48 protein-coding genes, 1 tRNA gene, 1 other RNA gene and 2 pseudogenes (1 of these 52 running past the window's edge) are annotated in these 57671 nt (G+C 51.6%); 36 read left to right on the top strand and 16 right to left on the bottom strand.

Going from position 1 to position 57671, the window contains the following annotated elements; genetic code table 11:
* Together HY272_08090 and HY272_08085 are read right to left on the bottom strand one after the other, a co-directional pair.
* Positions 1–124: the 5' portion of a response regulator gene (locus HY272_08090; protein MBI3772641.1), read on the bottom strand. Its footprint begins 695 nt before the window's first position; the window shows 124 of its 819 coding nt (coding positions 1–124); its start codon is at positions 122–124; its stop codon lies beyond the left edge, outside the window.
* Positions 125–322: 198 nt separating this feature from the next.
* On the bottom strand, positions 323–1129 hold the full coding sequence (locus HY272_08085) for a methyltransferase domain-containing protein (GenBank protein MBI3772640.1): 807 nt from the start codon (positions 1127–1129) through the stop codon (positions 323–325).
* A 110-nt stretch (positions 1130–1239) separates the two neighbouring features.
* On the opposite strand from HY272_08085, the gene HY272_08080 reads away from it, so the two are divergent.
* The 9 genes from HY272_08080 (at position 1240) to HY272_08040 (ending at position 13195) form a co-directional block, all read left to right on the top strand.
* Positions 1240–2076 carry a dienelactone hydrolase family protein gene (locus HY272_08080; GenBank protein ID MBI3772639.1) on the top strand — a complete coding sequence of 279 codons (837 nt, stop codon included), beginning with the start codon at positions 1240–1242 and terminating at the stop codon, positions 2074–2076.
* 226 nt (positions 2077–2302) lie between these two features.
* Positions 2303–4012, top strand: coding sequence for an acetolactate synthase 3 catalytic subunit (locus HY272_08075; GenBank protein ID MBI3772638.1), 1710 nt, complete (start codon positions 2303–2305; stop codon positions 4010–4012).
* A gap of 4 nt (positions 4013–4016) precedes the next feature.
* A complete protein-coding gene (ilvN, locus tag HY272_08070) occupies positions 4017–4508 on the top strand; it encodes an acetolactate synthase small subunit (GenBank protein MBI3772637.1) in 492 nt (163 codons plus the stop codon).
* Between the two features lie 54 nt (positions 4509–4562).
* Positions 4563–5579: a ketol-acid reductoisomerase gene (gene ilvC / locus HY272_08065; GenBank protein MBI3772636.1), complete on the top strand. Its 1017-nt coding sequence runs from the start codon at positions 4563–4565 to the stop codon at positions 5577–5579.
* Positions 5580–5748: 169 nt separating this feature from the next.
* Complete coding sequence (gene pssA, locus HY272_08060) at positions 5749–6501, top strand: CDP-diacylglycerol--serine O-phosphatidyltransferase (GenBank protein MBI3772635.1); 753 nt, start codon at positions 5749–5751, stop codon at positions 6499–6501.
* 293 nt (positions 6502–6794) lie between these two features.
* The gene (locus HY272_08055; protein MBI3772634.1) at positions 6795–8333 is read left to right on the top strand and encodes a 2-isopropylmalate synthase; all 1539 of its coding nucleotides are present in this window, start codon (positions 6795–6797) and stop codon (positions 8331–8333) included.
* A gap of 9 nt (positions 8334–8342) precedes the next feature.
* The gene (locus HY272_08050; GenBank protein ID MBI3772633.1) at positions 8343–9044 is read left to right on the top strand and encodes a uracil-DNA glycosylase; all 702 of its coding nucleotides are present in this window, start codon (positions 8343–8345) and stop codon (positions 9042–9044) included.
* 37 nt (positions 9045–9081) lie between these two features.
* Complete coding sequence (rimI, locus tag HY272_08045; protein MBI3772632.1) at positions 9082–9522, top strand: ribosomal protein S18-alanine N-acetyltransferase; 441 nt, start codon at positions 9082–9084, stop codon at positions 9520–9522.
* A gap of 151 nt (positions 9523–9673) precedes the next feature.
* Positions 9674–13195, top strand: coding sequence for an EAL domain-containing protein (locus HY272_08040; protein MBI3772631.1), 3522 nt, complete (start codon positions 9674–9676; stop codon positions 13193–13195).
* On the opposite strand, the gene ettA is transcribed toward HY272_08040, so the two are convergent.
* The gene (ettA, locus tag HY272_08035) at positions 13185–14852 is read right to left on the bottom strand and encodes an energy-dependent translational throttle protein EttA (GenBank protein ID MBI3772630.1); all 1668 of its coding nucleotides are present in this window, start codon (positions 14850–14852) and stop codon (positions 13185–13187) included. The genes HY272_08040 and ettA overlap by 11 nt on opposite strands.
* Before the next feature lie 280 nt (positions 14853–15132).
* Between ettA and HY272_08030 the strand changes: the two are divergent.
* The 3 genes and pseudogenes from HY272_08030 (at position 15133) to HY272_08020 (ending at position 18434) form a co-directional block, all read left to right on the top strand.
* Positions 15133–16296 (top strand): annotated as a pseudogene (locus tag HY272_08030) (PAS domain S-box protein).
* Complete coding sequence (locus HY272_08025) at positions 16208–16648, top strand: response regulator (GenBank protein ID MBI3772629.1); 441 nt, start codon at positions 16208–16210, stop codon at positions 16646–16648. Before HY272_08030 ends, HY272_08025 begins: the two are co-directional and overlap by 89 nt.
* A 4-nt stretch (positions 16649–16652) precedes the next feature.
* Positions 16653–18434, top strand: coding sequence for a diguanylate cyclase (locus tag HY272_08020; GenBank protein ID MBI3772628.1), 1782 nt, complete (start codon positions 16653–16655; stop codon positions 18432–18434).
* Between the two features lie 109 nt (positions 18435–18543).
* On the opposite strand, the gene HY272_08015 is transcribed toward HY272_08020, so the two are convergent.
* The 5 genes from HY272_08015 to HY272_07995 form a co-directional block, all read right to left on the bottom strand.
* On the bottom strand, positions 18544–20517 hold the full coding sequence (locus tag HY272_08015; protein ID MBI3772627.1) for a bifunctional aldolase/short-chain dehydrogenase: 1974 nt from the start codon (positions 20515–20517) through the stop codon (positions 18544–18546).
* A gap of 102 nt (positions 20518–20619) precedes the next feature.
* The gene (locus HY272_08010; GenBank protein ID MBI3772626.1) at positions 20620–21801 is read right to left on the bottom strand and encodes an FAD-dependent oxidoreductase; all 1182 of its coding nucleotides are present in this window, start codon (positions 21799–21801) and stop codon (positions 20620–20622) included.
* Positions 21794–22552 carry a glycerophosphodiester phosphodiesterase gene (locus HY272_08005; protein ID MBI3772625.1) on the bottom strand — a complete coding sequence of 253 codons (759 nt, stop codon included), beginning with the start codon at positions 22550–22552 and terminating at the stop codon, positions 21794–21796. The genes HY272_08010 and HY272_08005 overlap by 8 nt, the downstream gene beginning before the upstream one ends.
* Positions 22553–22630: 78 nt before the next feature.
* Entirely contained in the window at positions 22631–24058 is a 1428-nt protein-coding gene (locus HY272_08000; GenBank protein ID MBI3772624.1) for a hypothetical protein, read from the bottom strand.
* Entirely contained in the window at positions 24055–25008 is a 954-nt protein-coding gene (locus HY272_07995; protein MBI3772623.1) for a 2-hydroxyacid dehydrogenase, read from the bottom strand. The genes HY272_08000 and HY272_07995 overlap by 4 nt, the downstream gene beginning before the upstream one ends.
* Before the next feature lie 209 nt (positions 25009–25217).
* Between HY272_07995 and HY272_07990 the strand changes: the two genes are divergently transcribed.
* Complete coding sequence (locus HY272_07990) at positions 25218–25586, top strand: VOC family protein (GenBank protein ID MBI3772622.1); 369 nt, start codon at positions 25218–25220, stop codon at positions 25584–25586.
* A 120-nt stretch (positions 25587–25706) separates the two neighbouring features.
* Here the strand turns inward: HY272_07990 and putA are convergent, their stop codons facing one another.
* Positions 25707–28853 carry a bifunctional proline dehydrogenase/L-glutamate gamma-semialdehyde dehydrogenase PutA gene (putA, locus tag HY272_07985; protein ID MBI3772621.1) on the bottom strand — a complete coding sequence of 1049 codons (3147 nt, stop codon included), beginning with the start codon at positions 28851–28853 and terminating at the stop codon, positions 25707–25709.
* 174 nt (positions 28854–29027) lie between these two features.
* Between putA and HY272_07980 the strand changes: the two genes are divergently transcribed.
* The 12 genes and pseudogenes from HY272_07980 to HY272_07925 all read left to right on the top strand — a co-directional run bounded on the left by HY272_07980 (position 29028) and on the right by HY272_07925 (position 42183).
* Positions 29028–29115, top strand: a tRNA-Ser gene (locus HY272_07980).
* A gap of 945 nt (positions 29116–30060) precedes the next feature.
* Positions 30061–31215, top strand: a complete 1155-nt coding sequence (locus tag HY272_07975) for a hypothetical protein (GenBank protein ID MBI3772620.1) — start codon at positions 30061–30063, stop codon at positions 31213–31215.
* Positions 31216–31249: 34 nt separating this feature from the next.
* Positions 31250–31618 carry a response regulator gene (locus HY272_07970; GenBank protein MBI3772619.1) on the top strand — a complete coding sequence of 123 codons (369 nt, stop codon included), beginning with the start codon at positions 31250–31252 and terminating at the stop codon, positions 31616–31618.
* Between the two features lie 39 nt (positions 31619–31657).
* Positions 31658–31960, top strand: coding sequence for an STAS domain-containing protein (locus HY272_07965; GenBank protein MBI3772618.1), 303 nt, complete (start codon positions 31658–31660; stop codon positions 31958–31960).
* Between the two features lie 42 nt (positions 31961–32002).
* Positions 32003–34189, top strand: a pseudogene (locus HY272_07960) (chemotaxis protein CheA).
* Between the two features lie 43 nt (positions 34190–34232).
* Complete coding sequence (locus HY272_07955; protein MBI3772617.1) at positions 34233–35873, top strand: MCP four helix bundle domain-containing protein; 1641 nt, start codon at positions 34233–34235, stop codon at positions 35871–35873.
* Between the two features lie 9 nt (positions 35874–35882).
* Positions 35883–36434, top strand: a complete 552-nt coding sequence (locus HY272_07950; protein MBI3772616.1) for a purine-binding chemotaxis protein CheW — start codon at positions 35883–35885, stop codon at positions 36432–36434.
* 761 nt (positions 36435–37195) lie between these two features.
* Entirely contained in the window at positions 37196–37951 is a 756-nt protein-coding gene (locus HY272_07945) for an MBL fold metallo-hydrolase (protein ID MBI3772615.1), read from the top strand.
* A gap of 1 nt (position 37952) precedes the next feature.
* On the top strand, positions 37953–38759 hold the full coding sequence (locus HY272_07940; GenBank protein MBI3772614.1) for a protein-glutamate O-methyltransferase CheR: 807 nt from the start codon (positions 37953–37955) through the stop codon (positions 38757–38759).
* Positions 38760–38874: 115 nt separating this feature from the next.
* Positions 38875–39285, top strand: coding sequence for a chemotaxis protein CheD (locus tag HY272_07935; GenBank protein ID MBI3772613.1), 411 nt, complete (start codon positions 38875–38877; stop codon positions 39283–39285).
* Positions 39286–39306: 21 nt separating this feature from the next.
* Positions 39307–40383, top strand: a complete 1077-nt coding sequence (locus HY272_07930; protein MBI3772612.1) for a chemotaxis response regulator protein-glutamate methylesterase — start codon at positions 39307–39309, stop codon at positions 40381–40383.
* A 168-nt stretch (positions 40384–40551) separates the two neighbouring features.
* Positions 40552–42183: a hypothetical protein gene (locus HY272_07925; GenBank protein MBI3772611.1), complete on the top strand. Its 1632-nt coding sequence runs from the start codon at positions 40552–40554 to the stop codon at positions 42181–42183.
* Here the strand turns inward: HY272_07925 and HY272_07920 are convergent.
* From HY272_07920 to HY272_07905, 4 genes are all read right to left on the bottom strand, one after another.
* The gene (locus HY272_07920) at positions 42173–43336 is read right to left on the bottom strand and encodes a response regulator (GenBank protein MBI3772610.1); all 1164 of its coding nucleotides are present in this window, start codon (positions 43334–43336) and stop codon (positions 42173–42175) included. The genes HY272_07925 and HY272_07920 overlap by 11 nt on opposite strands.
* 91 nt (positions 43337–43427) lie before the next feature.
* The gene (locus HY272_07915) at positions 43428–44042 is read right to left on the bottom strand and encodes a response regulator transcription factor (protein ID MBI3772609.1); all 615 of its coding nucleotides are present in this window, start codon (positions 44040–44042) and stop codon (positions 43428–43430) included.
* Positions 44043–44198: 156 nt separating this feature from the next.
* A complete protein-coding gene (locus HY272_07910; protein ID MBI3772608.1) occupies positions 44199–44588 on the bottom strand; it encodes a response regulator in 390 nt (129 codons plus the stop codon).
* Positions 44589–44897: 309 nt separating this feature from the next.
* Positions 44898–45818: a sodium:calcium antiporter gene (locus tag HY272_07905; GenBank protein ID MBI3772607.1), complete on the bottom strand. Its 921-nt coding sequence runs from the start codon at positions 45816–45818 to the stop codon at positions 44898–44900.
* A 237-nt stretch (positions 45819–46055) separates the two neighbouring features.
* Between HY272_07905 and HY272_07900 the strand changes: the two genes are divergently transcribed.
* From HY272_07900 to HY272_07865, 8 genes are all read left to right on the top strand, one after another.
* Positions 46056–46805: a TerC family protein gene (locus HY272_07900; GenBank protein MBI3772606.1), complete on the top strand. Its 750-nt coding sequence runs from the start codon at positions 46056–46058 to the stop codon at positions 46803–46805.
* Positions 46806–47657, top strand: coding sequence for a 23S rRNA (adenine(2030)-N(6))-methyltransferase RlmJ (locus HY272_07895; GenBank protein ID MBI3772605.1), 852 nt, complete (start codon positions 46806–46808; stop codon positions 47655–47657).
* Between the two features lie 155 nt (positions 47658–47812).
* Positions 47813–47909, top strand: an RNA gene (gene ffs / locus HY272_07890) — signal recognition particle sRNA small type.
* 76 nt (positions 47910–47985) lie between these two features.
* Complete coding sequence (gene dnaX / locus HY272_07885; protein MBI3772604.1) at positions 47986–49596, top strand: DNA polymerase III subunit gamma/tau; 1611 nt, start codon at positions 47986–47988, stop codon at positions 49594–49596.
* A gap of 241 nt (positions 49597–49837) precedes the next feature.
* Positions 49838–50164 carry a YbaB/EbfC family nucleoid-associated protein gene (locus HY272_07880; GenBank protein MBI3772603.1) on the top strand — a complete coding sequence of 109 codons (327 nt, stop codon included), beginning with the start codon at positions 49838–49840 and terminating at the stop codon, positions 50162–50164.
* A 7-nt stretch (positions 50165–50171) separates the two neighbouring features.
* The gene (recR, locus tag HY272_07875) at positions 50172–50768 is read left to right on the top strand and encodes a recombination protein RecR (GenBank protein MBI3772602.1); all 597 of its coding nucleotides are present in this window, start codon (positions 50172–50174) and stop codon (positions 50766–50768) included.
* A gap of 141 nt (positions 50769–50909) precedes the next feature.
* Positions 50910–51302, top strand: a complete 393-nt coding sequence (locus HY272_07870) for a hypothetical protein (protein MBI3772601.1) — start codon at positions 50910–50912, stop codon at positions 51300–51302.
* A 34-nt stretch (positions 51303–51336) separates the two neighbouring features.
* Positions 51337–51780 (top strand): Rrf2 family transcriptional regulator, encoded by a 444-nt coding sequence (locus HY272_07865; GenBank protein ID MBI3772600.1) that lies wholly within the window; start codon positions 51337–51339, stop codon positions 51778–51780.
* A gap of 32 nt (positions 51781–51812) precedes the next feature.
* Here the strand turns inward: HY272_07865 and rsgA are convergent, their stop codons facing one another.
* Both rsgA and HY272_07855 read right to left on the bottom strand, forming a co-directional pair.
* On the bottom strand, positions 51813–52808 hold the full coding sequence (rsgA, locus tag HY272_07860) for a small ribosomal subunit biogenesis GTPase RsgA (protein ID MBI3772599.1): 996 nt from the start codon (positions 52806–52808) through the stop codon (positions 51813–51815).
* 63 nt (positions 52809–52871) lie between these two features.
* Complete coding sequence (locus tag HY272_07855; protein ID MBI3772598.1) at positions 52872–53159, bottom strand: hypothetical protein; 288 nt, start codon at positions 53157–53159, stop codon at positions 52872–52874.
* Between the two features lie 122 nt (positions 53160–53281).
* Here HY272_07855 and orn point away from each other — a divergent pair, with 122 nt between their 5' ends.
* Together orn and HY272_07845 are read left to right on the top strand one after the other, a co-directional pair.
* Positions 53282–53836: an oligoribonuclease gene (gene orn, locus HY272_07850; GenBank protein MBI3772597.1), complete on the top strand. Its 555-nt coding sequence runs from the start codon at positions 53282–53284 to the stop codon at positions 53834–53836.
* Positions 53837–53912: 76 nt separating this feature from the next.
* Positions 53913–54794, top strand: a complete 882-nt coding sequence (locus HY272_07845; protein ID MBI3772596.1) for a Dyp-type peroxidase — start codon at positions 53913–53915, stop codon at positions 54792–54794.
* 138 nt (positions 54795–54932) lie between these two features.
* On the opposite strand, the gene queG is transcribed toward HY272_07845, so the two are convergent.
* Positions 54933–56009: a tRNA epoxyqueuosine(34) reductase QueG gene (gene queG, locus HY272_07840; protein ID MBI3772595.1), complete on the bottom strand. Its 1077-nt coding sequence runs from the start codon at positions 56007–56009 to the stop codon at positions 54933–54935.
* A 25-nt stretch (positions 56010–56034) separates the two neighbouring features.
* Between queG and HY272_07835 the strand changes: the two genes are divergently transcribed.
* Complete coding sequence (locus tag HY272_07835) at positions 56035–57513, top strand: NAD(P)H-hydrate dehydratase (protein ID MBI3772594.1); 1479 nt, start codon at positions 56035–56037, stop codon at positions 57511–57513.
* Positions 57514–57671 lie beyond the last annotated feature (158 nt).

Genomic DNA, 57671 nt, shown 5'->3' with positions numbered 1-57671 from the left:
AGTCGGCCTCCTCGATATCCTTGTAGCCTATGCTGTTTAGCGTATGTCGCACGAGACGCCGCTGAAACGGGTCATCATCGGCAACAAGAATCGGGAAGAAGTGTAAGTCCTTATAGACATCCATGTGAGCACCGAATTATATCTTAGTTATAAAAAATCCATTATCAACAATTGGTTGAGATAGGTCTTATAGTGAATTGCTGACCTTTCTTAATGCCTCATCCAGTAATTCGAATTTTTCCTAATCTTCGGAATATTGAAATCACACACATTAAATACATACAATTGTTGTACTAGTCAACGTGCCGTTGCTCTTGACCCGTTATTTATCCCCCCACACCAACACATATTCATGCGGAATCTTTAATCCCTCCGGCGTTTGAAAGTCTCGGGCGAAGCGCGCGACCTCATCGCGAATCAGGTCGCACTGATCGGTGGGCAGGGCCTCGAACTGTTGGCGCAGGATGTCGGACGCTTCAATCAGATTCCAGTAGTCATCAAAGGACTGGAATTCATAGTTAAAACGTTTTCTGGAAACTTGAAAGCGAGTGAGTCCGGCGCGGTTGAGCATTTCCTCGATCACGCCCGGTGGTCCCAGTGACGTGACTTTCTCCAAGGCAGGCGCCAATTCCTCAGCAATGCGCCCCTTGAACACCTGTCGTGCCCAATACATAGTGGTCATGGTCTCTGCTGTGCCCCATACGGTGAAGGCGTAACGGCCGCCCGTTTTCAGCACCCGGGCCATTTCATTTACACCTTGTTGGGGATCGGCGAAGAGCATAATTCCGAAGCGGCATAATACCTTATCAAAACTTTCGTCGGTAAATTCGAGCCTCTCTGCGGGCATGGTCTGGAAGCGAATGTTAGCCAGTCGTTCGCGTTCAACCTTGTTCCGTGCTGTGCGCACCATGCCCTCGGCGGCATCGACGCCGACGATGTTGACGCCCGGTTGTTGCCGGGCCAGGGTCAGCGCCGGTTCGCCCGTGCCCGAGGCAAGGTCCAGAATCTTGTCCCCGGTCTCGGCCTGCAAGACATCGAGCAGGGCAGCGCCCACCGGGGCGATGTGGGGTAACCAGAGATCAAACTTTTCCGCGATTGCATCCCAGTTGGGTTGGCTGCCAGTGGTCATCGTGATCCGTCCCTCAGTTGTTTATGCATGGCCAAGTATGGTCCAACCGGCTGGATATGCAAATGCGCCTGCTTGTCGTCGTTAAAGGCCCATGCTAAGGTCTTGAGATCATGAACATTCAAACGATTAAGCGGGCATTTCTAGCCTTTGTGGTCAGTGTCAATATCGCTTGGGCGCAGGAAGATGCGCCAGTGGTCGACACGGCCGCGCCCATTGTCCCCGCCGAAGCTGTGCCTGCCGCGCCAAAGACTGATTCCACAGCTGTTCAGAAGATTACGCTGACCACGCCCCTGGGCACTACTTTGGACGCTTACGTTGCCGGCCCAGAAGATGCGCCTTTTGGGATACTCCTGCTGCATGACTATTGGGGTTTGAACGACAGCATGCGGCAATGGGTGCAACGCTATGCCGCCAAGGGTTATCGTGCGCTGGCGATCGATGTCTTTGACGGACGTAAGACGGGTAAGCAATGGCTGGCCCAGGAAATCATGGGTGCAATCGATCCCGAGTGGGTGAGATACGACATCCTGGCCGGGCTCAAATACCTCAAAGCCCCGGGGCGCAAGATCGCCACCATGGGTTGGGGCTATGGCGGCTGGCAATCCTTCCAGGCGGCGTTGATTGCACCCAATGAGATTTCGGCGACGGTGATCTGGTATGGCCCCCTGGATGAGAGTGTCGAGGGTGTGCGCCGGTTACGGGCGCCAGTGCTCGGCATTTATGCCAAGGACGACAGCATTGTCCCGCCGCCGAAAGTGGAGGGTTATGAGCGACTGATGAAACGAGCGCTGATTCGATTCAGTGCCAGTCATTACGCAGGGCAACATGGTTTTGCCGATCCGCAGTATCCCAGCTATAACCCTGGTTTGGCCGAGGATGCCTGGAAGGAAGTGGATCAATTCCTGGCGACCCACATTGAAAAAGGGGAGGCGGGAAGCGGCGGTTAGCGGTCCACGGAATATTTGGATGGTCCTTGCAGGGGCGATTCATGAATCGCCCCTGCAATATCGATCCCCTGGCAAGGGTCTTTTTGTTATACTAATCCGCTTGTTTCATGCGCTTGACGGCGCGCTACTGAATCAGTAGCTTCCGAAGTTTATTGCGTAGAATCGCAGGCTTAAGAAGGGGCTCGCGGGTGCGGGCTTTTTTTGCGTTGGATTATTTGGATGTGATATGGGAGATAACAAGGTGGAATTGACTGGCGCCGAGATCTTTGTCCGCTGTTTGCAGGATGAAGGTGTCGAATACGTGTTTGGCTACCCGGGTGGGGCCGTCCTGCATATTTATGATGCGCTCTACAAGCAGGAACAGGTAAAGCACGTATTGGTGCGTCACGAGCAGGGCGCCACGCATGCCGCCGACGGTTATGCGCGTGCCACAGGCAAACCGGGCGTTGTCCTGGTGACCTCCGGTCCGGGCGCCACCAACGCCGTCACCGGGATTGCCACGGCATACATGGATTCGATTCCGATGGTCATTTTTACCGGTCAGGTACCAACGAACTTGATCGGCAACGATGCGTTTCAGGAAGTCGATAATGTGGGCATCACGCGTCCGTGTGTGAAGCACAACTTTCTGGTGAAGGATGTCACCAAGCTCGCCGAGACCATTAAGAAAGCGTTTTATATCGCGACGACCGGTCGTCCCGGTCCGGTGGTGGTCGATATTCCGAAGGATGTTTCGGCGCACAAGGCGGAGTACAGCTATCCGAAGAAGATCGACATGCGGTCTTACAACCCGGTGATTAAGGCTAATCAGCGTCAAATTAAAAAAGCTGCGGAATTGATGCTGTCGGCCAAGCGGCCCATGGTGTACACCGGCGGCGGCATCATTCTTGGCGGTGCGGCGAAACCATTAACCGATCTGATTAAGTATCTGGGTTATCCCATCACCAATACGCTGATGGGGCTCGGTGGCTATCCCGCCACCGATAAACAATTCCTGGGCATGCTGGGCATGCACGGCACTTATGAAGCCAATATGGCGATGCACCATTGCGATGTGTTGATTGCCATCGGCGCGCGCTTTGACGATCGTGTGACGGGTAATGTGCAGAAGTTCTGTCCGACAGCGAAGATTATTCATGTCGATATCGATCCGGCGTCGATTTCCAAAAACGTTAAAGTCGATGTGCCGATTGTTGGCAATGTCGATACCGTACTCAAGGACCTGATCAAAACGATCAAGGAAATCGGCGAGATGCCGGACAAGAAAGTATTGGCCGACTGGTGGAAACAGATCGAGGAATGGCGCGGACTGGATTGCCTGAAGTTTGATCGTGGCAGCGAATTGATCAAGCCGCAGTATGTGATTGAAACCTTGTACAAGGTCACCAAAGGCGAAGCCTTTGTCACGTCCGATGTTGGACAACATCAGATGTGGGCGGCGCAGTTCTATAAATTCGACAAACCCCATCGCTGGATCAATTCCGGTGGTCTGGGCACGATGGGTTTCGGTCTGCCCGCGGCAATGGGTGCACAATTGGCGCATCCCGATGCCACGGTTGCCTGTGTGACCGGTGAGGGCAGCATCCAGATGTGTATTCAGGAGTTGTCTACCTGTCTTCAGTACGCCCTGCCGATCAAGGTTATCTGTTTGAATAATCGTTTCCTGGGTATGGTGCGGCAGTGGCAGGAGTTTTTCTATCAAGGCCGTTACGCCATGTCTTACATGGATGCGTTACCGGATTTCGTCAAACTGGCAGAGGCCTATGGTCATGTCGGCATGCGCATCGAAAAACCGGGCGATGTTGAGGGTGCGTTGAAAGAAGCGATCAGGCTCAAGGATCGCTTGGTGTTTATGGATTTCGTCACTGATCAGACAGAAAATGTCTATCCGATGATCCCGGCCGGTGCGGGCTTGAATGAAATGATTCTGGTGTAAGGCGATGCGGCACATAATTTCAATTTTGATGGAAAACGAAGCGGGTGCCCTGTCACGTGTTGCAGGGTTGTTTTCGGCGCGTGGGTACAACATTGAATCGCTGACGGTGGCGCCGACCGAAGATCCGTCGCTGTCGCGCATGACCTTGGTGACGCGTGGTTCGGACGAGATCATCGAGCAGATCACCAAACAGCTCAACAAGCTGATCGATGTGGTGAAGCTGATTGACCTGACCGAAGGCCCGCATATCGAGCGCGAGATGATGCTGGTCAAGGTGCGTGCGGCAAGCGAGGATCGGGCCGAATTGAAACGTTTGTCCGATATCTTCCGTGGTCACATCATCGATGTGACACCCAGTACCTATGTAATTGAATTGACCGGTACCGGCGATAAGCTGGATGCTTTTTTGGAAGCGGTAGGTTCAGCCGCAATTCTTGAAACAGTGCGTTCCGGTGTCTCCGGTATCGGCCGTGGCGAAAAGAGTTTGTCCGTTTAAAACGGGTAATCGAATTTATCATTTGACTAAAAAGTAAGAAGGAAATACATCATGTTGAACATGTACTATGATAAAGACTGCGATCTTTCCATCATCCGTGGAATGAAAGTCGCTATTATCGGTTATGGCTCACAAGGCCATGCCCATGCTAACAATCTGAAAGATTCCGGCGTCGATGTTACCGTCGGTCTGCGCAAGGGTTCGCCTTCCGCAGTCAAGGCTGAAAAGGCCGGTCTGAAAGTGTCGGCCGTGGTTGATGCGGTTAAGGCTGCTGATCTGGTCATGATCCTGACGCCGGATGAATTCCAATTCAAACTGTATCGTGACGAAATCGAACCGAGCCTGAAGGAGGGTGCAGTTCTGGCCTTTGCTCACGGCTTCAGCATCCTTTATAACCAAATCGTGCCGCGTTCCGATTTGGACGTCATCATGATTGCACCGAAAGCACCGGGTCACACCGTGCGTAGCGAGTTTGTCAAAGGCGGTGGTATTCCCGACTTGATCGCGATTCATCAAGATGCCTCTGGTAAGGCCAAGCAAATTGCACTGTCTTATGCCTGTGGCGTGGGCGGTGGCCGTACCGGCATTATCGAAACCACATTCAAAGACGAAACCGAAACCGATCTCTTTGGTGAACAGGCCGTGTTGTGCGGTGGCGCGGTTGAACTGGTCAAGGCCGGTTTTGAGACCTTGGTTGAAGCCGGTTATGCGCCAGAGATGGCGTATTTCGAATGCCTGCACGAACTGAAATTGATCGTTGACCTGATGTACGAAGGCGGTATCGCCAACATGAACTACTCTATTTCCAACAATGCAGAGTATGGCGAATATGTGACCGGCCCTAAAGTCATTAACGAAGAAAGCCGTTGGGCGATGCGCGAAGCGCTGAAAAACATTCAGACTGGCGAATACGCTAAGCGCTTTATCCTGGAAGGTCAGGCCAATTATCCAGAAATGACCGCGATGCGTCGTCTCAATGCCGCGCATCCGATCGAACAGACGGGTGAAAAGCTGCGCGCGTTGATGCCCTGGATTGCCGCCAATAAATTGGTCGACAAATCCAAGAACTGATTGTCTTGGAAAAGCAGATAACCGCAAAGGACGTTAAGGAACGCAAAGGGATTAAATGCTGGATAGAAAATTCCCATGTGTGCGAGATGCAAAGTGCCCGTTGGCTTCCTCCTTCGCGTCCTTCGTGTCCTTTGCGGTAAGTGCTGTTTTAAATCAATGACAGACCATCATGGAACCTGAAATCAAACGCCGCCGCGGCATTTATTTACTGCCCAATCTGTTTACCACGGCAGGCTTGTTTGCCGGATTTTATGCCGTGGTTTCGGCCATGAACGGCCGTTTCGAGGCAGCGGCGATTGCCATCTTTTTTGCCATGATTATGGACGCATTTGATGGTCGTATCGCACGCATGACCAATACCCAAAGCGATTTCGGCAAGGAATATGACAGTCTGGCGGATATGGTGTCGTTTGGTCTGGCGCCGGCGCTGGTGATGTATCAATGGGCCTTAGTGCCACTGCACAAGATCGGTTTTGCCGGCGCCTTCGTCTTTGCTGCGGGTGCGGCACTGCGGCTGGCCCGATTCAATACCCAGGTCGGAACCATCGACAAGCGCTATTTCCAGGGTTTGGCCAGCCCCGCCGCTGCGGCCTTGCTGGCGGGCTTGGTGTGGTGGGGTGATGATGCAGGATGGCCCCGTGAGCATCTGGTGATCCCGGCCCTGATCCTGACGGTAAGTGCTGGCATATTAATGGTCAGTAATATCCGTTATTACAGCTTTAAAGACCTTGATCTCAAAGGTCAGGTGCCCTTTATCAAGATTCTGCTGGTGGCGGCGATCTTTGTCCTGGTGGCAGGCGACCCGCCACGGGTGTTATTTGCTATCGCCTTGATCTATGCCTTGTCCGGGCCTGCCCTGACCTTGATCCAGTTGCGCAAGCGCCGGGCCGAACGCAAACATCATGGCGAGGGCGAGGGTTGATTCTCTTTATTGGCAGCAGTATAGTGAAATACTGACCCAAGTGATTGAATGATGAACTTTAACGCCAACAACACGATGAATGCCTGCTGTCACCGCCCGGTGATGGTTGCGTTGTTGCGCCAATCTCTTCTGCTGAACCTGCTGCTGCCCTCGGGCAGACAATGACCCCCGGCCCGGACGGGCACCCCTACTAGAGTAAATAGACAGCCCCTGAACAAGGGTAAATCCATGCGGCCCTGTGGCGGCAAAAAGGGGGCTAAGGTAACATCAGGATACGAATTTCGGAGTGAACCATGAAAGACAAATTGATTATTTTTGACACGACCTTGCGCGATGGTGAGCAGAGCCCCGGTGCCTCGATGACCAAAGAGGAAAAGATCCGGATCGCCAAGGCCCTGGAGAAAATGCGCGTCGACGTGATCGAGGCCGGTTTTCCGATTGCCAGCCCCGGTGATTTCGAGTCGGTGCAGGCTGTGGCCAAGATGGTGAAAGACAGCACGGTTTGCGGTTTGGCGCGGGCGCTGGATAAGGACATTGATCGCGCCGGCGAGGCACTCAAGCGCGCGAACTCGGCGCGGATTCATACCTTCATCGCCACCTCGCCGATTCATATGCAGATGAAATTGCGCATGACGCCGGATCAAGTGGTGGAGCAAGCCGTCAAAGCGGTGAAGCGTGCCCGGCAATATACCGATAATGTCGAATTTTCGCCTGAAGATGCGGGCCGCTCCGAGTTGGATTTTCTGTGTCGTGTAATCGAAGCGGTAATCGATGCCGGTGCGCGTACAGTGAACATTCCGGATACGGTGGGTTACAATCTGCCACATCAGTTCGGCAATTTGATCAAGCAATTGATTGAGCGTGTGCCGAATTCTGATAAGGCGATATTTTCCGTGCATTGCCACAATGATTTGGGTTTGGCCGTGGCCAATTCTTTATCGGCGGTGATCAATGGTGCGCGCCAGGTCGAGTGCACGATCAACGGTCTTGGCGAGCGTGCCGGTAACGCCGCGCTGGAAGAAATCGTAATGGCCGTACGCACCCGGCGTGATATTTTCCCCTGTGATGTCGAGCTGGATACCACGCACATTGTTCCCACGTCGCGTCTTGTGTCCGGCATTACCGGTTTTGCGGTGCAGCCGAATAAGGCGATTGTCGGTGCCAATGCCTTTGCCCATGAATCGGGTATCCATCAGGATGGTGTGCTCAAGAGCCGCGAGACTTATGAAATCATGAGTGCGCAAGATGTGGGTTGGGCCGCTAATCGCATGGTGCTGGGCAAACACTCTGGCCGTAATGCCTTTCGTACCCGGTTGCAGGAAATTGGGATCATTTTTGAAACGGATGAAGAGTTGAACGAAGCCTTTGCCCGTTTCAAGGATCTTGCCGACAAGAAACACGAAATCTATGACGAAGATTTACAGGCACTGGTGACGGACGCCAATCTTAGTGCGGAAAATGAGAGTATCAAGCTGTTGTACCTTCGCGTCTGTTCCGAAACCGGTGAGACGCCACGCGCCAAGGTAAGTTTGTGGTTGGCAGGTGATGAAAAACATCACGAAGCCGAAGGCGGCGGACCGGTGGATGCAACCTTTAAAGCCATCGAAGGTATGATCAATAGCGGTGCCGATTTACAGCTTTATTCAGTCAACAACATCACCAGTGGCACGGACTCGCAAGGTGAAGTGACCGTGCGGCTGGAGAAGGGTGGGCGGATCGTGAATGGCCAGGGATCGGATACCGATATCGTAATCGCTTCAGCCAAGGCCTATATCAATGCGCTGAACAAGATCCTGCTCCCAGCCGAGCGGGCACATCCGCAATCACTGTAAATCGCACGTATGAGCCACGAAGAAACCGCACGTCGCTTATCTTACCTGGATGCCATGGGTGTTCAGGTGTGGCAGGCGCGTGCTGTTTCTGAAACGGTTGTGCCAACGGTTTCAGAGTCCAAAATTGAATCTTATTCCATTTCAGATACAACAGTTGATTGGGATACTCTCGCCGAACAGGTGCGTAGTTGTGCTCGCTGTCCGTTATCGCAGCAGCGGACACAGAGTGTATTTGGGGTGGGTAATCGACAAGCCGAGTGGATGATCATCGGTGAGGCACCTGGGGCCGATGAAGATCGGCAAGGCGAGCCTTTTGTCGGCCGCGCCGGCAAATTATTGGATCAAATGTTATTGTCGATTGGATTGCCGCGTGAGCAAGTATACATCACTAATATTGTCAAATGCCGTCCACCACAAAATCGTGACCCGCAACCGGAAGAGGCAGCCGCATGTGCCGGTTACTTGCGCAATCAAATTGCATTGCTCAAGCCTAAAATCATCCTTGCCGTAGGCCGCATTGCTGCGCATAACCTATTGCATACCGATCGGGCCGTGGGGACATTGCGTGGTCGCGTGTGGACACATCCTGAAACTCAAACCCCCATTGTCGTCACCTACCATCCCGCCTATTTGTTGCGCTCGCCCAGTGAAAAGCGTAAGGCGTGGAGTGATTTGTTGCTGGCGCGCCAGACACTGCGTTCAGTTTCCTAATGTGACGAAGATCACCGATTCAGTGTACACGCGGGACATGACGGAGGCCGATCTCGATACGGTATTGGAGATCGAGGGGCTTTCTTATGATTTTCCATGGACGAGGGGCATCTTTCGCGATTGTTTACAGGCTGAACATTATTGCCAGATATTGTTAAGCGGTGAGCGCATCATCGGTTATGGTGTGATGTCCACCGGCGCGGGTGAGGCACATATCCTGAATGTGTGCGTGCATCCCGAACAACGACAACAAGGCTGGGGGCGTTATTTGCTGCGGCAGCTGGTGGCCGAGGCTGCCCGGCGGCAAACGGATTTGCTCCTGTTAGAGGTAAGAATTTCAAACCAGGCCGCAATCCGGCTTTATGAATCACTGGGATTTAATGAAATTGGATTGCGGCGTAATTATTACCCTTCTACGCAGGGCAGGGAGGATGCCTTATTGATGGCCCTCCAACTTATTCCTGACACCCTTCCATAACTACTGATTAATCCTCAAGAATCTCTTGATTCTGCCGCTAAAAAAATAGCGCCGCATTCTACATATTTTATCGATGTAATCATATAACTAACTGATATTAAAAGATATATCTATTTATTGTTGTGCTTATGGCGAGGCGAACTATCGGTTCATGAGAAAGTTTCTGGCTCGTTTTGGGGAATTGAGAATTCAGCTGCCAGTCATGGTCGGCTGGTTGCTGGTGGCCAGCACCATGATTTTTGCGTTTCATATGGCCTCCGAATTACAGGAAGATTTGGGGCGTATCGCGGCAGAGCGGAGTCTAACAAAAGCGGTGGTGCTGGCAGATAAGGTTTCAGTTCATGTCAGGCAGCAGGATTTAACGGCGATCAGCTATTTCCTCGATGGCGCGAAGCTTAGTTCAGATGCTAAAGAAATTGCCGTGTTTAATGAACATGGGACACTGATATATTCGAGTTCCTCAGATTCAAAGATAGCGAATCACACGCCACCGAAGTCCTTCAATCCGCAAGTGATACACCAGCTGGACAATGTCGATGTCTGGGTGCCTGTCACGAGTACCCATTTGGAGGGATGGCTATTTATTAATTATCGAGACCAGGCGGCAGGGTTCCTGGGCGAGGCATTTATTGCCCATCAAATCAAAGATGGATTGATTGTGGCACTGATTGCCGTAGTGGTCATTGTTCTTATTATGCGTCGTCCATTGAAAATAATTAATGAAGCAAGTGAATTTGCAGCCCATATCGATGACAGCAGAGGAAATATTTTACACCGTAATGGTGGTTATTCAGAAATTGGAAAACTAGTGGGTTCCCTGAATTTGGTTTCAAAAAGATTATATGATCATGAAAAGTCGGCTGAAAACAGTAATGAACGGCTGCGTAGAGCGCAACTGGTAGCGGGGCTTGGGCTATGGGAGTGGAATACTAAGACCAGGGAATATTACTGGACAGATGAGTTATACATAATCCACTGCAGAGAAAATATAAATATCGATGTTGTTATCCGTAGCTATCTGATCAAGACTGTTCATCCCCAAGATCGAGAATACGTGTATCAGGCAATTATGGAATTAATGGAAATGGGGGAGTCATTCTCGGTGGATCACCGGATAATTCTGCGAGATGGCGTGATCAGGACCGTGCAGCATCATGTCGAAGCAACGCTTAATGATGAGGGTGAGATAGTACGTCTCTTCGGAACGGTTCTCGATATTAGTGATAGAAAAGCAGTCGAACATGAGCTAAACCTGAAACGAAAACAGGTGCTTAATATCCTGGAAAGCACGACAGATGGTTATATTGCTATCGATAATGACTTTGAGATTCAATATTGCAATTCGAAGGCGAGGGAAATATTTTCAATAACCAAGGATGAGAGTGTAAACAAAAATCTTTGGGATATGATCCCTGAATTGGCGAGCAGTTTTTATAAACCGATATACAAGGCAGCCATGGATCGTGTGCCAATCGAGTTCGAGGGATATTACCCACCGGAAAATCGGTGGTTGGAGATCCATGTCTACCCACATCGTACCGGAGTATCTGTCTATTTTCGTGATGTTACCGAAAGGCGTGATGCTGAAGAGGCCTTGCGCAACAGCGAGGAGCAAGTACGCACAATCCTTGATAACGTATTGGATGCAATTATCGCCATTGATAAGAATGGATTAATGATTACTTTTAATAAGGCGGCTGAGTATATCTTTGGCTACAAGAGAAATGAGGTGCTTGGGAGTCCAGTGCAAATACTGATGCCGGATGAATATGCCGATAAGCACCATGTGTTTATGAACCGTTATTTGCTCAGTGGTGAGGCGCGAGTGATTGGATCAGGAAGGGAGCTGGTTGGCAAGCGCAAGAATAATGATTTATTTCCAATTGAGATTGAGTTAAGTGCGGTTCATCTTGGTAAAGAGCCAATTTTTATTGGAATTGTTCGTGATCTGAGCGTTCGCCGTCAAACTGAGCAAAACATGCGACTGGCGGAGCAGGTGTTTTCCAATAGCATAGAAGGGATTGTTATATTGTCACCAGAAAAGTCGATTATGCGGGTTAATCGTTCCTTTGTCGAGATTAGTGGTTATACGCCGGACATCATTGTCGGGAAAACGATGGATTTCCTGTTCAAGTCGGCATTGAATGGTCAGGAAATGGTTAACAATATATGGAAAATTGTTGATCATCAGGGTAGCTGGCGCGGTGAATTCAGTAGTTATAAGGGGGAGGGGGGAGAGTACACCGCATGGGCGACAGTTAGTGTTACAAAGGATGAAAAAGGGTTCGTCTCCAACTACATCATGGTTTGTAACGATGTGACACAGATGAGGGAGGCCCAAGACCAGATTCACCGACTGGCTAACTTCGATGTGTTAACCGAGTTGCCAAATCGTACGTTATTGAATGAGAAGTTGGTGCAGTCAATCGCACGCTCTTATCAGCGCGGAGAAAAGATTGCGCTATTAAGAGTCGACCTGGATCGATTCAAGACTCTGAATGAAACATTGGGTCAAAATGCTGGAGATGAGTTATTGAAAAGTGTGGCCGGAAGGTTGACTTACAATGTCAGAGATATTGATGTCGTAAGTCGGCTGAGTGGTGATGAGTTTTCCATCATGTCGCCCGGGATAGCGCGTAGTCAGGATGCTGAAGTAATTGCAAAGAAGGTGTTGTCTCAGTTTGAGCAGCCTTTTGTGATAGGGGATAGGGAAGTGTTTATTACCGTCAGCATCGGAGTGGCTATTTATCCTGATGATGCCCATGACGCAAACGATCTTATGAAGCACGCAGGTGCGGCTATGCATCATGTGAAAGAGCATGGCCGTAATGCCTATAAGTTTTACTCCAATGATCTTGACGCCATGGCGTTTGAGCAGTTGGTGTTGGAGAACAGCCTGCGTCGGGCGCTGGAGAGAAATGAATTTGTATTATTCTATCAACCACAAATAGATCTCAAGCACGGCAATGTGGTGGGTGTGGAGGCATTGATCCGCTGGAATCATCCTGACCTCGGGATGGTGTCTCCGATCCGTTTTATTCCGTTGCTTGAAGAAACCGGGCTCATTTTGCAAGTAGGCGAATGGGTGATACAGGAGGCCTGTCGTCAAGGCAAGCGTTGGCATGAAGCAGGATACATGGTCAGAGTAGCAGTTAATATTTCGCCGCGCCAGTTTGTTCAGGGAAGACAGCTGGCGCAGGTTATACGGCAGGCAATTGTTGCCAGTGGAATCGATCCCCAATATCTCGACCTCGAGATTACCGAAAGCAGCTTGATGGATAATGTTGATGAGAGCGTGGCATTGCTGGCGGAGTTTAAGTCTAATAATATTAAAATATCGTTAGATGATTTTGGTACCGGCTATTCATCGCTGAGTTATTTGACGCGTTTCCCTGTCGACACGCTGAAGATTGATCGCTCTTTTATACGGAATGCGCTGACTGATGCCAATGATGCGGCTTTAAGTACCGCAATTATCACGATGGGACGTAGTTTGAATATCAGGGTGCTGGCAGAGGGTGTCGAAACTGTCGAGCAGCTGGAGTTTTTGCGGCGTCAAGGTTGTGATGAAGTGCAAGGCTTCCTCTTCAGCAAGCCAGTACCGGCTGAAGAAGTGATCTCCTTCTTCAACCGGCCTTTGACCGAGATGACGTCAAATGTTGCTATGCACTGAATTTCTTGAAGCTGATGCGGTGAGGTTGCTTCGCCTGATCGCCTAAGCGGCGGATGCGATCGGCTTCATAGTCGGCATAGTTGCCCTCAAACCAGGTGACGTGACTGTCACCCTCGAAGGCGAGGATGTGAGTGGCTATACGGTCGAGGAACCAGCGGTCATGGGAGATGACCACCGCGCAACCGGCGAATTCGAGTAGCGCTTCTTCAAGGGCACGTAAGGTTTCCACATCCAGGTCATTTGTCGGTTCATCCAATAACAGCACATTGCCGCCCGCGCGTAACAACTTGGCCAGATGCAAACGGTTGCGCTCTCCGCCAGAAAGTTCGCCAACGCGTTTCTGTTGATCGGTACCCTTAAAATTGAAGCGGCTGGCATAGGCGCGCGAGTTGAGTTCGAAATTGCCGACTTGAATAATATCCTGGCCATCGGAAATTTCTTCCCATACGGTTTTATTGCCTGTCAGAGAATCCCGGTTTTGATCGACATACGCCAGTTTCACGGTGCTGCCCAAACGCAGCTCACCGGCATCTGGTTTCTCTTGGCCGATCAGCATTCGGAAAAGAGTCGTTTTACCGGCACCATTGGGGCCGATGACGCCGACGATGCCGCCCGGTGGCAGACTGAAATTAAGATTATCGATTAACAGGCGGTCACCGAATCCCTTGCCTAAATTGATAGCTTCAATAACTTGGTCACCGAGGCGTGGGCCGGGCGCGATGAAAATTTCATTGGTCTCATTACGCTTCTGATAGTCAACACGACTCAGTTCTTCGAAGCGGGCAATACGCGCTTTGGCTTTGGCCTGGCGGCCTTTTGGATTAGAACGCACCCATTCCAGCTCCTGATTCATGGCCTTGATATGCGCCGCTTCTGTCTTCTGTTCTTGCTCTAAGCGTTTTCCTTTTTGCTCCAGCCAGGAAGAGTAATTACCTTCCCATGGAATGCCGTGGCCGCGATCCAGTTCGAGTATCCAGCCTGCGACGTTGTCGAGGAAGTAGCGATCATGGGTGACTGCGACGACGGTCCCGGTGTATTCGTGCAGGAAGTGTTCCAGCCAGGCGACGGATTCCGCATCCAGATGGTTGGTGGGCTCGTCGAGGAGCAGCATGTCGGGTTTCGACAGGATCAGTTTGCACAGCGCAACGCGGCGTTTTTCACCGCCTGAGAGTTTGCTGACATCGGCATCCCACGGCGGCAGGCGCAGGGCATCAGCGGCGATCTCCAGCTGGCGGTCAAGATTGTGACCGTCCGTGGTTTGGATGAGGGCCTCAAGTTCGGCCTGTTCCTTGGCCAGGGCATCAAAGTCAGCATCGGGGTCGGCATAGGCGCCATAGACAGCATTGAGACGGTCGAGGGCATCTTTGATGGGTTGGACGGATTCTTCAATGTTGCCGCGCACATCTTTTTCAGGGTTGAGCTTCGGTTCCTGAGGTAAATAGCCGACCTTGATCCCGGATTGCGGGCGCGCCTCACCCTCATACTCTTTATCAACGCCCGCCATGATGCGCAGCAGGCTCGATTTACCGGAGCCGTTCAGGCCCAGCACCCCAATCTTGGCGCCGGGGAAGAAGGAAAGAGATATGTCTTTCAAGATCACCCGTTTAGGTGGAACCACCTTGCTGACCCGATTCATTGTGAAGATGTATTGCGCCATGATGTTCCTTCCGGATTAATAAATCGCTAATTAATTAGTGGTAGTTGCCAACGGAAACTTAATAGTCAAGATACTATTGCCCTAGTACGTAATTATATCTATAGTAAATTTATCAGGTAATGATGTCCGGATTAATGGCGAAAAGCCGAAGTGCCATTAACGGATGCCAATTATAAAGATTTCTTTGAGTCCGTGGCAGTTGTTCACGTGACAGGGGTCGCAATTGGTCAAGAAGAAACCAATCGATACTATTCCCCAAAGGCCAATCGAGCGGTTAGGGGAGGTTTTATTTGATAGCGCCCCCGATGCCCAGTTAATCGTCGATGCCGACGGCACTATCACCCTGGTTAATAACATGGCGGAGACCTTGTTTGGTTATTCCCGCGACGAGTTAATCGGTGCCAAGGTTGAGATTTTGATTCCCCAAGCCGCGCGGGCGCGGCATGTCTTGAACCGTGAAGCTTACAATCAATATCCCAATGCCCGCCCCATGGGTTTGCTGACCGAATTGTCAGCAGTGCGTCGCGATGGCAAATCTGTGCCGGTCGAAATCAGCCTAAGTCCCGCGTATATCGATCAGCAATTGTCGATCATCGTTTCCATTCGCGATGCGACCGAACGTAAACAGAAAGAACGCCAGTTGCAACGCCAAGCGGAGGACCTTGCGCGCTCTAACAAGGAGTTGGAGCGTTTTGGTTATGTCGCCTCACACGATTTGCAGGAACCATTGCGGATGGTATCGAGTTATGTGCAATTGCTCGGCCGGCGCTATCAAGGCAAGTTGGATGCCGATGCCGATGAATTTATTAATTATGCGGTCGATGGTGCCAATCGAATGCAGGCATTGATTAATGACCTTCTTGATTACTCACGACTCGGTCGCGGTGAGTTTAAATATAGACTAGTCAATGTTGAAGATATGTTGCATACAGCGCTGACGAATCTTCAACCTCATATCGAAGAAAGTCATGCCATTATCGAACCTTCGCCCCTGCCAAAGTTGTATGGTTTGCCCATTGAACTGACTCAACTGTTTCAGAACCTGATCTCAAATGCCATTAAATATCGTTCTAAAAGTCAATTGAAAATATATGTTTCCTGTCACGATGAAGGCGACTATTGGCGGTTCAGCGTTGCCGATAATGGAATCGGAATCGAACCCAAGCATCATGAAAAAATATTTGAGGTATTCAGACGGCTACATGCCAAGGATGAATATCCGGGAACAGGGATCGGTTTGGCGGTATGCAAAAGGATTGCGGAGCTTCATAAAGGGAGAATCTGGGTCGAGTCCGTATTTGGGGAGGGCTCAGTGTTCAATTTCACGATCAGCAAACAATTGGGGGATGCGGTCAATGGCGTTGGCAACGGGGAGGGCAATCGAGATTCTGCTGGTGGAGGACAATCCAGGCGACGTACGATTGACGATAGAAGCTTTTCATGAAGGGAAGGTGCGCAATAAGCTGGCCGTGGTCAATGACGGTGAAGAGGCGATTGCTTATCTGCGGGCCACTGGGAAATATGTCGATGTGAAGCGACCGGATTTGATCCTGCTGGATCTGAACCTGCCACGCAAAGATGGATGGGAGGTTCTGGATGAACTAAAGCATGACCATGAACTACGCCGGATACCCGTAGTGGTATTGACAACCTCTCGCGCAGAAGAAGACATATTGAAAAGTTACGACTGTCATGCCAATTGTTACATCACAAAACCGATTGAATATGAAAAATTCCTGGGTGTTGTAAGGAGTATTGAGGAGTTTTGGTTATCCATAGTGCGTTTGCCGGATTGATTGCATGTCATCAAGAGAGAGCTTTCAAACAATAAAACCAGTGGATGTCCTGTTGATCGAGGATAATTCTGGTGATGCGCGTCTGGTGCGAGAATTTCTTGCCGAGGCGGCGCAGGGTGTTTTTTCGGTGGCGCATCATGCGCTGCTGGGTTCGGCATTGGAGGATATTGCAGACCGGTCATTTGATGTTGTTCTGGCGGATATGTCGCTACCCGACGGCGAGGGGATGGAAATTATTAGCCGTTTGCAGGAGGCCGCGCCTGGGTTACCTATTGTGGTATTGACAGGAGCCAAGGGTGAGCGGCGGGCGATGCAGGCAGTGCAGCTTGGGGTGCAGGATTATCTGATCAAGGGTCAGTGCGATGGAAACCTGCTGGTGCGCGCATTGAAATATGCCATTGAGCGTAAACGTGGCGAGGAGCGTCTGGCCTATCTAGCGCACTATGATGTATTAACTGGATTGCCGAATCGGATATTGTTTCGTGAGCGATTGGAGCGGGCGATAAGCCGTTCGCATCGAAGCCAGAAACCAGTTGCTTTGGCCTTGATGTTTCTTGATCTGGATCACTTCAAACAGATCAATGATGGGTTTGGGCATGACTTTGGGGACAAGGTTTTGAAAGAAGTTGCTGTACGTTTGCAAAAATGCGTGCGTGAAAGTGACACGGTAGCCCGTTTGGGTGGCGACGAGTTCACTGTCATTCTTGAAGATATTTCGACCGAGAAGGCTTGTGCCGTGGTGGCGCAGAAGATGATTGATATGCTGACACCAGCGCTGGAAGTTGATGGGCATAAGGTAACGGTGACACCGAGCATCGGGATTGGCGTCTACCCGCGCTGCGGGGAAACAGCAGAAGACTTGATTAAGTGTGCCGATTCAGCGATGTATGAAGCCAAGGAAAATGGGCGCGCTACTTTCAGATACGCAGGGCACAACTTTAGTGAGCATACCCAAGATCTGGTGTCCGTGTTGCGGTCATTGACTCAGGCGCTGGCCGCCGATCAATTACAAGTCAGATATGTTCCGGTCGTCGATGCAAGAACTGGTTTGGTGAACTCGCTGGATTCGCTGATGTTTTGGTCGCATCCGAAGGATGGTTGGGTGGAGCTGAATGGGTTTCTTGATTTTGTCGATGAGTCTGAGCTGAACTGGAACGTGGGCGAATGGTGGTTGCGCAAAGTTTGTCAGGATATTTCTGGTTGGCGAGAGAGTGGAATTTCTCCCATGCCAGTGAATGTTGCGATTTCCTCGTGGCAGTTTTGTGATAGGAATTTGCCCAAATTGTTGCTGACATTGTTTGAATCGGCGGGGATTGAGGGGCCCTACTTGCAGTTGTCGATCACGGAGCGGGCGTTGCTTGAATCCCAGGAAGTTGCTCATGATTTGTGGGCGTCATTGCGCGGGTTAGGCGTGAGGCTGGCGCTGAGCCATTATGGCAAAGGGGCGTCATCGATAAGCTGGTTTGGAAAAATGCAATTCGATACGCTGATTATCGATGCTGATTTCTCTGGTATAGTCGGAGATAGAGTTTTGCAGGGAATGGTGAGTTTTGGAAATGCACTGGGTTCGCGTGTGATGGCGCAGGGTGTGGAAGATCCGTCGCAGATTTCACTTCTGCAGAAGCTGGGATTTGATTATCTGACGGGGCCTTGCTTCGGTTCGCCACGAGTGGTAAACGAAGTGACTCAGATGTGGTCGACTAAGCCCCCATTGATTTCTACTGCCATTGAAAAGAGAACCGCTCGCCGTCGGCGGACGGATGGTTTGCCGGCAGCGGGTGCTTGATTGGAAAAGTAGTAGGGGCGGGTTTTAAACCCACCCCTACATGAATGATCCCCTCGTCCTTGCCTTCTCCCGGAGGGAAAAAGGGATTAAGCGTTTTCTCAACAAACTTTTAGATCACACGCTCATTGCCGCCATCAATCGGCACCTGCGCTGCAGTCGTTTTTGCAAACAACGGCCCGCACATTTCAACGACCAGCTCGGCAACATCACGGCTGCTGATTTCTGTCTTCAAGATATTCTTGCGTTTGTATTGCTCAACCGTCAGGCCATAGTGTTTGGCGCGGGCTACAAGGACTTCGTCGGTCCAGATGGCAGTATCGAATACGGCATCCGGATGAACGCTATTGATGCGGATGTTGTCTTGTCCCCATTCCAGTGCGGCGACGCGCATCACCTGGGTTAACGCTGCCTTGGAGGCCGAATAGGCGACGGCGCCAGGGCCGGGCGCGGGGACGTTCTTGGAGCCAACGATGGCAATGCGCCCGCCTTGTGGTGCAAGTTTCAACAGTGGGTGGGACTCGCGCATCAGGGCCAGGTTGGCGTCGAGGTTGATCGCCATCACCTTGCGCCATTCCTCTGTTGCGATCGTTTCAATGCGGCAGCCCGCTGGAAAAATGCCGGCATTGAGCACCAACATGTCGAGGCCGCCGAAGGCGCGCACGGTTTGTTCGAGGGCATCGCGCAGTTGTTGTTCATCGCTGACGTCACAGCGGATGCCGAGATAATCCGTGCGTTGATGCATTTCGGTGATGGCGGGGCTGAGGTCGAGGCCGACGACAGCGGCACCGCGTTGTAGCAGTGAATCGACACAGGCCTTGCCGATGCCGGAGGCGGCGCCCGTTACCAAGGCGACTTCACCGCTGAATACCGTTGGTTTGCCGCTTTTCTTCAACTTGGCCTGTTCCAGATCCCAGTATTCCATGTCGAAAATATCTTTGGCGGACAGGGCGCGATAACCGCCCAGCATTTCGGCGCGAAGGATGATTTCGATGGTGCGCTCATAAATATCGGCAACGATTTGAGCATCGCCTGCGCTGCGGCCAATAGTGCAGAGTCCAAACTCGGTATCGAGTATGACACGTGGCGCCGGATCAAGCATGGTCTTCGGCTCGCGTGCGTTAGGTGCGTGAGTATCGAAATACTGTTTGTATGATTGAGAGTAGGCTGTGACATCGCGGCCGAGTTGTGGCAGGCGTTTGGTGCGGATCACATGATCCGGTGTTGCCGGGCCTTGTTGTGAGATGTCTGCAATTTTTGGATGCTGAGCAAAGGCGAGGGTCGCGGCATTGCGTGTGCTACGCAGGATCACGGGTTTGCCGAAGGCCTTGGAGGTTCGCTGTCGCAGTGCCGCCAGCGAGTGTCTCAGTTCGGTTTTGATTTCGGTAGTTGCCGGTAATGATAAATCCCATGCCTTTTTGGCTTTCAGGAATTCTTCAGCTTGATTGACCAGATAAATCATACGCTCGTAAGCTTCTTTGGCATTATCGCCGAACGAGAAAATACCGTGATTGAGCAATACCATGCCGATGGTCTTGGCATTGCGTTGTTTCTCGAATTCGATGGCGCATAGTCGTGCCAGATCGAAGCCGGGCATGATGTAAGGAATGATGACCATCGTGTCGCCATAGATTTGCTTGATGTGCTTCAACCCGTCAGGCGTGTTAGTGACGGTGACCACTGCATCGGCATGCGTGTGATCGACAAATTTGTAGGGCAAGATCGCATGCAAAATGGCTTCGACAGAGGGTGTCGGTGCATTGGCGTTGGTCATATGGGTACGTAGTTCATTGACCATTTGCGGATCGCTGAGCCGTTCCAGTTTGGCCAATGCCAGCAGGTGGTTCATGCGCACCGGTGCAAATCCGGGTGCGTCAATCGTCTCCAGATCCCAACCGCTGCCTTTGACATAAAGCAGGGCTTCATCTTGCCCCAGAATATTTTTTTCAGTAATTTTGACCGAGGTATTGCCGCCGCCGTGCAGCACCAGCGACTTGTCGCGGCCGAGCAGGCGAGAGGTGTAGACGCGGAGGGCTAAATCGCCCTGATACTGACTGGCTTCCTGGTCGTTCCACAAACTCTTCATTGATCCTGCCTCTATCCAGATAGGTAAAGGCAGGCATTTTACCTTAAAAACAGCGTGAACTCGAAGGACGCGGGAGGGGCGGGTTTCAAACCCGCCCCTCCATCAGGCAGGCGACAAGCGCAGGTTACGGGTATCGGCCACGGCGTGTCGTGTGGGCAGGGTGGGGCCGAAACGGAGCATGAATTTCTCTGCCGTGGCGCGATAGGCGGTGAGTTTGCCACCGTAGATGGTCACCAGCCGCGGCTGGTGGGGGCGATCGCAGTGGAACACGGTATCCCGCGGTCGGGAAAAGGCAGTGCCTTGGGTCTTGGGCAATACGCGCAGCCCAGCGAAGGCATGTGCAACATCACTGGCCTGAAGGCCGTGATAACGGGGGAAGTAGTGGCCCAGCACTTCGAGTAAATAGTCGATCTCTGTTGCCAGCGGCACCACGTTGGCAGGATCACCGTCATAAAATGTTTCGGTGGTGCCGACCATCAATTTGCCATACCACGGCATCGCAAACACCGCGCGCCGGTCTTGTGGCGCCTCGACATAGTAAATTCCGGATTTGAATTCGCTATCCAGAATAATGTGAGTGCCTTGCACCAGATCGATTTCGAGTTTATCGACAGCGGGTGTGACAAGATCCAGCACCCTATTGACCCACGGACCACCAGCGTTGATCAGCATCCGGCAGTGGCAGCGGTGTTCCTGTCCTTGGTAGCGATAATTAACGGTCACGCCATTGCTTTCTAATTCAGCGCTGATCAATGTTGCAGGCAGCAATAATTCTGCGCCCAGCTGTTGGGCAGATTTGATCACTGCACGTGTTAACGCGGCATCATCGGTTTGTGCATCATGGTATTGAAAAATTTTTTCCAGACCATTAGTCGTCAGACCATCGAGCTGATCCCATTCGCGGCGTGGTACGGCGCGGAACTGTGTGCCAGGGCCAAAACTGCCTAGGGTGGCGTAAAGCGCGAGTCCACTGCGTAATTGCCAGGGGCGGCGTGTTGTGTTGGGATAGACGGGGATGAAAAAGGGTTTAAGTTGCACCAGCTCCGGCGCCAGTTTAAGCAGCAAGGTGCGTTCATGCAGACATTCGCGCACTAAGCTGAACTGTGCGCTTTCCAAATAACGAAGACCACCATGGATCAATTTACTGGAACGGCTGGAGGTGCCAGCGGCGATATCATTTTGTTCCAGAATTAGAGCAGAATAACCACCCGCGGCGGCGGCCTGGGCGATGCCGGCGCCGTGGATGCCGGCACCAACGACAACTAAATCAAACTGTTTATTCAACAGTGCAAGCGTGTTTCTTGTGGGCCAGATCTTTTAGCATTTCACTGACGGCCATGGTTTCGATATATTTTGCGCCTTTCCCCACCAGTTCATAGGCGACTTTGGCTTGGGTGACTTCGTAGAAGGCCCATTGCCATGGGCCTGGCCACAGTTTATCAAGCGTTTTGGGTAGCTTGGTGTAGTTGCAGATCAGATAATCAGGGGCTAATTCGGTCGCCATGCTCAGGCCCGCAGCGTCATATTTTTTGAGTATCCAGCCCACAGACTTGAACCCCATCGCTCGACCGCAGCGCAAGGCCAGTGCGTCATACGCGATGAGTATGGCGCGATCCATAATCGGCTGGCAGGATCCGATGAGTGTCCGCACCACCCGCTCGATACCAAACTTATCAATGGATTCTTGCTTGATCTCAACGAAGGCTTTGGCTTTGGGCCACTGCGATAACAAGCGCACCACGGATTCCAGCGTGGGAATGCCGACATTGGCAAATTTTTTCGGGTGTTCCTTGGCTTCGTTGACGACAATGTTGCCAAGGGATGCGGCATCAACCGTGAAGATGCGCTTATTCACGCCGGTAGTGCGTTTCAGGCTGGCATCGTGCAGAACGACGGGGATGCCGTCACTGGTGAATTGGACATCGAACTCAATGCAGTTCGCGCCTGCCAATAAGGCAGCCTCGATGCTGACCAAAGTGTTTTCGGGGTAACGTTTTGCATAACCCCGGTGTGCGATCAGTATGGGTGATTCCATTGCCCGTCCGATAAGACACAGTCCCTGCGCTAAATATGACCTTAAACCAGGCGCTTAGTCAATGGATAAGAGAGAGACTTAGGAAATTCGGTCCTCTAATGTCGCACGCCAGCGATGGTAACGCTGTTGCAAAGCGGAAGCGGGGCGCGGTTCGACGCGATTAGCCTCAGATAAGCTAGCCCATTTGCTTGGTTGACCCGCAATCAGCCATGCCAGCCCCTGGGCAGTGGCTTCATGGGCTTGTGGGCGGAGCAGTGTTTTTTGGCTCAGATCGGCAAGCCGTTGGCACAGGCCATCGAGCTGCGCCAGTCCGCCGCTGGCGATAATCTCCCGTGAGGGGGCAAGCATGGTTTCCAATTCCTCCAGATTGCGTTGCAGCAGAAATATGATGCTTTCCGCGACGGCGACGGTTTTATGTGCGTTATCCGCGTCACCAATGAATTCAGATTGCAGGTCAGGCCGCCAATAGGGAGCGGCGAGTCCGGAGACGGCATTGATGAACAGTGGCGGATTATCGATTTGTTCCAGCCAGCGCGGCAGTTGAGTTTCAAGGTTGAGAATCTGCTCTTGTTCACTGAACCATTGCAATGCCCGGCCCGCGCCATTGACCGTGCCTTCCAAGGCGTAAGTGGTCGCCTGATCGCTGTAAACGATGCTGCTCAACAGGTGTGGGTGATGCAGTGGTTGGCTGAGGATTCGTTGAATGAAAGCACCGGTTCCCAGATTGGCATAAGCGGCATTCGTGTTCGGCTTGCCCCAGGCAAAGATGGCTGCTGATTGGTCGCCCGTGACTACCGTCAGTGGTATGTGCAAGCCATTTACCTCAATTTCACCAAATGCGTGGCGGCTGGGAACGCAGTGCGGCAAAATTTCGAGAGGAATGCCGAATTGCATTAACAATTTCGGTTCCCAATTTAAATGGGCTAGATTCAGCAGCAAGGTACGGGAACCATTTGCCGGATCGGTGACGGGGGCTGAGCGATGTGTCAGTCGCTGTATGACATAACTCGCCATCGGGCCGATGACTAGCCGCTGTTGCGTAAACGCGCGTTGTACTTCAGCCAGGTGATCCAGACACCAGCGGATCTTGCTGGCGCCGTAATGGGGTGAGGCGAAAAGCCCGGTAAGATCATGCAATGATTGTTGATCGAGCGATAATTGCGCCAGCCATTGCGCATTACGCCGATCCTGCCAACTGATGATTGGCGATAAGGCACGACCCGAACTTTTATCCCAACAGACGATGCTGGAGCGTTGTGTCGCCAGTCCAGCGGCAACAATTTGTGATTGACGCGCCCCGGCCTGCGTGACTGCTTCGTGAATAGCATTCTCAATCGAGGTGATCATCTCCTCGCTGTCATGCTCTACCCAATCCGTTTCGGGTGTGTAGGTGGTCACTGCGCATTCAGCAGCAGCAACGACTTTACCAGTAGTATCGAAAATTAAGGCGCGACTGGCATGACCACCCTGATCGATAGCAAGATAGAGCGGGGGAGGGGGCGTCACGCGGTTACGCTGTTGCGCGGTGTGCCCGCAAGGAACGCGGCAATGTTGAGCGCCATTTCATTCACCAGCCGTTGGCGTGATTCGTGGCTGGCCCAGGCGATATGTGGCGTCACAATCAGATTCGGAATGTCATTCTCCAATAACAGGTTGCCGCGCATTGGCGGTTCTTCGCTCAGCACATCGATTCCCGCGCCACCAAGGCGGCCTTCGCGTAAGGCTTCGGCCAAAGCTTTCTCATCCACGATGCCGCCGCGTGCGGTATTAATTAACAGTGCGTCGTGTTTCATCAAGGCGAGCTCCTTGGCACCAATCAAATTGCGTGTTTCCGGTGTCAGCGGGCAGTGCAATGACAGAACATCGACTTGCGGCAATAATTCATGCAAGGGCAAACGTCCAGGTTGCGATACTCCGGCACGCTGAGTGATCAGCACCTTCATGCCAAAGGCCTCAGCCAAGCGCGCCACTTCGCGACCAAGTTCACCGTAGCCGACGATACCGATGGTGCGGCCCGCAATTTCACGTATCGGATAATCCAGCAGGCAAAAATAGGGGCTGCGTTGCCATTCACCCTTCATCACCGCGCGGCGGTATGTGCCGAGATGAATCGACAACGACAACATCAAGGCAAAGACATGTTGTGCCACCGATGGCGTGGCGTAGCCACGCACATTGCTCACGACGACGCCATGGCGGCGCGCAGCGTCCAGATCGACATTATTGGTGCCGGTGGCGGCGACACAGATCAAACGTAATTTGGGTGCCAGGGTGAAGGCATCGGCATCGAGTTTGACCTTGTTGGTGATGACGAGCTCGGCATCTGCCAGGCGAGTGCTTAAATCAGCAGGGCGGCTGAACCCATAAAATTGCCAATCTGACACCACATTTTCCAAACTATTGAAATCAAGATCACCCCGGTCTACGGTATCGCGGTCAAGGAATACGCCTAGCATGGTGAGGCTCCGTGAAGAGTTATGTTAATAGCGTGCTGTTAAACACATCAGTCTCTTTTCCCTCCGGGAGAAGGTTAGGATGAGGGAATCAAAATAAGTTGTTATCCTATCATTCATTGATCCCCTCACCCCAACCCTCTCCCTGGGGGAGAGGGGGTTCGATTAAGTTTAGAATCTTGAGCATCTATTATCTCGGGGTCAATAACTATATGCCTAATATCCACGCAATCTTGCATTCCAGCGTCCTGACCGAGGATTTGGACCGGGCACTGGCCTTTTATTGTGGGGTGCTGCAACTGGAGGAGGATACCGCTCGGCCAGACCTTGGCTATCCCGGCGCCTGGTTGTGGGTCGGGTCACAACAAATTCATTTGTTACGTTTGCCCAACCCTGACCCAATCGATAATCGACCCGCGCATGGTGGCCGCGATCGGCATGTCGCCCTGGCGGTGACATCATTAACGGAATTACAGCAGCGCCTGGATCAGGCCGGAACAGCATATACGCTCAGTAAATCCGGCCGTCGCGCCTTGTTTTGCCGCGATCCGGATGGGAATGCGTTGGAGTTTATTGAATGACAAATATCATTTACCACAGAGGCACAGAGGACACAAAGCTGATTGAGCATGAAATGCGATGCTCCAGGGTTGATTCTAAGATTTTCTCTGTGTTCTCCGCGCCTCTGTGGTGATTAATTTTTACTTCTCAATCGCCAGCAAACTTGCATTACCGCCGACAGCCGCAGTGTTAATGGTCAGCGTCCGCTCGGTCGCAAACCGATGTAAATAATGAGGTCCGCCTGCCTTGGGCCCGGTGCCGGAAAGCCCCTCTCCGCCAAACGGCTGACTGCCGACGACCGCGCCAATCATGTTGCGATTGACATAGGTATTGCCGGCACGCACGCGTTGACTGATATAACGCACCGTGGCATCGATACGGCTATGGATACCGAGTGTCAGACCATAACCCGCGTTATTGATCGCATCGATGACATGATTGAGATGGTTGGCCTGATAACGCACGACATGCAAAATCGGTCCGAAGACCTCACCCTGCAAGCGGCCGAGACTGTCAATTTCATAAACGCGTGGGGCGAAGAAAGATCCTCGGCTGCATTCGGCGGGTAAAACCACGGAATGAATCAAGGTCGCTTCTTTGGCCATGCGGTCTGCATGTTGTTTTAAAGTGGCTACCGCGCCATGACTAATCACTGGACCGATATCAGTGACCAACAACGAAGGATCACCGATTTGTAACTGATCCATTGCGCCTTGCATGAGTTTGATAATGCGCGGCGCCAGTTCCTGTTGCACAAATAGTACGCGTAACGCTGAACAACGCTGCCCCGCGCTGTTAAAAGCGGAAATCATGGCATCTTGCATCACTTGTTCAGGCAGCGCGGAGCTATCGGCAATCATCACATTCTGGCCGCCGGTTTCAGCAATCAAGGGCAGGATTGTTGTTTGTTGAGCCAGAGTTTGATTGATCAGGCGCGCAGTATCCGTCGAGCCGGTGAATGCCACACCTGAAATTCTTGGATCATTGAGCAGTTTTGCACCCAGAGCAGAGCCGCTGCCGGGTAGCAGATGCAGTACATCGCCGGGTATACCCGCCTGATGTAGAAGCTGGATAACATGTGCGGCACAGAGTGGTGTTAATCCAGCGGGTTTGGCAATAACACTGTTGCCGGCGGCAAGTGCCGCAGTGATTTGGCCAGTGAAAATTGCAACTGGGAAATTCCAGGGGCTGATACAGACAAACACGCCGCGTCCGCAGAGGCGTAATTCATTACGTTCACCCGTCACGCCAGGCATGAGTTTTGGTGCATCAAACTCTTGCCGAGCCAGCAGGGCATAGTAGCGGCAGAAATCTATAGCCTCACGTACTTCATTGAGGGCATCCACGAGGGTACGGCCGCCTTCGCGGATGCACAGCGCGATCAGTTCGCTACGATGTTCTTCAAACAAATCTGCCGCCTTCTCTAAAATCGCCGCCCGTTGTGCTGCGGGTGTACGGCCCCATTCAGGGGCGGCGACCGCCGCCAGGGTAAGAGCCCGCTCAATATTGGTATCATTGGCAAAATGCATGTGGCCGATGATTTGATCCTGATTGGTAGGATTAGTGATCGCACGCGATTTTGATTCAATACGCTCGCCACCGATAATCGGGCCGCTATTCCAGGTGTGGCTTGATGCAGCTGAGATTTCGTTAAGCAATGATTGCGTGACTTCACCATCGGCTAGATTGAAGCCTAGTGAATTTTTCCGCCCAGAGCCATAAATATCCACGGGAAGAGGAATCTTTGGATGACGCTTGTTATCCAGAATTTTCAATTCATGGACAGGATCAGCCACGATATCTTCAACAGGCGTATCCTGATCGACGATTCGATTTACAAACGAGGTATTCGCGCCATTTTCCAGTAACCGGCGTACCAGATAGGGCAGCAAATCCTTATGACTACCGACCGGGGCATAAACCCGGCAATTTGGCGCCAGTTTTTCTTCATTGAGTGCGACATCATAAAGTGTTTCCCCCATGCCATGCAGGCGCTGGAATTCAAACTCACGATAGTTGCCCGCCATTACCACAATGCTGGCTAACGTATGCGCATTGTGCGTGGCAAACTGGGGATAGAAATTCTGTTTGGCACCAAGAATAGTGCGCGCACAATATAAATAAGAAGTGTCGGTTGAAATTTTGCGGGTGTACACCGGGTATTCAGTCAATCCACGTTCCTGAGCCCGCTTGATTTCGCTATCCCAATAAGCACCTTTGACCAGGCGCAAGGGGATGCGATGCCCCGAGCTTCGTGCCAGTTCGGCCAGCCAGGCAATCACATCCGGTGCTCGTTTTTGATAGGCCTGTACGGCAAGCCCCAGTCCATCCCAGTCTTTGAGCGATGAATCGCGCAGTACGCACTCAAAAATATCCAGAGACAGTTCAAGGCGTTCGGCTTCTTCGGCATCGATGGTGAGATTGATGCCCGCTGCCTTACCGGCCTGGGCAATCTCCAGCAATACCGGTACTAATTCACGCATGACACGATCACGCTTGAAAATCTCATAGCGCGGATGCAGGGCTGAAAGTTTTACCGAAATGCCAGGCCCGTCGAAGATATCAGTACCTTGTTTATGTGTGCCAACCGTCTTGATTGCTTGCAAATAGGATTCGCGATAGCGCTCCGCATCTTCGGCAGTGAGTGCCGACTCGCCCAGCATGTCGAAGGAATGACGATAGCGTCTATTTTCATCGCGCTCGCTACGGTGCAGCGCTTCTTCAATGGTGCGCCCCATCACGAATTGATGGCCGATGATTTTCATCGCCTGTTTCACGGCAAGACGAATCACTGGTTCGCCGCTGCCACTGATCAGCCGATTCAAAAATGAACGCGCATCATTCACCACTTCCGGAGCCAGTTTCACGATCTGGCCCGTGAGCATCAAGCCCCAGGTCGATGCATTTACGAACAGGGAAGGGCTATTGCCAAGGTGCGTATCCCAATCGGCCTGGGTTAACTTGTCGCGAATCAAGCGGTCGGCGGTATCGGCATCGGGGATGCGCAACAAGGCTTCAGCCAGGCACATCAGCATCACGCCCGCCTGCGAACTGAGGTCATATTCATGCATGAAGGCATCGACGCCACCCTGGTGCTGTATGCCTCGCTCGCGCACAGCGATTACCAGATGCTGGGCCAAATCTTGAATCCTGGACTGCTCATCGGCAGAGATGAGCGGCTGGGCGAGTAGCGCCGCAAGATGCTCGTTTTCCGGAGCCAGGTAGGCCCGGTTGAGCGCAGCCCGGAGCGGGGAGCGGAGTTCCAGGGTGGGATAGTGATCAGGCACGGCCGTCTTCCTTGAGGGTTCTTAACATATAAGTTAACGGCTTTTCAGATGTCTTTTCCATAGCAGACCGGCATTTAGGTCATTTTTAACCCCATTCGGATTGCAACAAAGGGCGAGTTGGGGTAACCTTTCGCCCCTTTGGTGTCCCCGTTCGCGGGAACCAAAAGTCCAGAAGGAGAGGTGGCCGAGCGGCTGAAGGCGCACGCCTGGAAAGTGTGTATACGGCAACGTATCGAGGGTTCGAACCCCTCCCTCTCCGCCAAATTTAGTCATGTATTCAAATATTCCTGTTGTGCTAAAACTAACCCTTAGTCATTAAGCGTTCGAACCCTCGATTTATAAAGCAGGTTCGACAAGTGAGCGCGATAGCGCGAGCGAAGAACGCCGGAGCGAAGCGAGGGTGGCCCGCAGGGCGAGGGGCGTAGGCCCCAAGTAACCCCCCCTCTCCGCCAATTTACGCCTTTCTATTTAATTTTCCCCACAGCCTCGAATTACCCGTGAAGTAGAGGGTTCGAACCCTCGATCAACAAGTTGGTTTGACGACCGAGTACATGTGCGCGAGGGAAAACACCGAAGGCGTCCTGCAGGGCGAGGGGCGTAAGCCCCGAGTAACCCCTCCTTTTCATACTTGGGATAGCAGGTGTTGTTTATAATGCAGAGCGACACCCTGCCTATGTTGCACAATTGTTCAGCAACCTGTTGGGGAACAAAAGGTTTGTGTGTGATACAGGGCTTACAACTCAATGAAATAAGTAATATTTAATAATAAGCGACACTATCGATATAACTTCGATGAAATCGCATATCGATAACATGATAGCTAACGTGAACTCGGGTATCGAGTTGCTGCGCTACGCAATTCAGCATAATTTTATGGTAACCAAAACGGACGTTTTCTGAATACACAACATTTTCATAGATTTCATTTCTGCCGGGACGTATCTTCATCCGGCTGCTTAGCACCAACTCATTAATAAATCGAACATTAATAATTAGTTCCCTTGATAGGTGTTTGATAGATGTAGGAGTCATCCTACAATCGATTCAGATTAAACAATGCAATTTACAATGTTTACTAATTTGCCGTTCATCCGATAAATAAATTTGCAAGATTCAGTTACAACCGGGGGATGTCTGTGGTTGCCCGGAATCAGGGATAAGCGCCTGAGCCGGAAGTCAAAGAGCCTTGAATAATACAGAGAATCAAATGACCAATAAATATGTACTGTTTGGTGGGCCACTGATGCTGGGGCTCATTGCGGGGATCACGGCAATTTATGCCGGCGATGGCGGGTGGTGGGCACTGGTAGGAGTGATAGCTGGCGCCATGGTTGGCGCACTAATGAATTGGCATGTGAATAAAGTCATCGCTGCCATTAAGCATGCAGTTGAAACTGAATTTGAGCGACGCATTGTGGCAATGCCGAAATTCCTGGTGGGCGTAGACACACTGTGTGTGCAGGTGATGCCGGTATGGTCACGACAGATAGAGCTTGCACGCAGCCAGATGGAGCAGGAGATCTCCGCGCTGACGTCGAGATTTTCAGCGATAGTTGATCGTCTTGGGGCAGCGCTAGGCACTACTGGATCAGGTGATAACCACGGCGTGGTTGCTATCTTGTCCCAGAGCGAGCGTGAACTGAATGAAGTCATCAGTTCTTTGCGCACCATGTTGGCAAACAAGGAACAGATGTTGAGCGAGATTAATGGGTTGATGCAGTTTACGGGTGAGTTGAAACAGATGGCGACAGACGTATCGAGTATCGCCGAGCAGACTAACCTGCTGGCACTTAACGCCGCGATTGAAGCCGCCCGGGCCGGCGATGCAGGGCGAGGGTTTGCCGTGGTCGCTAATGAAGTGCGTACCTTGTCTACTCGCTCTATGCAAATAGGGACACGAATTAAAGAGCAAGTTGAAACGATCAGCAAAGCAATCAATGAAGCGGTGCTTACGGCGCAGCAATCGACACAACAAGAGTCGGCATCGCTGGCCACCGCCGAACAGGCCATCGATAAGGTGCTCGCTGATTTCAGGCAAAGTACCAGTTCATTGGTGGAATCCGGCGAGGTGCTGCGCACTGAAAGCATGGGCATACAGGCCGAAATCGCCGAATCGCTGGTCTATCTGCAATTTCAGGATCGTGTCAGCCAGATTCTGGCGCATGTGCGCGATCATGCAATCACGCTATCCAATCAGGTGCGCGATAGCGTGACCGTGCTGGAACAGGGCGGAACGCCAGCGCTGCTGGATGTCAACGCAATCATGAGTGATCTGGAGAATAGCTACGCCATGGCTGAGGAACGCAATACCCATCGTGGCGAAAAGGCTGTGGCCAAAAACGTGGAGATTACATTTTTCTAAATAAGGCAACTGAATATTCGCTAAGGAGACTGCTATGGGCAAAACAGTAATGATTGTTGATGATTCCGCCTCGGTGCGACAGGTGGTGGGGATCGCCCTCAAAGGCGCGGGTTACAACGTCATCGAAGCCTGTGACGGCAAAGATGCGCTGGCCAAGCTCAACGGTGACAAGATCCATCTCATCATCAGCGATGTGAACATGCCCAATATGGACGGCATCACCTTTGTCAAAGAACTCAAAAAGCTGGCCAATTACAAATTCACCCCAGTGATTATGCTGACGACCGAATCCCAGGAAGGGAAAAAGGCCGAAGGCCAAGCCGCCGGTGCCAAGGCGTGGGTGGTCAAGCCATTCCAGCCCGACCAGATGCTGGCGGCGGTGTCCAAGCTGATTGCGCCCTGATCGGTACTTCAATCGTTACGCCAACCGGAGAATGCGCGCATGACAGTGAACGTGAAGATCAACAATGGTGGCCAGATTCGCATTGAAGGTGAGATGACCATTTACACCGCGCTCGAACTCAAAAATAATTTGATGCCTGTCAACCATTCGCATGAGACAGAAATCGATCTTTCCGGTGTCACCGAAATCGATACCGCCGGGTTGCAATTGCTGATGTTCATCAGGCGTGAAGCGCGCAAGCATAAGTCAACGCTGCGGCTGACGGCCCACAGTCCCGCCGTGATCGAGGTGATCGACGTCTGCAATCTGGCGAGCTACTTCGGCGATCCGATGGTGATGTAAGGCACAAACAGTAAGAACTACCAGGAGAAACAATCAATGAATATGGATCAAGCGCTGTAAACCTACGTTGCCGAAAGCCGCGAACTGTTGCAGGACATGGAAAACATCCTGCTGCGGATGGAGACCGATCCTGCCGACGACGACATGGTCAATGCCATGTTCCGTTCGGCGCACACCATCAAAGGGTCTGCCGGGCTGTTTGGCCTGGATCCCATCGTTGCCTTTACCCACGTGGCGGAGAATGTGCTGGATCAAGTGCGTGACGGTCAGCTCATGGTCACCCCCGGCCTGGCGGCGGTATTGCTCGAGTGTTGTGATCATATCGCCGTGCTGCTGGATCTGATTCCGAATATGAATCTTGATGCCAAGTTACAGGCCCGGGGTGCGGAACTGGTGGCCAAACTGCGCACGTTTCTGGGGGTGCCAGCGGCGCCGGTTGCAGCAGCAAGTCACCCGGCACCTGCCATGCACGAGACCAAGGCCGAGGCGAGTGGCGGCGGTGCCGTGGCCAGTGACACCTGGCATTTGTCATTGCGCTTTGGACACGGTGTACTGAAGGACGGCATGGATCCGCTCTCGTTCATTCGTTACCTGGGCAAAGTCGGCGAACTTGTGTCGGTGACTACGCTGGATGACGCAATGCCGGATTTCGAAACCATGGATCCTGAATCGTGTTATCTGGGGTTTGAGATTGACTTGCGTTCTGATGCCGATAAACAGAATATCGAGAATGTGTTTGATTTTGTCCGCCATGACTGCACGCTGCATATTCTGCCGCCACATAGTCAGATCGAACACTACGTCTCGCTGATCAAAGCCTTGCCTGAACATGATGTACGCATTGGCGAGATTCTAATCGCCAGTGGCGCGCTGACCCGTCAGGAACTGGAAGAAGGCTTGCGCGCCCAGCAGCAACAGGAGGCCGGCAACGCACGGCTAATCGGCGAAATCCTGGTCGAGCAACACTGCATACAGAAAGGGATTGTCGATGGCGCACTGGACAAGCAGAAACAAATCAAGGAACACAAGGCCACGGAATCGAAACTGGTGCGAGTTCAGGCTGACAAGCTGGATGCACTGATCAATCTTGTCGGTGAACTGGTCATCGCCGGTGCGGGCGTCAATATGCTGGCACAGCGCAGCGGGGATTCTGCGATGCAGGAATCGACATCGTTAGTTTCCAGGTTGGTGGAAGAAATTCGCGACAGCGCCTTGCAATTGCGCATGGTGCAGATCGGCGAGACGTTTAATCGTTTTCAACGTGTGGTGCGTGATATTTCCAAGGAGCTAGGCAAAGATATCGAGCTGGTGATAGTGGGTGCAGAGACTGAACTCGATAAGACAGTAGTTGAGAAAATCGGTGATCCACTCACCCATCTGGTGCGCAATGCCATGGATCATGGCATCGAACCCGCGACTGTGCGTGCCGCACATGACAAACCGGTAAAAGGGACTGTCAAGCTCAATGCCTATCACGACTCCGGCAGTATCGTTATCGAAATCAGTGACGATGGCGGTGGCCTGAAAAAGGACAAAATTCTCGCCAAGGCTGTTGAAAAAGGCTTGGTCGCTGAGGGGCAAATCCTCAGCGATCACGAAATCTACCAGCTCATTTTCGAGCCCGGTTTTTCCACTGCGGATCAAGTCAGCAATCTCTCCGGTCGTGGCGTGGGTATGGATGTCGTGCGCCGCAACATCGAAGCGCTGCGTGGCACTGTCGAACTGGATAGCGAGGAAGGTGTTGGCACCATGGTGCGTATTCGTCTGCCACTGACACTGGCCATTATTGACGGTTTCCTGGTGGGTGTCGGTAAGGCGGCATATGTAGTACCGCTGGACATGGTGCTGGAATGCGTCGATCTCGATGAAGCCGATCGCGAAGCATCGGGCAAGCGTAATTACGTCAATCTGCGCGGTGAAGTGTTGCCCTATGTCCGGTTGCGCGATCTGTTCGAGATGGAGGCGCCACCCCCCAAACGCGAAAACATTGTGGTCATGCAATACGGGGGTCAAAAAGCCGGTCTGGTCGTGGACGAGCTGCTGGGTGAGTTTCAGACCGTGATCAAGCCACTGGGCAAATTATTTGGAAGTTTAAAGGGAATAGCAGGTTCCACGATCCTGGGCACGGGTGAAGTGGCATTGATTCTGGATGTGCCATCGCTGGTGCATCGGGCTGGGGCGAATGAAGCGCGGACCATGGCCTCGGCAGGCAGTCTGCAATCAATTTAATTTATCGGATTATGTTTTTAAATTTCATTACAAGGAGCAACACATGTTCAAGTTCAGGAATATGAAAATCGGTATGCGTTTAGGGTTGGGCTTCGGCCTCGTTTTGATACTGCTCGGGGCGGTGGCTTTTATCGGCATCAATCGGCTGGCAGATTTGAATGGAAATATTGAAGAGATGGTCAATGACAAATACCCAAAGACGGCCTATGCCAATGAGATCATAGACAATATAAACGTTATCGGTCTTTCCATGCGCGAGATCCTGCTCTTAAACGATAAGGAGGAAATCAGTCGTGAACTGGAAACGATCGAACAATCGCGCAAAGAAATTAAGGAACGGCTGGATAAGCTGGAAACAATGATCAAGAGTGACAAGGGTAAGGCGATGCTCAAAACGGTTGTCGATACACGTAGCGCCTATGTGGGTGATCAGGAAAAATTTATCAAGTTGGTGGGTGAAAGCAAGATTAATGACGCCAAGATATTTTTGTTCTCTGAGCTTAGACCCAAGCAAAAAGTATATATGACTGCGGTTGAAGATTTGATCGAGTATCAAAGTGAGCTGATGAAGGTGGTTGGGCATGATGCTCAGGAGGAATATGATAACTCTCGAAATATTATAATTGTCATGGGGATAGTCGCTGTACTGCTTGGCGCTAGTATCGCTTTCTGGATCACCCGCAGTATCACCAAACCGCTGAACGAAGCCGTAGGCGTGGCCAATGCCTTATCGCAAGGCGACCTGACGGCCAAGATCGAAGTCACCTCGAAAGACGAAACCGGCAAGTTGCTGGAAGCGATGCAGAGCATGGTCGCCAAGCTGTCACAAATCATCGGCGAAGTACGCGGGGCAGCAGATAGTTTGTCTTCAGCGTCTGAAGAAGTCTCTGCCACGGCACAATCGATGTCGCAGGCGTCTAATGAACAGGCGGCCAGTGTCGAAGAAACCAGTTCCTCCGTGGAACAGATGAGCGCGTCAATTGCGCAGAACACTGAAAATGCCAAGGTCACCGACGGCATGGCTTCCAAGGCGGCTAAAGAAGCAACGGAGGGCGGTGGTGCGGTGAAAGAAACCGTGACCGCGATGAAATCTATCGCCGACAAGATTGGCATCATCGACGACATCGCTTATCAGACCAATCTGCTGACGCTCAATGCTGCCATTGAAGCTGCGCGTGCGGGTGAACATGGTAAAGGCTTTGCCGTGGTCGCTGCGGAAGTCCGTAAACTGGCCGAGCGTTCGCAGATCGCAGCGCAGGAAATTGGCGAGGTGGCTAAGGGCAGTGTGGCATTGGCCGAGAAAGCTGGCAAGCTGCTCGATGAAATGGTGCCCTCGATCAACAAGACTTCCGATCTGGTACAGGAAATTACCGCCGCCAGCCAGGAGCAATCGACGGGGGTTGCCCAAGTAAACACCGCGATGAGCCAGCTCAATCAATTAACTCAGCAGAATGCATCCGCCTCGGAGGAGCTGGCGGCAACGGCTGAGGAAATGAGTGGCCAGGCAGAGCAATTACAACAATTGATGGCCTTCTTCCGCATTGAAGGTGGGGTGGTCAGTGGCGTGGCTAAGCCATCTGCAAAAAATCCGGCTACTATGACTCAGCTTTCTTCTGCTCCCAAAGTGATCGCTGCTAATACTACTGAAAAAACACTTTCAGAAGCCAACTTCGTGCGTTTCTAGGGGGTTGTGATGAGTACATTGGCAAAAGTCGAAAAGACTGGCCCACTGACACAGCGGGCTGATGATGAACAGAGTCAATACCTTACCTTTGTTTTGGGCGGTGAGCTGTACGCCATCGGTATTCTCAATATTAAAGAGATTATCGAGTACGGCAGTTTAACGTCGGTGCCGATGATGCCTGAATTTATCCGTGGCGTAATCAATCTGCGCGGTGCGGTGGTGCCGGTGATCGATCTCTCCGTACGCTTCGGACGGCAGACATCGGCCGTCACGCGGCGCACCTGCATCGTCATCATCGAAGTGGAAAGCGAGGGTGGGAAACACGATATTGGCGTCACCGTCGATTCGGTCAGCGAAGTTTTGGAAATCCCGGGTTCCGAAGTTGAGCCTGCACCGAGCTTCGGGGCTAAGATCCGCGCCGATTTTATCGCCGGCATGGGCAAGGTGAACAGCAAATTCGTGATCATTCTGAATGTGGGCAAGGTATTGTCGGTGGATGAGATGTCGATGCTGGGGGTCATGGGAGGACAGATGCCGACTGATGAGGTTAAGACGAATTGATTGGAAGTGGTGTTACTAGTTGTCGTTTTTCTGAAATTGTCATGCCCGCGTATGCGGGCATGATGTTGTTGGGCTGAATAAAATTAATGCTTAAATAAATGTTTTTCGCAACAAGAACCCAGAAAACGTTCGAACGTTAGCGTAGTTGATAACAGAGAGGGTATGACGTTTGAACTTCACCGAAATAGTAGAAATTACTGAGCGAATTAAACAGATTCTTAATATTTCGAACGAGGTGGCGCTTAAGGCATTAAACGCGATGTTGATTGCAAGGCAATCGGGTGAGAGTGCGCGAGGCTTTCAGGTGGTGTCTGGTGAACTGCGGCATTTCAGCCGCAAGCTCGAAGGTTCCATGGCGGAATTGATGGCGCTGGTGTCGGAGCTGGTGGTCGTAGTGGCGGTGGCGCGCCGTCATGACAGATTGGCTGAGTACTACCATCAACTGGCCAAGGATGATACCTGTAGTGATCGCACGCGTATTATCGTTACGCGTCATAAATCCGAAAGGACAGCGTCAAACCAGTTGATTTCGGGGTTGCGTGATCAGCTTTTGAGTTGTTTGGCCAAGATACGCCGCAGCTGTACCGTAGGCACGATAATATCCCGTGCTGCACGCATCGAGGCGGTCCATGGCGGGTCGCTGGCAAAACAGTTGACCCAGGTAGCGATGGAGGTCGAGGTCACCGTGGGATGTATTGAGGATGCCATAAAGTCGCTGGAAAAATTATTAGAGTCCAAAACCTTAAGTTCGGAGAATCTCAATGAAGAAGTCGCAGTTGATTTATCAGCAAGGCAGTCACAAGTGGGCGGTGATCGCCCGCGACCCGGCGAAACCGAATTACGTGATCGACACCAACGAGTACGTGATCGCCCACGGCAAGGAATTGCTCATCGCTGATCCGGGTGGGATGGAAATTTTTCCGGCGGTTTTTTCCGCGCTGAGTGCCGAGTTTGATCCTAATCAGGTGCGCCATCTGTTTGCTTCGCATCAAGATCCGGACATTATTTCATCCTTGGGGCTGTGGCTGGATTTCAACCCTGATATCAAATGTTATCTGAGCTGGTTATGGGCCGGATTTATTCCTCATTTTGGCGGAAATGATTCAACTTTCATCAAAATGCCGGATGACGGTATGGAGCTGATGGTGGGTGGGCTCACCTTGCGTGCAATCCCGGCGCATTATTTACACTCATCGGGAAATTTTCATTTATACGATCCCAAGGCACGCATCCTGTTTTCGGGAGATATTGGTGCAGCAATGATGCCGCCGGGTGAGGATGGCCTGTATGTGGAAAACTTCGATCGGCACATCGGCCATGCCGAGGGGTTTCATAAGCGCTGGATGGGTTCGAATGAGGCGAAGGTAGACTGGTGTGAGCGCGTATCGAAGCTGAAGATCGATATGCTCTGTCCGCAACATGGTGCCATTTATCAGGGCAGCGATGTCGAAAGGTTTATCAACTGGCTTGCAGAATTGGAAGTGGGTGTGGGCATCAAGCGAGAGGCGGTCGCCTAACATGCTGGCAACGACAATCACCGATCAGGAGTTTAATCAGATCCGTCGATTGCTGCACGAACTGGCGGGTATTCATATGTCCGACGCCAAGAAAAATCTGGTATGTGGCCGGCTGGGAAAACGGGTAGAAAAGTGCGGATTCAAGAGCTATGGCGAATATTTTCAGCTATTGAGTAATGGCCAAAATCCCGGCGAACTGCAAGTGGCAATCGATCTGCTGACCACGAACGAAACCCATTTTTTTCGCGAGCCCAAGCATTTTGATTTTTTGCGCGAACGGATATTGGTACCGCATCGCACCGGTCAGCCGTTTCGTATCTGGAGTGCGGCCTGTTCCAGTGGCCAGGAGCCATACACATTAGCAATGGTATTGGCAGATCACTTTGGCGATGCCGCCTGGGACATCGTGGCTTCTGATCTCAGTACCCGGGTACTGGAGCGGGCGCGTGCCGGACAGTATGCGCTGGAGCAGGCGGAGGAGATCCCCGAGACCTATCTGCGCAAATATTGCATGAAAGGCGTTGGGCCGGAAGAGGGGACCTTTATCATCGACCGCCGCCTGCGCAGCCGGATCGGCTATCAGCAAATCAACCTCAATCAAACCCTGCCACGGCTTGGTGAATTCGATGTCATCTTTCTGCGCAATGTCATGATCTATTTCAATACGGATACCAAGCGTCAGGTGGTGGACAGATTGTTGCAGCAACTGAAACCTGGTGGTCATCTGTTCATCGGGCATTCTGAAAGTCTGAATGGTATCGCGGATAGTGTGACGACCGTGGTGCCGTCTGTGTATCGCAGGCTGTGAGTGACTGCATGTGAGAGTGACAAAACACATAATAGAAATATTTCTCCAGCCTGCCGAGTGCTATTTCGGAGATGAGAATACGCGTATCCGTACTATTTTGGGGTCATGCGTTTCAATGACGGCCTGGCATCCAAAAAGATTCGTCGGTTTTATGTGCCACTATATGCTGGCGTCACGGCCAGCAAGTGCAGATAAAAACCTCGATGCGAAGTATGGCGAAGATGCCATTGCGATCTTTTTGCGAGAAGCTGATCGCAATAGAACCGATCCAAAGGATTACATCATCAAGGTTTTTGGCGGTGGTAACATGTTTCCTAAGGATCGTTCTTGTCAGCTCCCGGCATTCGGGTGTTTGGGCGAGACATGTGCCCATGTTTCGTGCAGAAATGTCACTCTTGGGCGGGAGATTTTGAAACAGCACGGGTTGAAGATTAGTGCAGAGCATGTGGGCGGCACTGGTCATCGTCAGATTATCTTCGATATCTGGAGCGGCGACGTATGGATGCGGCATATATCGATACCATAATGATTAACGGGGGTGATATTCGTGCCTAAGATCAAGGTACTGGTTGTCGACGATTCAGCTGTGGTACGCCAGGTACTGCAAGAAGTACTCAGTCATGATCCGCAAATCGACGTGATTGGTGTCGCCTCCGATCCCTTATTTGCCATGCAGAAGATGGTCGGTAATTGGCCAGATGTGATTGTGCTGGATGTCGAAATGCCGCGCATGGACGGCATCAGCTTTTTGAAAAAGATCATGGCCGAGCGGCCGACTCCGGTGGTGATTTGCTCCACGCTTACCGAGAAGGGTAGCGTAACGTCGATGCAGGCGCTTGAGGCCGGTGCGGTGAGTGTTGTCACCAAGCCGAAGATGAATCTGAAGCGTTTTCTGGAGGATAGTTCGGAAGATTTAGTATATGCTGTCAAGGCCGCCGTCCAGGTGAATATCAAGAATCTGAAATCCGCTGTCTCTCCTGTAGTGTCCAAGAAATTGAGTGCGGATGCCATTATTCCCGCCGTCAGCGTGGCGATGAGCGAGACAACGGATTGCGTTGTGGCCATCGGTACGTCCACAGGTGGAACTCAGTCGCTGGAGGTGGTGTTGAGCGCGTTGCCACGTGTTTGTCCAGGGATCGTCATTGTGCAGCATATGCCGGAAAAATTTACCGCGTCATTTGCCGAACGGCTAAATAGCATATGCCAGATTGAGGTCAAAGAGGCCGTGAACGGCGATCGTGTTATTCCAGGGCGTGCATTGATCGCCCCCGGAGGGAAACACATGTTACTCAAATTAAGTGGCGCCCAGTACAAGGTCGAGGTCATTGACGGCCCACTGGTCAATCGCCATCGCCCATCTGTGGATGTATTGTTTCGTTCGGTGGCCAAATATGCCGGGAAAAACGCACTGGGCATCATCATGACCGGCATGGGTGATGATGGGGCACGTGGACTCAAGGAAATGCGCGATGCCAACGCCGTAACACTCGGTCAGGATGAGGAAACATGTGTAGTCTATGGCATGCCGAAAGAAGCAGTCAAAATGGGCGCTGTGGAACGGTCTGTCTCGCTGACCACAATCACTGCAGAGATTGTGCAGTTTGGACGTGGCAGAAAAGTGTGATTTTTTATTCGCTTTATTACGTCTAATTCCGATATCCCGGAATAGACCTTAAGCCCGCTAACCCGCTAGTATGTGTGTGTAGTGGGTTGCTATTGGGATAGAGGGGGAGCAATGACATTTATAAGACAACTGCTTGTAATAGCGTGCCTATCATTTTTTAGCGTTTCGATGGTTTGGGCTCAGACAGAGCAGGGACCACAACCTGTACGGCCCGAGGCTTGGCAGAATTTCGAGACCCTGGTGCATGCCATTCATGGCTCGCAGCAGGATTTGGATGACGCCCGCAAACGTTTGGCAGCGGCTTCAATAGACAGCGAGCGGGCCAGGTACTCAGCCGAGGTGGAACGTATTACACAGGAAGTCATGTCATTGCAGATTGCCTGGGAGATGTGGGCAACCGGCGGCGTGGACTTGCAGTTATTTGAACCCCAAACCGACCAGAAAAAATTTGATTGGCGCGAGGAGTTGCAGTCGGTCTTTGAACCGATTGTTATCGAATTACGCCGTGTGACTGAGCGACCAAGAAAGATTGAACGGCTGCGTGGTGAACAGGCCTATTATTCCCAGCGGTTACAAGCCGCCGAATCGGCGTTAAAGAGCGTCGCGGTGTATCGTTCTGGCGCGCCTTCGTCGCAATTGAAGGATGCATTTTCAGATCTTGAGTCACGCTGGCAAAAGCGGCGAGACGATGTTAAAGGTCGTCTTGATTTGGTTAATTTTGAGTTGCAGGAGCTGTTGGCACCGGATGCTTCGGCTGAATTCAAGGCGCGTGAAGCTTTAAAGGAACTGCTGAGCGGGCGCTTGGTTAATTTGCTGTTGGCATTGGCGGCGGCAGGTGCTGTTTATGGCCTGTTGTGGCAGGTCAACCGGCTCTACGCCCAATCGCTGATGCGTCGGGGCCGCTATCCCGCGTTCTTCACACGGGCGGTGAATTTAGTTCTGGTGATGATTGGCACGATATTGGCGCTGTTCGCTGCAATGGCAGTGCTGTATGCGAGAGGCGATTGGATACTTCTCGGCTTGCTGATGTTAGTGTTAGTGGGACTGGCGCTGACCTTGCAGCGTTCATTGCCGGCGTATATTACTGAAGTTAAGTTGATGCTTAACATCGGATCGGTAAAAGAAGGAGAACGTATCATTTACAACGGTTTACCCTGGAAGGTGCAATCATTGCGCATTGCTTCAACCTTGGTAAATCCGGCTTTACGTGGCGGACGGTTGGTATTGCCAGTTCGCTTGCTTGGGCAGTATACCTCGCGGCGTTATGATGAAAATGAACTCTGGTTTCCAACCCGAGAAAATGATTTTGTGCTGCTGAATGACGGTAGTTTTGGTCAGGTAACGTTACAAACGCCAGAAATTGTACAAGTGCGGGTTGCGGGTGCAGTGAAAACATTTCCAGTGATGGCATTTCTTGATCTGGCGCCTCACAACTTAAGTCAGGATGGTTTTTCTATTACTGTGAAATTTGGAGTAGATTACCAACACCAGGCGCTGGTGATCAGTGAGATTCGTGACAAATTGGAAAAATATATCTCCGTGCAACTAGGTCAACATGCTAGTAGAGATATGTTACGGAAGTTGAGTGTCGAATTTTCTGAAGCTGGCGCTTCATCTTTGGATTTTGTCATTACAGCAGATTATGAGGCGGGAGCCGCCAAGCATTACCTGCAGCTGCGTCGCTGGCTGCGGCGTTTAGCAGTGGAGGCAGCGAATTCCTACAATTGGGTGATTCCATTTGACCAGTTACAAGTGCATATTGCAGGGCGGGATGATTCAATAGAGAGGCTTAGTAATTAGGGGCTTCTGGTGTGGATGGAAAAAAAACTTTGAAGGTAGAGCCTTCACCCTGGGTTGATCTTACATGAATATGGCCATCATGCTTGTGGACAATGCCGTGAACCACCGATAATCCCATGCCGCTGCCTTCGCCAATGGGCTTGGTAGTGAAAAATGGCTCAAATATCTTTTCAATAATTTCTTTCGGAATGCCACTGCCAGTATCCGAGACCGCGATGACCACATAATGGCCGTTATAATTTTGGTGGCAGGAGTCGCATTGGGCTTTATCTAAGGTAACGCAGTCTATTGATATGGAGAGTAGGCCCTTACCATTCATGGCGTCTTTTGCATTAACGCACAGGTTCATCAACAGTTGATGTAATTGGACAGGATCAATTTTGATATGTAGCGGATCATCTCTGTGTTTGACATCGATATGGATGCTGCTTGGAAGGATGGATTTTATCAATGAGATTACTTCATGTGCAACTTGGATCGGATTTACAAGTATAGGGTTGTCGTCCTGCTGGTTTCGGCTATATGTTAAAATTTTCTTAATAAGGCGGCGAGCGCGCTCGCTGGCAATTGAGATTTCACCGAGATACCTCAGTAGATCATTGTCGGCGTGTTTCTTTGCTGAATGTATTGATAGATCAGCATAGCCGATGACGGCGGTAAGTATATTGTTGAAGTCATGTGCTATTCCGCCTGCAAGTCTGCCAATGGCCTCCATTTTGTGCGCATTCATGAGTTGATTCTCATGAGCGATCCTGTTCTCGAGCGCATTTTGGCGCTCTTTATCAAGCGCCCTTTCGTTTTGATAAGTGTTGATTAGCTGCCGTAATCGATGGAGTAGGACGGTCCAATGCACTGGCTTTGGTATGAAATCGCTGGCGCCAGCTTTGTACGCAAGTTCGATTGATTGTTTATCATCAAGGTTGGTAACCATGAGAATCGGGAATTTCTTTTCACGAAATTTATTTGCGATGACAGCAACCGCCTCGAACCCATCCATGATAGGCATTATTGCGTCTATTATAAGTGCATCAGGATGAAAGTCGCCACATAGCCTGATGGCATCAACGCCATTCGTTGTGCAATACACTTGGTATCCATCACGTTCCAGTAGTGCTTTCGTGATCGATAGCATGTCTTCATCGTCATCAGCCACTATAACAGTCGGTCTATTATTGTTATTTATTATCATCATCGTGGATATCAGGTGTCTGATTTTTGTTGATCGATGTTGCAGCTTAATTTAGCTATTTGAAAATATGAAGTAGCTGTGTAATCGTGTTGACGTTAAGTTTTCTGAAAATTCTATATCTGTGGACTTCGACTGTCCTGTGGCTGATGGCTAAGTCTTTAGCTATTTTTTTGCTGGATTTTCCGTTTAGTATTAGATTTAACACATCCTGCTCTCTTTTCGTGAGGTCTTGGTAGAATTTCTTTATTTCAATGGTCGATTCGATTTTTTTAAGATGATGGATATTTTCCATTAACGCCGTATTTACCATTTCGAGGAGTGTGTTGTTATCAAATGGTTTTTCCAGAAAACCAGAAGCGCCCGCCTTGATGGCGCGGACGGCTGTGCTAATATCACCGTGACCGGTTACGAAAATGATGGGTATTGAGACTCCTAGCTTTATTAAGTGATCCTGGAGTTGAAGGCCTGTCATTCCGGCCATTTGGATGTCCGCAATTAGACAGCCCCTGATTTCATGATCCAGGCATGAAATAAACTCCGCAGCCGATGAAAACTTGCGTGCGCTCATGCCAACGGAGAGCATGAGATCGTGTATTAGATTTCTTACGCTTTCATCATCGTCAATGATGTAGATAATTTGTTCGTAACGGATTTCTGATTCTCTGTCCATATTATTAAGCCGATGGCTTCGCGGTAGGGTGAGACCTATGTGTCCGGGCTTCGAGGTATAGGTCAGAACGCTTCATGATAAGATAATGCTTAATGGTTTATGTATATCGGTCTGATCTGTTGATTTTTTCAATAATCATTTTTCTAGATCAATATTTTATATTTGTGTGAATGTTGAAAGAGAGGAGAATTCTTTTATTTTATATTTTAGGTCGCATATGCGAAATGGTTTTTCAAAGGTATGCGTTGCGCCAATGAGTTTCGCGACGGAAAGGTAATCAAAAAAATTCGATTTAATTCCACCGCCGCCGGAAATGGCAATTATTGGTATGTTTGGATACTTTCTGGTTATATCCATAATCAGGTCTAAGCCATTTTGTTCCGGCATTACAAGATCAGTAATGATTAGGCCGATGTCATGATGACAAAGCTCTTTGGCTTCGTGGCCGTTAGTGGCGGTAATGACCTTGTATCCATCCAATAGCAACGCCTCGCTTAGTAGTGCGAGTATTGCAGGATCGTCATCAACAATTAAAATGTGCGCCATTATTTGACCGTTATTAAATTCTATTGCCATTAATGATGTAGGTTATTTGCTACATTTATCGGGATAGCCAGCCTTTTCTCGATAAGAATTAATGCGTACATTGGGTCGTTAAAAGTAATAAGATTTACTTATTACTAGTGATTAATACTTAACAATCAGCATTGTGATCAATAGAAAGTATTAGTTGATTTACGCTGATTAGTAGTATTTTTATAAAAGATTGTGAATGGACTTTATCATATACCGAGTCACGTTGTCATGATATATGGCGCTCTTGGTTGGCGTGGCGTCGATTTCATCGTCATCGTTTTATCTTTGCAAGATAGTGACAAGATACACAGCGTATAGCGCTAATAGAAATGCCGCCCGACGCGGCTCCACCAAGCCACTTCGCGAGGGGTATGTGAGAATTACGGCGACAAGTCCGATGAGCAGTGTTGCCATCACCCGGCGAGTATCAACGGCGATGGGATATATCAAGGCGGCGACAGAGATAATAAATAGTCCGTTGAAAATATTGCTACCGAGGATGGTGCCAAGTCCTACTTCGTCATGCCCCCGTAATTTCGAGATGATGGCTGTCGCCAGTTCAGGTACCGAGGTGCCAACCGCTACAATGGTCGCGCCAATGACGAACTCCTTGATGCCATAGGCGGTGGCAATGCCGACAGCACCAGTCACAATCAAGCGGCCAGCGCTGATCAGCAGAATCAAGCCTGCGATTGAGAGCAGAATTGAACGCCAGCCTTTCATTTCTCCCAATACTTTATCTGTGACACTGCGTTGACGGCGCGCTTCAATAATGGTGGCGATCAGCCAGACAATGAAAATGCACAGCAATAAAAAACCATCCAGGCGTGAGAGTTGGCCATCAATGAGCAAGGCGGCAGTGATCGCGGGAGCAAACAGCGCCATCGGGAAATCACGTTTAATGCTGCTGTGAGGACATTGAATGCCCGAAATTAGAAGCGCGATAGCAAGAATCAGCGCTACATTGACGACATTGCTGCCGAGCGCGTCGCCCATGGAAATTTGTGGTTTGTGGGCAATGGCAGAACTGATGGCGACAGCCAGTTCGGGGCTGGACGTGGCGAAGGCGGCAACGGTGGCGCCAATGATGCCCGGGGAAACACGGACCCAGTGAGCAAGGCCAACACTGCCGCGCACAAATAGCTCGCCACCGATACCGGCACACACGATGCCTGCAAAGAGGGTGAGGTAATCGTACATCGCTGTTCCTTATTAATAGGTTATTGGTTTCATTGTAGGAGAATTGATCAGCCTCGTATCAGTTTCGGGTTAATTAAGGTATTGGGAAGTCAAATTATTGTCATCATATTCATGATGTTAGAGAGCTGTTGAAATTTCGATTTATAGGCGCGGCTGGGTGGCGGTGACTTGGGGTATCATACGCACGTTTGTCTATTTGATTCCCCCCGTCATTGGATGTGAGAGAGAAAATTTATTATGGAATGGATGGCTGATCCGCAAGCTTGGGTTGCTTTCTTTACGTTGACCGCACTGGAAATCGTCCTCGGCATCGACAATATCATCTTCATTTCGATTCTGGTCGGCCGCCTTCCGCCCGAGCAGCGCGATCTGGCCAGACGTTTGGGGCTGTCGCTGGCGATGGGCACGCGTATTTTGCTATTGCTGTCTCTGGCCTGGGTGATGGGGCTCAAGGACGCGCTGTTTACCGTTTTTGATCAGGAGGTTTCGGGGCGTGATCTTATTCTGTTTGGCGGAGGTCTGTTCCTGTTATGGAAGAGTGCCAACGAGATTCACCACAGTCTGGAGAATGCGGAAGAGGAACAGAAGGCAGGCAGAGGCGTGAGTTTGAGGTCGATTCTGGCGCAGATTGCGATTATTGATATTGTCTTTTCGCTCGATTCAGTCATCACCGCGGTGGGTCTGGTCGATCAGGTGATGGTCATGATCCTGGCGATTATCGCCTCGGTGGGCATCATGATGTTCGCCGCCAAACCGATCGGCGAATTTGTCGATCGTCATCCCTCAATCAAGATGCTGGCGCTGAGTTTCCTCACCATGGTCGGCACAGTGCTGGTTGCCGAGTCGCTGGATTTCCATGTGCCGAAGGGTTATGTCTATTTCGCTATGGCCTTCTCGGTGGCGGTGGAGTTGCTCAATATCCGCATGCGCGCCAGGCGCGCCGCGCCGGTGAAGTTGCATAAACAGCTCCAGGGAGAGGATCACTGATTGTTAAGTTATCGTCATGCCTATCACGCCGGAAACTTTGCCGATGTGCTCAAACACACGGTAATGGTGGTGTTGGCACGGTCGTTGACGCGGAAGGACAAGCCGTTTTTTTACCTCGACACGCATGCCGGAGTCGGCAGTTATGACCTGGCGAGCATGGCGGCGGAAAAGACCGGAGAGTGGCGGCAGGGGATCGGCCGGATCTGGTCGCGCCCAGATTTACCAGCGGCGTTGCAGCCATATCTTGATGTCGTGCGAGCGATGAACCCAGATGGCGAATTGCTTCATTATCCGGGATCACCGCGAGTGGTGCGCCATTTCTTCCGCGCCCAGGATCGGATGTGGCTGTGTGAATTGCACCCCCGTGATGTAGAAGCGCTACGGGTAGAATTTGAGGATGACCCGCAGGTTAAAGTTGCTTTTGAAGACGGTTTCCATGCGATCAAGGCGCAATTGCCGCCCAAGGAACGGCGCGGCCTGGTGCTCTTCGATCCTTCCTATGAGATCAAGACTGACTTTCGAACGGTGGTGAATGCCATGCAGGAAGGCTATCGCCGCTTTGGCACCGGTACTTACGTCATCTGGTATCCCGTCTTGCAGCGGCGGGTGGTGGAAAAGCTCTGGGCCGACGTAGGGCGGAGCGGGGTCGAGCGAGCCGTGGTGGTGGAGCAGTGTGTGGTCCCCGACGGCGCCGAGGGCATGACCGGCAGCGGTATGATCGTGGTCAACCCACCCTGGCAGTTCGAGGAGCAGATGGCGGCTGTCCTGCCGTGGTTGACCGATTGCCTGGCCCAGACCGGTTCCGGTCGTTACCGGCTGGAGTGGTTGGCAGGGACCGCCGACTCCGCCTGAATAAATGCGCTGATTAAGTGCTCGAGGCATCTGCTAACGACCACAAGGGGCGATTCATGAATTATCATGCCCAGCGGGCAGTTTTCAGATAAGCCATATTCGCCAGCCGGGGCCCGATTCGTTATACTACCACCCCTTCACGTTATGGTGGCTCACGTCGGTCACTTCGCAACGATACACTGCAAACCCCGCCAGGCCCGGAAGGGAGCAACGGTAGTAGTGGACTCGTGTGCCGGGGTATGGCGGGCGTGGGTCGCCACCCATTTAAGGGTCGTTTTGGGTTAGAATCCAACCCTATGCCATTACTCATATTCGCAGTAAATCACCCATGAGCTATCAGGTTCTGGCCCGCAAATGGCGGCCGCGCAGTTTCGGTACCATGGTCGGCCAGGAGCATGTGCTGCGGGCCTTGATCAACGCCCTCGACAACGATCGGCTGCACCACGCCTATCTGTTCACCGGCACCCGTGGTGTCGGCAAGACTACAGTGGCGCGCATCTTCGCCAAATCACTCAACTGTGAAAAAGGGGTGAGCGCCAATCCCTGCGGCCAGTGCAGCGCATGTCGCGAGATCGACGAAGGCCGGTTTATCGATTTGATCGAGGTCGATGCCGCCTCGCGCACCAAGGTGGAAGACACCCGCGAGTTGCTTGAGAACGTGCAATATTCGCCGACGCGTGGTCGCTACAAGGTCTACCTCATCGACGAAGTGCACATGCTCTCGACGCACAGCTTCAATGCGCTGCTCAAAACGCTGGAAGAACCGCCGCCGCATGTGAAATTTCTGTTGGCGACCACCGACCCGCAGAAATTACCCGCCACCATTCTCTCGCGTTGTCTGCAATTCAGTTTGCGGCGTATGTCGCCGGAGTTGATTGCCGGTCATTTGGAATATGTCTTGGCACAAGAAGCCGTGCCGGCGGAAGCAGGCGCGATTCGCCAGATCGCCGCAGCGGCTGACGGCAGTATGCGTGATGCCTTGAGTTTGCTTGATCAGGCGATTGGCTATGGCGGCGGCAAACTGGGTGAGAATGAAGTGCGGGTCATGCTTGGCACCATTGATCGCAGTTACGTCTATCGCATGCTGCAATGCTTGGCTGATCAAGATGGTAATTCATTGTTGCAGGTCGTTGATAATCTTGCGCAGCAGGGCGTGGATTTTTCCACTGTGCTGGCAGAATTGCTGTCGCAATTGCATCGTATTGCCTTGTTGCAGGCCGTGCCGCAAGCGTTGGATCATGCCACTGATCATGAAATCCCGGCCAATTTGGCTAAGGCTATCAGTCCTGAAGATGTGCAACTGTATTATCAGATTGGGTTGAATGGCCGCCGCGATCTACCTTTTGCGCCCGAAATGCGCGGCGGTTTTGAGATGATTGTTCTGCGCATGTTGTTGTTCCGGCCACTGGATTTGAAGGTGATGCCGGTGGCTGGGGCGCGGACCGCACCTGCGGCAAAGCCTGCTGCAGTTTCTGCATCGCCGAGTCCTGTCCGACCCGTACCTGCCGCCGCACCTGCACTCAAAACAGCGCCCGTGCCGACCACGGTTACAATGACCGGTAATGAGTCGTGGCCGGAATTGATAGTCAAACTGGGTTTGCAGGGCATGTTGCTGCAACTGGCGTCCAATTGCGTGATGACAGGGCGTGAAGGCAACACTTTTCGTCTGATGTTGTCACCACAACACGTTTCATTACGTAGCAAGGCGCAGGAACAACGGTTGCAGGAAGCGTTGCAAAAACTGTTTGGGCAGGATAGCCGGCTGGTGATGACAGTGGGCGAGCTGGCACAGGAAACACCGGCCTTGATGCAGCAGCGGCAGGCGAGTGACCGGCAGCAGTCGGCAGTTAATGCGATTGCGGACGATCCCAATGTGCAGCGCATTCGCGAAACGTTTAATGCACAGGTGGTAAAAGAATCGATTCAGCCGATTGATTGATTTTTGTGGTTATTGCAAAAAATCCAACGCAGACGAGTGCATGGATGCACGAGGTAGGGCAACGCCGGGAGCAGTTGCCGAGACGCAAAGACGCAGAGAAATGCTAAAAAAATGAGTGTTGTTAAATATTGCGTTAAAGCACTCACGTGCTCTGATAGTTGTTTCACTCCCTCTCCCGCTTGCGGGAGAGGGTAGGGGAGAGGGTGCGAAATTTTCCAATTAATGTTAAGAGGTAACTAATATGATGAAAGGCGGACTTGGCGGCCTGATGAAGCAGGCGCAAAAAATGCAGGAAAACATGCAGAAGGCCCAGGAAGAATTGGCCAAGATGGAAGTGACCGGCCAAGCCGGGGGCGGCATGGTGTCGGTGGTGATGACGGGCCGTCACGACGTGCGCCGGGTAAGCATCGATGCCAGCTTGATGCAGGAAGAGAAAGAGATGCTGGAAGATTTGCTGGCCGCTGCGGTGAACGATGCCGTGCGTCAGGTCGAGCGCCAATCCCAGGAAAAAATGTCGTCGATGACGGCGGGGATGGGGCTGCCGCCGGGTATGAAACTCCCGTTCTAATGCGCTAATGTCAGACAACAATCTCATCACACAACTGATCGAGTCCTTGCGCTGCCTGCCGGGGGTAGGCCCCAAATCGGCGCAGCGCATGGCCTATCATTTGCTGGAGCGCGATCGCACTGGCGCACGGCGTTTGGCGCAATCGTTGGAGGCAGCGGCAGATCGTGTCGGGCATTGCCGCGATTGCCGCACGCTGACCGAACATGAACAGTGTTCTATTTGCGTCTCTTTGCGTCGCGATCGCAGTCAACTCTGTGTTGTAGAGATGCCGACCGATGTCGCAGCGATCGAGCAATCGCATGTGTTTAATGGCGTGTATTTTGTCCTGATGGGGCATTTATCGCCTTTGGATGGGATAGGACCAGAACAGATTGGTCTGGATCAATTGAGAGCACGTCTCTCTCAAGGCGAAATCAAGGAAGTGATCCTGGCGACCAACTCTACGGTCGAAGGAGAAGCGACCGCTCACTATATTGCCGAGCTGGCGCGCAGTCAGAAAATCAACGCCAGTCGTATCGCCCGTGGCGTACCCATGGGTGGCGAACTGGAGTTTGTGGACGGAGGCACGTTGTCCCACGCCATGGCTAGCCGCCAATCGCTCTAAACCCAATTCTCTAGACACTGCCCATTCAATACTGTTCTACTCAGGTATATAAACCTATTGTAGTACTTGGTATGCAACATATAAGTAATATGGTATTTTATAAGGTGCATCGGCTATGGCAACGCTAAGAAGGCGATGGGTATGGAAACAAGTCTGATAGTCGCCATTGGCAGTTATTTCGTCATGCTGTTTGCCTATTACATGAAGCAGTGGCGGTTTGTGCATATGCCGTTGATGGCCGCTGTGATTATGCTGGATATGATGTTTCCCATCTATTTAATACTGAACCGGGATTGGTATAAGCGATTGATTGAACAGGAAGAAATATTTTCCTTTATGATCTGGATGCATCTGATCCTGATTATCACTCTATATGCCTTATACGTTCTCCAAATTTCCACAGCCCGTAAAATGTTACAGGGTGACATGACAGCGAAGAACGGGCATCGTAGTCAGGGCATAGGAATCCTGGTTGTGCGAGGGTTGGTGGTACTTTCAGCGGCCCTGTTGATCGAGCCCGATAAGCACGGCTGATGGCGGTTACAAGAATGATTGGAAAGGGTTGCGCATGCAATTGACGTTATATACCGACTACTCGTTGCGAGTGTTGATTTATCTCGGTATTCGTCCGGGTATGCAGGCAACGATTACGGAAATAGCCCAGCACTACAAGATTTCGCGCAACCATTTGGTGAAAGTAGTGCACAACCTTGGCTCGTTGGAATACATTCGTACGGTACGTGGTCGCGGGGGCGGCCTGGTGCTGGCGCGAGAGGCAAAAGAAATCAACATCGGTGCAGTAGTGCGCAAAACAGAGCCCAATTTTGATCTGGTGGAATGTTTTGATTTAGATCACAACACTTGCCCGATTGCACCCGCATGTAAATTGATTCGTCCGCTCAAATTGGCGCGCGATGCATTTCTGCATGAACTTGATAAATACACGCTCGGCGATGTAGTGGGGAACAGGCGCGAACTGGCTGTTCATCTTAAGATCAAGTTGGACGATTAGCTGTAGAGGCACGGCGCGCCGTGCCTCTACAGCTAATCGTAGCCCGGTTTTGGTAGCGACTCAATGATTTTCAGATAACTCTCATAACGGCGGGTATCGATCGCGCCTTGCGCCACGCCCGTCTTGATTGCACAGCCAGGTTCGCTCTGGTGAATGCAATTGTTAAATTTGCAGTGGCCGATGAGTGGCCGGAATTCGCGAAAACCATAGGCGATCGTTTCTTTCTCGGTAATGAACAAGCCAAATTCACGTACCCCCGGCGAATCGATCAAGTCGCCACCGTGTAGCAGATGATAAAGGTTGGTGGAGGTTGTTGTGTGACGGCCTTTGTAGGTGGAAGCCGATAACTCCCCAACCCTGATTTCTTGGTCTGGTAATAACCAGCGAATCAGCGACGATTTTCCCACGCCTGATTCACCGACAAAGATACTGGTGCGGTTCTGTAAAACCGATATCAGCGCATCCATGCCACCGTTTTGCTTGGTGCTGGTGAACAATACTCTGTAACCTATTGCCAGATACGGAGCGATATCAGTCTCGAGTTGTCGGCGATCATTATCAGTCAAAAGATCAATTTTGTTGATGATTAGCAGCGGTTCGATGCTTAACGTCTCCGCTGCTACGATATAGCGATCGACCAGATCGGTATTGAATTCAAAGCGATCATCACGTGCGCCACGCACAGCACACACTACAATTACCTGATCGATATTAGCTGCGATTAGCTTCTCCATGCCGCGATCATCAGGGCGCGAGAGCAGAGTCGTGCGCGGCAGGCGTTCAATGATCACGCCATCTTCATTTGTCGTTGGTTGCCATACTACGCGGTCGCCGCAAATTACATCGCCTAACTTGCGACGGACTGCGCAACGGAAGACGCGGCCTTGTTCATCTTCCACGTCGATGCTGTGGCCATATCGCGTTACTACCAAGCCCATGAAGGAAGAGTCGCTGCTACCCGTTGGTGTTTGCGCAGAAGCTTCCTGTCGCTCGTGATCACGACCGCGGTGGGCAGGGCGCTTACGCATTATGTTGCCCTGTGGTGATTAATGGCGGAGTTAGGAAGAGATATAAAAATATGCAAGGGAGCGTCAAGGCTTCTTAAACTTATAAAACGTGTCATTAAGATAATTGATTACAGAATCCAATTGTTTTTTATTCCAATGTGTCTGTGCCTGAGTATCACAAAACTCCACCCGTGCCTGTAGTTCCGGGTACGAATTTACAATGCGTGGGCTGCGCGTATAGATGCTGTCATCATGGCAGCTCTGGCACTTGCTCTTTTGTAAAGCCTTACCACCATCCGCAGCTGCCAAAGCGACCGGTGAGAGCAATACACTGTACAAGCCTAAGGCCAGAATGGAATAAATACGGGGCATCAATAATCTCCAGGTGTCCGCCAAATAAACCACCATTCTAGCCCAATCTCTGATCGCAGCAATAGCGCAAAATTTCCTTGCCAATCTGATAAGATCTAAATTTTCCAAGAAGTGAGACAGGTATGGCGCAAAATCCCAACCACTTGATCTGGATCGACCTTGAAATGACCGGTCTAGACCCGGACAAAGACCGTATTATTGAAATCGCCACCATTGTCACCGATGCTGAGCTCAATATCCTGGCCGAAGGGCCTGTGCTGGCCATCCATCAAAGCGATGAAATTCTCAACGGCATGGACGAATGGAATACCCGCCAACATGGGGGTTCAGGGCTCACCGCCCGCGTCCGGGCCAGTACAGTCAGTGAACGCGCAGCCGAGCTGCAAACGCTGGAGTTCCTGCGCCAATACCTTCCCGCCAAGGCATCGCCCATGTGTGGCAATAGTATTTGTCAGGATCGGCGCTTTCTTTATCGCGGGATGCCTGAACTGGAGAAGTTTTTCCATTATCGCAATCTTGATGTCAGCACTATCAAAGAATTGGTCAAGCGCTGGGCCCCAAAACTTGCCGATGGCTTCACCAAAAACGCTGCTCATTTGGCGCTGGATGATATCCGTGACTCGATTCGCGAGCTACAATATTATCGGGAGCATTTTATTAAATTACCAACAATGTAGGGTGGGTTAGCCGCGTTTCTGCGGCGTAACCCACCAAGCCGTCGCCGTAGGCGATACAATATCGGTTGGGGGCAACATGAGCGACATACAACAGGGAATACTTGCCGATGTTCCCGCTACCGCACGCCATTTGTTCTTCACGTCCACACCCGATAATCAACCAGCGCGCGCACTTCGTGCACTGGCTAATCTCGTCGAAGGCGAGACGATTGTTGCCGGACTCGGTCAGTCGCTAGTCCAAGCATTAGGTAAAAATATTCCTGGACTCAGTGTGTTTCCGCGCTACGCAGGGGTGGGGTTCGATGTTCCGTCCACGCCTGCTGCACTGTGGTGCTGGTTACGCGGTGATGATCGCGGCGAGCTGTTGCACCTCACACGGCAGATCGAACACGCCTTGGTGCCTGATTTAGTCTTGACTCAAACTATCGATGCTTTCCGTTTTCAATCAGGCCGCGATTTAACCGGCTACGAAGATGGCACCGAGAATCCAAAAGGCGAAGCCGCGATAGATGCGGCCATTGTCAAAGACACCGGCCCTGGTCTTGATGGCGCGAGTTTTGTTGCTGTGCAGCAATGGTTGCATAACTTCGAGCATTTCGAAACCATGCAGCCGGAGGAACAAGACAACGTCATCGGCCGCCGCCGGCGCGATAATCAGGAAATTACAGATGCCCCTCCTTCGGCGCACGTAAAAAGAACCGCCCAAGAAAGTTTCGATCCTGAGGCGTTTGTCCTGCGACGATCTATGCCCTGGGCCGACGATAAACGCGCCGGGCTGGTGTTTGTGGCCTTCGGTAAATCTACTGCTGCATACGAAGCACAGTTGGCCAGAATGGTAGGTGCTGAAGATGGTATTTCCGATGCGCTATTCCGTTTCACGCGGCCGATTACCGGCGCTTATTTTTGGTGTCCGCCGATGAAGAAAGGGCGGCTTGATTTAAGTGCAATTGGAATTTAAGCTGATGTCGGGTTACGCGTTCGCTAACCCGATCTACAAAATTGACGAATAAATGTAGGGTGGGTTAGCGGCATAGCCGCGTAACCCACCCAGTTGTCGCCGAAGGCGACACATTTTTTATGAATGGGCGTAAAGTCATTAACTCCGCTCTAGAGCCCATCGCACGTGCTCCCTCACTATATCCGACATATGATCGAGCCGTGTTCGCAGGGCGACGATAACTTCGGGTGTCTTCGGCGCATTACCCAAAGCCACAGCAATATTCCGCAACCAGCAGTCGTAACCAATGCGGCGAATGGCGGAACCTTCGGTTTTTTTCAGGAACTCAGCCTCACTCCAATTAAATAACTCCACCAGCTTCGGCGCGTCGAGTTGATGGCGTGGGAAAAAATCAGGTTCCTTTGTCATTTGCGCGAAGCGATTCCAGGGACAAACCAGTTGGCAATCATCGCAGCCATAAATGCGATTACCGATTTTGGGACGTAGTTCTTCGGGGATGCTGCCGCGTAATTCAATGGTGAGATAAGAAATACATAACCGGGCATCGAGTTTGTACGGTGCGATGATGGCTTGCGTGGGACAGACATCAATGCAGGCCCGGCAGCTACCGCAATGATCGGTGACGGGTTGGTCGGGAGGCAAGTTGAGCGAGACGTAAATCTCGCCGAGAAAAAACCACGATCCGGCCTCACGGCACAGTACGTTGGTGTGTTTGCCGATCCAGCCGAGCCCGGCCTTTTGGGCAATGGGTTTTTCCATCACCGGTGCGCTATCGACAAATACGCGATAGCCAAATTGACCAATATTTTCCTGGATGCGCTCGGCGAGCTTTTGCAGTCGGTTGCGCAAGGTTTTGTGATAATCGCGACCCAGCGCATAACGTGACACGTAGCCCAATTCCGGCGAATTAAGAATGGTATCGGGATCGCTGCCTTCAGGCAGATAATTCATGCGCACGCTGATAATGCTTAATGTGCCGGGGACAAGTTCTTGCGGCACGCTGCGCTTGTCGCAGTTGCGTGCCATATAGTCCATTTCGCCATGAAAGCCGGCCGCCAGCCATTGTTGGTGTTCGGCACTGGCGCTACTAAGGTCAAGATCGCTGATCCCGACCTGATCAAACCCCAGTTCACGGCCCCATTGCTTAATTTGGCTAACCAAGGCCGAAAGGTCGACAGGGGCAGGCGAAGGGGGTAATGTTGAATTTGAGTCCATAGCGCTATGATACTGGATACTGCTCATGAGCCAACTTCCCCATACCCTTTATCATGCCGCCGCGGTGCGTGAGCTGGACCGGCAGGCCATCGAAATCCATGCCATGCCGGGCATCGAATTGATGAACCGCGCCGGGGCGGCGTTGTTTGACGAGTTAATCGTTCGCTGGCCGGACGCTCGCCGCCTTGCGGTGGTGTGCGGTGGCGGGAATAACGGCGGCGATGGTTTTGTGGTAGCGCGCTTGGCGTTGGAACAAGGTTTGGAACCGAAGCTGATTTGTGTCACTGATCCGGCGACGCTAAAAGGCGATGCGCGCAAGGCGTGGGGAGCGGCGCAGGCGGCGGGATTGGTGCCGGTGCCGTTTAAACCGAGTGTGTTTGACGATGCAGATGTGATTGTCGACGCCATCTTCGGCATAGGTCTGGATCGTCCCATTGAAGCCGCAGTGGCGAATGTGATTCATGCTATCAACAACAGCGGCATCCCGGTGTTGGCGGTGGATATTCCTTCAGGTTTGTCAGCGGATAGCGGTGTGGTGATGGGGTGCGCTGTGCATGCGGAGGCAACAGTAACGTTTATAGGTTTAAAACAAGGTTTGTTTACGGGGGCCGGATCGGAACTGTGTGGTGCAATCCGGTTTGAGGATTTAGGTGTGCCGCTGGCGGTGTATGACGAAGTGACGCCGAGTGCGACACGCATCGACTGGGCACAGCAAAAGTCTTGTCTGCCACCACGGCCGCGCAACGCGCATAAAGGCATGTTTGGACATGTGTTGGTGATTGGCGGTAATCACGGCATGGCAGGTGCCGTGCGTATGGCGGCGGAAGCGGCGGCACGAACAGGCGCCGGATTAACGAGTGTGGCAACACGTCGCGAGCATGTTGCCGCCATGGCAGCTGCGCGGCCCGAAATTATGTGGCATGGGGTGGAAGCGGCGAGTGATTTAACGCCGTTGCTGGCGCGTGCCACGGTCATCGCCATCGGTCCCGGTCTGGGCCAAGATGCCTGGGCACAACAGCTCCTGGCGCGAGTGTTGGAGAGTTCATTGCCGTTGGTTGTCGATGCCGATGCCTTGAACCTGCTCGCGCACGAGCCTTGTTCGCGCAATAATTGGATACTCACGCCACATCCTGGTGAAGCGGCGCGGTTGTTGCAATCTAGCAGCAGCGAAATTAACGCGGATCGTTTTGGAGCGGTGCAAAAGTTACGTGAACATTACCAGGCGGTTGTCGTACTCAAAGGTGCGGGTACTTTGATTGCCGATGAACAGGGTGCGATTGCGCTTTGTAGCGAAGGTAATCCCGGTATGGCGGTCGGCGGCATGGGTGATGTATTGACTGGGGTGATCGTCGCCTTGGTCGCACAAGGTTTAGCGCTCAGTGATGCTGCGCGTGTGGGTGTGAGTTTGCATGCGGCTGCCGGTGATCGTGTGGCCCTGGAAGGTGAGCGCGGGTTATTGGCTGGGGATTTATTTCTGTATTTGCGGCGGTTGGTGAATGGCTGAGATGGGTTGCTATTCATGGTAGATACTCTGTTCGAGGTCAAGCATTTTTTCTGTAATTTTTGCACTTTCCGGCTCATGCTGGAATCGCGTAAAAGCGGGTGTTATCGAAGGGCTTGTTGTCCTTCAACATGCCGTGAATGGCATGCAGCAGTTTACGC

The organism is Gammaproteobacteria bacterium (assembly GCA_016200485.1).
In the GTDB taxonomy this organism is placed as follows: Bacteria; Pseudomonadota; Gammaproteobacteria; order Tenderiales; family Tenderiaceae; genus JACQEP01.
The sequence above is the reverse complement of the archived record's forward strand: the minus strand, read 5'-3'. Positions and strand labels throughout refer to the sequence as shown.

What these genes read in the sequence shown, in the direction of transcription:
- recR (MBI3772602.1), top strand. Translation starts at nt 50,172, where the DNA reads ATGTCAGACAACAATCTCATCACACAACTGATCGAGTCCTTGCGCTGC.
- dnaX (MBI3772604.1), top strand. Translation starts at nt 47,986, where the DNA reads ATGAGCTATCAGGTTCTGGCCCGCAAATGGCGGCCGCGCAGTTTCGGT.
- HY272_07865 (MBI3772600.1), top strand. Translation starts at nt 51,337, where the DNA reads ATGCAATTGACGTTATATACCGACTACTCGTTGCGAGTGTTGATTTAT.
- queG (MBI3772595.1), bottom strand. Translation starts at nt 56,009, where the DNA reads ATGGACTCAAATTCAACATTACCCCCTTCGCCTGCCCCTGTCGACCTT.
- HY272_07855 (MBI3772598.1), bottom strand. Translation starts at nt 53,159, where the DNA reads ATGCCCCGTATTTATTCCATTCTGGCCTTAGGCTTGTACAGTGTATTG.
- HY272_07915 (MBI3772609.1), bottom strand. Translation starts at nt 44,042, where the DNA reads ATGGACAGAGAATCAGAAATCCGTTACGAACAAATTATCTACATCATT.
- rimI (MBI3772632.1), top strand. Translation starts at nt 9,082, where the DNA reads ATGACGGAGGCCGATCTCGATACGGTATTGGAGATCGAGGGGCTTTCT.
- rsgA (MBI3772599.1), bottom strand. Translation starts at nt 52,808, where the DNA reads ATGCGTAAGCGCCCTGCCCACCGCGGTCGTGATCACGAGCGACAGGAA.
- orn (MBI3772597.1), top strand. Translation starts at nt 53,282, where the DNA reads ATGGCGCAAAATCCCAACCACTTGATCTGGATCGACCTTGAAATGACC.
- HY272_07990 (MBI3772622.1), top strand. Translation starts at nt 25,218, where the DNA reads ATGCCTAATATCCACGCAATCTTGCATTCCAGCGTCCTGACCGAGGAT.
- HY272_07835 (MBI3772594.1), top strand. Translation starts at nt 56,035, where the DNA reads ATGAGCCAACTTCCCCATACCCTTTATCATGCCGCCGCGGTGCGTGAG.
- HY272_08080 (MBI3772639.1), top strand. Translation starts at nt 1,240, where the DNA reads ATGAACATTCAAACGATTAAGCGGGCATTTCTAGCCTTTGTGGTCAGT.
- HY272_08050 (MBI3772633.1), top strand. Translation starts at nt 8,343, where the DNA reads ATGAGCCACGAAGAAACCGCACGTCGCTTATCTTACCTGGATGCCATG.
- HY272_07845 (MBI3772596.1), top strand. Translation starts at nt 53,913, where the DNA reads ATGAGCGACATACAACAGGGAATACTTGCCGATGTTCCCGCTACCGCA.
- HY272_07940 (MBI3772614.1), top strand. Translation starts at nt 37,953, where the DNA reads ATGCTGGCAACGACAATCACCGATCAGGAGTTTAATCAGATCCGTCGA.
- HY272_07880 (MBI3772603.1), top strand. Translation starts at nt 49,838, where the DNA reads ATGATGAAAGGCGGACTTGGCGGCCTGATGAAGCAGGCGCAAAAAATG.
- HY272_08005 (MBI3772625.1), bottom strand. Translation starts at nt 22,552, where the DNA reads ATGGAATCACCCATACTGATCGCACACCGGGGTTATGCAAAACGTTAC.
- ilvN (MBI3772637.1), top strand. Translation starts at nt 4,017, where the DNA reads ATGCGGCACATAATTTCAATTTTGATGGAAAACGAAGCGGGTGCCCTG.
- HY272_08055 (MBI3772634.1), top strand. Translation starts at nt 6,795, where the DNA reads ATGAAAGACAAATTGATTATTTTTGACACGACCTTGCGCGATGGTGAG.
- HY272_08020 (MBI3772628.1), top strand. Translation starts at nt 16,653, where the DNA reads ATGTCATCAAGAGAGAGCTTTCAAACAATAAAACCAGTGGATGTCCTG.
- HY272_07870 (MBI3772601.1), top strand. Translation starts at nt 50,910, where the DNA reads ATGGAAACAAGTCTGATAGTCGCCATTGGCAGTTATTTCGTCATGCTG.
- HY272_07945 (MBI3772615.1), top strand. Translation starts at nt 37,196, where the DNA reads ATGAAGAAGTCGCAGTTGATTTATCAGCAAGGCAGTCACAAGTGGGCG.
- HY272_07905 (MBI3772607.1), bottom strand. Translation starts at nt 45,818, where the DNA reads ATGTACGATTACCTCACCCTCTTTGCAGGCATCGTGTGTGCCGGTATC.
- pssA (MBI3772635.1), top strand. Translation starts at nt 5,749, where the DNA reads ATGGAACCTGAAATCAAACGCCGCCGCGGCATTTATTTACTGCCCAAT.
- HY272_07965 (MBI3772618.1), top strand. Translation starts at nt 31,658, where the DNA reads ATGACAGTGAACGTGAAGATCAACAATGGTGGCCAGATTCGCATTGAA.
- HY272_07975 (MBI3772620.1), top strand. Translation starts at nt 30,061, where the DNA reads ATGACCAATAAATATGTACTGTTTGGTGGGCCACTGATGCTGGGGCTC.
- HY272_08075 (MBI3772638.1), top strand. Translation starts at nt 2,303, where the DNA reads ATGGGAGATAACAAGGTGGAATTGACTGGCGCCGAGATCTTTGTCCGC.
- HY272_08015 (MBI3772627.1), bottom strand. Translation starts at nt 20,517, where the DNA reads ATGAAGAGTTTGTGGAACGACCAGGAAGCCAGTCAGTATCAGGGCGAT.
- HY272_07995 (MBI3772623.1), bottom strand. Translation starts at nt 25,008, where the DNA reads ATGCTAGGCGTATTCCTTGACCGCGATACCGTAGACCGGGGTGATCTT.
- HY272_07970 (MBI3772619.1), top strand. Translation starts at nt 31,250, where the DNA reads ATGGGCAAAACAGTAATGATTGTTGATGATTCCGCCTCGGTGCGACAG.
- HY272_07935 (MBI3772613.1), top strand. Translation starts at nt 38,875, where the DNA reads ATGACGGCCTGGCATCCAAAAAGATTCGTCGGTTTTATGTGCCACTAT.
- HY272_07900 (MBI3772606.1), top strand. Translation starts at nt 46,056, where the DNA reads ATGGAATGGATGGCTGATCCGCAAGCTTGGGTTGCTTTCTTTACGTTG.
- HY272_08025 (MBI3772629.1), top strand. Translation starts at nt 16,208, where the DNA reads ATGGCGTTGGCAACGGGGAGGGCAATCGAGATTCTGCTGGTGGAGGAC.
- HY272_08085 (MBI3772640.1), bottom strand. Translation starts at nt 1,129, where the DNA reads ATGACCACTGGCAGCCAACCCAACTGGGATGCAATCGCGGAAAAGTTT.
- HY272_07910 (MBI3772608.1), bottom strand. Translation starts at nt 44,588, where the DNA reads ATGGCGCACATTTTAATTGTTGATGACGATCCTGCAATACTCGCACTA.
- HY272_07950 (MBI3772616.1), top strand. Translation starts at nt 35,883, where the DNA reads ATGAGTACATTGGCAAAAGTCGAAAAGACTGGCCCACTGACACAGCGG.
- ettA (MBI3772630.1), bottom strand. Translation starts at nt 14,852, where the DNA reads ATGGCGCAATACATCTTCACAATGAATCGGGTCAGCAAGGTGGTTCCA.
- HY272_07955 (MBI3772617.1), top strand. Translation starts at nt 34,233, where the DNA reads ATGTTCAAGTTCAGGAATATGAAAATCGGTATGCGTTTAGGGTTGGGC.
- HY272_07925 (MBI3772611.1), top strand. Translation starts at nt 40,552, where the DNA reads ATGGTTTGGGCTCAGACAGAGCAGGGACCACAACCTGTACGGCCCGAG.
- HY272_08040 (MBI3772631.1), top strand. Translation starts at nt 9,674, where the DNA reads ATGAGAAAGTTTCTGGCTCGTTTTGGGGAATTGAGAATTCAGCTGCCA.